This window comes from Acinetobacter sp. P1(2023) (assembly GCF_028367635.1).
GTDB classification, from domain to species: domain Bacteria; phylum Pseudomonadota; class Gammaproteobacteria; order Pseudomonadales; family Moraxellaceae; genus Acinetobacter; species Acinetobacter pittii_E.
Genome location: NZ_JAQNDD010000007.1, coordinates 115,344 through 173,014 on the forward strand (window position 1 = coordinate 115,344; position 57,671 = coordinate 173,014).

Sequence of the window (57,671 nt, forward strand, 5' to 3'; positions counted from 1 at the left end):
AACGAAGGAAATCTCAGCCGACGGCGTACATATACCAAATTATTATTACAACAGCTCCTATCAATACGTTTATTTTACAAATTAAAAAAGATAATTAATTAAAAATATTACAAAGCCTCCCCTATTATTTAAGTCATTAAAATTATTTAAATTAATATTATTAAATTAACCACTCAATATAAAACTAATATAAAAAACAATAATTTATAAAAAATTAGAATTTCCATATTTAATAAAAATATTTTATTTCAATAAGATAAATCATATTTATTCTATATTTTAAAAATAAATATATTATTTTATTCTTAAAATATTTTTATTAACTCACCTCTTTTTTGTGTTTAAAAATGTTATCAAAAATAATCGTACTTTTTATTTAGTTGATTTTGAATATATTTAAAAATTTTCGCTATTAGCAGTGACCCATTACACAACTTGACACCAAATAGTAAAAAATTAAATACTCTTCCTCAATTATGTGGTTTAACGCACATAATAAAACAATAGTAATAAAAACGTCTCAAACAAATCACATGGAAATAGATTATGTTTATTAAAAGTATTTTATCTTCGATTACTAATATTATCCCACTTCCTGAAAACAGTAACACAAGCAATAATTTAGGTAATGGCTCTGGCGATGGGCTATTAAATGGCGCAGCCTCAGGTAATGGTGAACATAACTACGGTATTGGAAATGGAATTGGTGATGACGCCAGTATTACTGCCCCAATTACCATTCCCCTCAACCTCTCTGGTAATTCAATTACACTCATAGGCAACTCATCTTCTAGTTCAGTCAATACTTCTCCAACAACCACGTCAAATAATGTTAACGACAACGACACTACTATTAACGGTAATGGTTCTACAGTTGGTGGCGGTGCAGGCAATGGCTCTGGCGATGGCCTATTAAACGGCATCGCTTCAGGTAACGGCGAACAAAATTTTGGGATTGGTAATGGCATTGCTGATGACGCAAGCATTACTGCCCCACTTTTAATTCCAATTAATCTTGCGGGTAACTCAATCACATTAATTGGTGATTCATCTTCAAGCTCGGTCAACAACTCTTCGACCAATACATCGAACACAGTCAATGACAACGACACCACCGATAATGGTAATGGCTCGGGTGCAGGCAATGGTTCTGGTGATGGCTTGCTCAATGGAATTGCTTCTGGAAACGGAGAACATAATTACGGAATCGGAAATGGTATTGCTGATGATGCAAGCATTACCGCGCCAATTACTATTCCCCTCAACCTTTCTGGTAATTCAATTACTTTAATTGGCAACTCATCTTCTAGTTCAGTGAATACCTCACCAACCACTACTTCAAATACAGTTAATGACAATGACACCACCGATAACGGCAATGGTGATAGTGGCGTGAGTGCACTTGGCAGCTCCGGCAATGGTTCTGGTGATGGCGCGGGCAATGGCCCAGCTTCGGGTAATGGTGAACACAACTACGGTATTGGCAATGGTAACGGCGACGATGTTGATATTACTGCCCCAATTACCGGTGTTCTGAACTTATCTGGAAATTCATTTACCTTAATTGGTGATTCTTCATCAAGTTCAGTCAACACAGCCCCAACAACGACTTCAAATACGGTCAATGACAACGACACTATTGATAATGGCAACAGTGGCGGAATTGGCGGTGGCTCAGGAAATGGCTCTGGCGATGGACTATTAAACGGTGCGGCTTCTGGCAACGGCGAACAAAACTTCGGTATTGGTAATGGCAACGGTGATGATGCTGATATCACTGCCCCAATTACTGGTGTTTTGAATTTCTCTGGTAACTCTTTCTCGCTCATTGGAAACTCATCTTCTAGTTCGATTAATACTGCCCCAACCACAAGCACTAACACAGTTAATGACAATGACGTGACTGATAATGGCAATGATGGTGGTGCACTTGTTGGCGGAAGTTCTGGAAACGGTTCTGGTGACGGCCTACTCAATGGCGCTGCTTCTGGCAATGGCGAACATAACTACGGTATTGGTAACGGAAATGGTGATGATGCAGACTTCACATTCCCACTGACTGGCGTACTCAACTTTTCTGGAAACTCGATTTCAGGCTTTGGTAGCTCATCTAGTGACTCAGTAAATATTGCACCAACCACAACGACTAACACAGTCAATGATAACGACACTATTGATAATGCTAATTCGAGCGGGCTCATTGGCGATTCTGGTAATGGCTCTGGCGATGGTTTACTCAATGGTGCTGCTTCTGGCAATGGCGAACATAACTATGGTATTGGCAACGGAAATGGTGACGATGCAGACTTTACGCTTCCATTTACTGGTGACTTGAACATCTTAGGTAATGCTTTATCAGGTATAGGTGGCTCTTCGACTGACTCGATCAATATTTCACCGACAACTACTTCAAATACAGTCAATGACAACGACACAACCAATAACGGCAACACTTCAGGTGGTGTAATTGGTTCTGGTGATTCAGGCAATGGCTCTGGTGATGGCTTATTAAATGGCATTTCATCAGGTAACGGCGAACATAATTACGGTATTGGCAACGGTAATGGCGATGATGTTGATGTTATTGCTCCTATCACCACACCAATTAATGTATTAGGCAACTCTTTCTCATTTATTGGTGGTGAAGGTACAGGCGATATCTTAGGTCCGATTACTGGCGTTATTGGTGGTATTAGCGGTGATGGAGATATCTTAAACCCAATTACTGGCATCATCGATGGCATTGGTGGTGATGGCGACATTCTAAGTCCGATTACTGGCATTATCGGTGGGATTGGCGGTATTGGTGGTGATCTAGGCGATAATCCAATTACAGGTATTATTCAAAGCGGTATCGACGTTCTACAAAATTTAGAGAGCCTAAAAACAGGTTTGATCAACACAGGTATTGATACGATTGCCGACACAATTATTGGGGTATTCCCAGGTGCAGAGCATCCTGTAGGTGATTTTGCTGACCTTGGAAAACTACTTTTTGAGACTTCACGCGATAGTGTTAACGGTACGCTTGAGGCTATTTCTGACCTTGCAGGCGTTGACCTTGATGGAGCAAGTGGCTCGTTCATTGGTGTAATTAATACACTGCTTACTAATGGTTCAACGGCTTCTACTATTATTCAGCATATTGTAGGTGATGACCTTGTGACTGAAAACGGTGGTCTCTTGGGTTCAATCACTACGATTATTGGTGGCGTTGACAGTGGCGACGGTGGATTCTTAGGTGGTCTAGATGGAATAATCTCTATCGACAATGGTAGTTCTGACGATAACAGCCTTGGTATTGATACAATTTTAGGAAATATTCTCGGCTCGGTAGGCTCGAATGAAGGTATTGCTGTTGGTGAACCTGACCCAACGGGCGGTAGTTTGATTAACACGATTTCTTTCACATCGGTAAATCAGTTAACTGACCAACTATTGCATGCTTTGCCGACTGTCTAATTCGTTGGTAAAGATATAAACCTTATAAAAGCACCTTTTAAATCTTGAGTTTGGAAAGTGCTTTTTATTGGGAAAATTATGCTGAAGTGTGTAATGACCTAAACGCTTGAACCTATTTTTGAGAAGTACCCGACTGTAAAAGTTCACTGGTATGACGTTGAAGCATTTAGTACTAAAGCCAGTGATATTGCTGTGTTTGAGACGACATCTCTGCAAGATTATTATTTTGTGATTGATGCGATTCGAGACTCTGAGTTTTGTACAGTGCCCTACTTTGAATTTGTAGAGATTATTCCTGCTATTGAAGATGGATATGTTGAGTATGAGAAATCTTTATAGAGGTGGTGAATTTTTTCCATATAAACAACCAATTAAGAAATTAACTCTTTAATAAGTTTAATTATATAATCTTAATAAAATTTTCTATTATAGTAGTTTTATTATACTTATTAATATCTAAGACTTTTTCACCCCTAAGAATAGACTGATATTTTAATTATTAAGAATAATAAACAAATTAAATAAAATATTTTAGAAAAACTTAAATAAAAAGCATAATAAAAATCTAAACGACATATTGTGTCGCACCTTTAAAAAATATTATTTATATCCACAATATCCTTATTTTATACTAATTAGCAAATAATCTTATATTGATTTTATTACTTTAGAAAAACTACTTCTAATTTCAATAAAAATTCAAAAACTTAGATATCTTTAAATTATGGAGTTAGTCCCATGCCAGATGAAAAAACTTTTAAATTATTAAAAAAATATATAGATTTATTTTTAAAAGGTAAATCTAAAGAAGATATTTTCACATATTTTCTTGAAATAAAAAAATTTGCTTTACATTATGTAATGAGTTATGAACTTGAGGGTGAAATATATTTAGTTTTAGATAATTGTATAATACAAGCAATTAAGCATAGAAAAAGTCAACCTCATAGAGCTGTCCAAGCAGAGGCATATCTTACATTTTGTAACTTTGTAAAATATTGGAGCGATAGAGCTACTTACTTAGCGATATCTCCTATGGCTATTTATGAACATCTTGGAAGGAAAGTACCACCCACATTATCCGAAGTACACAATACCCTTATTGAACTTAATAGTATTTTGTCCTCCGCTGGGTTAGAAATTAGATATATCAATTTCCGTGATGCTAAGTCTTTATACCCTATTCTTTTAAATATAGTTCACGATGAGAGAATATTGACTGAATATATTAAAGATATTGATAAAGTATCTTGGAAAACTGACTTAGCAGCTCCTAGGGGAGTAAAAATACCAATAAGTATTGCAGCAAAATCATTACCAACCCTACCTCCTCTGAAATATTTTGACCCCTGGTATGTACATTTTGTTCTATCTGGAAGAGTTGAACAATATATTATTAACCAATCAAAACATAATCCAAATGCAATGCCTATTTCAAGTGGTGAATTATCTATTCTATTTTCAAAATTAAATAAATTTAGGAAAAAAACTACCCTACAAGGATTAGGTGATATTGATATTTTTCAGATATGTGATGTATGTAGCCAATATGAAAGAAAGGCTACGCATTTTTTTATAGGTCAATCTTTGGATGAAACTTTAAGTAAAGTATTATTTCGTAGACATACTCTGCATGTTTCTTCTGAAATAGTAGTAGGAGGAGCTCCTGATCAAGAAGAAAAAATATCAAATCTTGTACAATTTATGTTTTCTAAACCATTTGAAGAAAATGAAATTCGTCGACAAAAAATTCAACCAAAATTTATTAATTTTATGGAATTTATAACCCAAATATGTCTAGAAAATATTGATTAAAAGTAAAAATATATTAGAGCAACATTAAAATTTGCTCTAATATAATATCTTGTTGATATAAATAATTTATTTAATTTAAAAAATTTTATCTTATCATTCTTTACCCCCTCCCCCAAAACCTCTCCAACACCACATCCCTTTCATCCACACTATTTGAACTCAACACTTGTAGCATCAAGCCATCAATTAGGTTTAATACCATGTTGGCATCTGGGTTAAATGCTTTGCTTTCCAGACTAAAGACCAAATCAAAAAGCTCTCGAAGTAACCATTTTCGATATTCAACGGCCATGCGGTAAGCCCTTGGGTAAAGCTGTTTTATTTCAAAAATGGCTTTAAACAAAAGGTGGTAAAGGCTATTTACATCGACATGTAATCGAACAATTTCTTTGAGTTTATCGGCTGCGGTTGGGTAGCGGTGTGAATAGACAATTGCCAGAACTTCTTCTTTGAGTCGGCTTTTTTGAAAGATTAGGCACATTTCAACAAGCCGTTCTTTTGAGTGAAAGTAGTTATAAAACGTGGCTTTTTGAATTTTGGATTTTTTGATGATTAGGTCTACGCCTGCATTATGAAATCCATGCGTTGTAAAGAGTTGGATAGCGGTTTGAACCACCTGTAATTTTTTGGAAGATATTTCTAAAGTTGGCATAGTTTTACCGTTATAAATTCTTGTTGTTTCTAAATGAGATAAAAAGCCTGTGCCCTTTCTGGGAGAAAAAAAGGCACAGCAAAGCCGTAAGACGGTGCTTGGCACATCTCAAGTTTTATTGTTGATATAAGTTTTTAGTCGTGACGAGCTAAAGCTTTAAAACGTATTTTCAATTAAACAGTTTTAAAGATGAGCTAAAGGATATTGGAATAAAAGGCTTGGCAATGGTTGCCAATAAAATAGAAATGTTGCGCATGAGCGACTCCTTAGGTAAAAGAAGTCCTACCGCATTACTGTCAAATAATGGTGGCAGAACGAAAGAGGGTTGACAGACTGAACCTAAGAATCAGCACACCCGAAGGTGTCCCCCTTCCGTCCTACCGCAACAAAAAAGGGGGACGAACGAGTCTACATTAAAAAAACAAATTTTTTCAATGTCTTAGGTTCTGGCCTGTCAAAGCCAACTGGCAATGTAGGCCAGCACGCAAAGCATAATCTGTGAGTTTAGAGGTGTCAATGTAGCTTTTATGACAAGTATTTAAATTTATTATTATTTTTCATTAGATTAACTTAATTATTATTTTAGATATTATATTTAATTGTATTTTTAAATTAAATGAAGCGATCCATGCTTATTCATTTCTGTCTTTTAACTTTTAATGTGAGAGTACACAGCGGAAAGTCAGATTAGACAATCTCGGTCTGTCCCACTTGGTGATAAGCACGATTAAAATAAACCAAGCTTTGGTCATGCTGGCTTTGTTTAATCGCAACAATCGGACAAATAAGAATAGTGTGTGTGCCGACTTGTTGAATTTGCTCAATCTCACAATCGAAACTGACTAAAGCATCATCTAACACAGGTGAACCTGTTTCTAACTCAATCCATTCGCCATGTTTAAAGCGTTCTTCTGGCGTGAGTTTAGATGAAAATGCTTTTGAAATATGTTCGTGGTGTGCGCCTAAAACATTCACAGTTAAGATTTTGTTATCTAGGAAATGTGCATGTGAGCTCGCAGATTGGTTCATACACACCAATAATGTCGGCGGTGTGTCAGTCACACTACAAACAGCAGAGGCAGTAAATCCAAAACGGCCAGACATGCCTGCCGTAGTCACAACACTAACTGCACTTGTGAGTAAAGACATTGCATTTCTAAAGTCTGTTGCTTGAACCATGACATTATTCCTAAATTGAACCGTACCTTGTCCTGTGTGTTTGCTATACCGCCCAACTCCATCAGGAAGGTACTATCGACATGCGATCTGATTAGAGCGACATGTAGTAAGTAAAATGAGGGCTACTTGTTTGATTATCAACTGCCATCAAAAAAGTAACCCTTTATACCACTTATTGGTAAATATTAAGCAGTAAGATCAAATCCCGTAAGTTCTCGGCGAACGATTTCTGCACCTGCACTTAAAGCATTTAACTTGCCACGTGCCACTTCACGTGAAAGAGGCGCCATGCCGCAGTTTGTGCAAGGGTAAAGCTTGTCAGCATCTACAAACTGAAGCGCTTTACGCAATGTGTTAGCCACTTCTTCTGGTGTTTCAATCTGGTTAGATGCAACATCAATTGCGCCAACCATGACTTTTTTACCGCGAATAAGTTCGAGTAAATCGATAGGCACATGTGAGTTGTGACATTCTAACGAGATGATATCAATGTTCGACGTTTGAAGTTTCGGGAAAGCTTCTTCGTATTGACGCCATTCTGAACCGAGTGTTTTTTTCCAGTCAGTGTTGGCTTTAATGCCGTAACCGTAGCAAATGTGGACCGCAGTTTCACATTTTAGACCTTCAATTGCACGCTCTAAAGTCGCGATGCCCCAGTCATTTACTTCGTCAAAGAATACGTTAAATGCTGGTTCGTCAAACTGAATGATGTCTACACCAGCAGCTTCTAGCTCACGCGCTTCTTGGTTCAAGATTTTGGCAAATTCCCAAGCAAGTTTTTCACGGCTCTTGTAGTGACCATCGTAAAGCGTATCAATCATAGTCATTGGGCCAGGTAATGCCCATTTAATTGGTTGATTGGTTTGCTGACGTAAAAACTTAGCATCTTCAACAAACACAGGCTTTTGACGAGACACCGCACTGACCACAGAAGGCACGCTTGCATCGTAACGGTCACGAATACGAACTGTTTCACGCTTCTCAAAATCTACGCCATTTAAGTGTTCAATAAACGTAGTCACAAAGTGTTGGCGAGTTTGTTCGCCATCACTCACAATGTCGATGCCTGCAAGTTGTTGCTCGTGCAAAGCCAAACGTAACGCGTCTTTTTTCCCTTCGGCTAAGCCTTCGTTTTCAAGTTTCCAAGGCGACCAAAGCTTTTCAGGTTCTGCAAGCCAAGATGGTTTTGGTAAGCTGCCAGCAGTTGAAGTTGGTAATAATTTTTTCATGATCAATGACCCGTATGTTGATTAATTAGGAGCGTAATTAGCAGACCACTGCTCAAGAATCGCTTGGTATGGTTTGATAAATTGCTCTTCAACAAACTTCCCCTGCTCAATAGCCAAACGGCTACGTTCTTCACGGTCATACACAATTCGAGTAAGTGAATAATCTTCGTGTTTCAAGCTTGGTTGATAAGATTTTCCTGCCACTGAATTTGCGTTATAAATTTCAGGACGGTAAATCTTTTGGAAGGTTTCCATCGTACTAATGGTACTAATCAACTCAAGGTTGGTGTAATCGCTAAGCAAATCGCCAGTAAAATAGAACGCTAACGGTGCAACGCTATTTGGCGGCATGAAGTAGCGAACTTTTAAACCCATTTTTTGGAAATATTCATCAGTTAATGAATAGTCTTCTTGCTTGTATTCCACGCCTAAAACAGGATGTTCGTTTTCAGTACGGTGGTACTCTTTAGTCGTCGAAACGCTTAAGCAAATCACAGGTGCCTTTTTAAAGTTGGCTTTGTAAGTTTCAGAGTTAATAAAGCTCTTAAACAAATTACCGTGCAATTCACCAAACTTTTCTGGCGTGCTAAAAGTCGACTTGTTTTTGTTGTGATCTAACAAAAGCACACTAAAGTCATAGTCACGTACATAAGACGAGAAGTTATTGCCTACAATACCTTCGATGCGTTCATTGGTTTTCTTATCAACAATATTGGTTTTCAATATTTCGATGAGAGGAAGTCCGCTTGCACGGTTTTCGGCATCAATGTTCATTTCAACTGAAATGATTTCAAGTTCAACGCCATAGCGGTCGCCTTTAGGGTTGTCCCAATGAGCTAAGGCATTGAAACGATTGTCGATCATCTGCAATGTATTACGCAAATTTTCTTCGCGGCTCATCCCTCTTGCCAAGTTAGCAAAGTTGGTTGTAATACGTGTATTGTCTGCTGGACGATAGTTCTCATCGAAACAAATACTCTTAATCGTAAATGTAAATTCTTTACTCATTGTGATCAGTACCCTAATTTCTGAGATAAACCTAAATAAAAACTTTTGCTCTTTTTAAACTTTCCAGACTTGTCAGATTTGTGCCTTATGGTCTTATCAAAGTGAATAACTGGAGCGCTTCAGAGCATGAATAGATTTATACCGCAATCACAACATGAATAAAAATGATTTAGTCTCATTCAAAACTGAGTGAAATTCATGTTTGGGGTTTCATTTATTTATTTGCTTTCCATTTTCTTCTTAGAAAAATAAAGAAATTTCGCTATTTTAGGTGCTTAGAAATGATAAATGGACTAAGAGACCTTCATAGAGAACTTAGTCCATTTGAATGAGATAAACAGCTATTTCTTAACTTTTTGACTCTGATAAATCATTTACGTTCCAACGGTTTGCTCTTTTAAAAGTACCGACATCGTTAAACCGTACGCCCATATCACGCATGACTTTATGGGCAACTGGTGCCGTCATTTGGCGAATGTAGAATGGTTCTTTTACTACAAAATGATGGATGGCATGCGTTGAGCCAAAGTTAAAGCAAAACAGTTGGAACGGCATCATCCACCACGGCGTTAATACTTGAGTTTGTTGAATGACATTGCCCAATTCAACATCGCCATAGTAATGCATATTGCTGGTCACAAAGTGTAGACAGAATGTACGCAGCACATTTGGTGCAATCCAAACCACAGTCAAAATATTAATCACATGCATGATATTTAAAGTGGTCGCTGACCAAGCAATTGGTACATTTGCCCAGCCCGAAACCGTATCAATTGCGTGAAATCCTAAAAAGATATACCACAATGACCAGTGAATAATACCAAGCGGAAAATAAGCTAAAAAAGCACGTTTAAAAATGACTTTTCTAACCGCCCAATTATTTGCAGCAATAATGCGTAGTAAAACTGCAAAACCATTATCACCAATCGCGATAAGTCGGCGTATATTCCACTTTTCGCCATTGGTTAAAGCTCTTTCTTCTAAATCGACTTCAGTACCCGAGTTTTTATGATGGTTAAAATGCAGCTCACGGCGTTTCCACGGGTTAATGGTACTTGGTCGAGCTAACCAGACTAATCCCATCATTAAATGATGTGCCCATGGCTTTTTTCTAAAATACATCCAGTGAATCAAATCATGCTCTAACTCATGGGTGAGCGATGCAAAAAAAGCAATAATCGGAATTGCAAACCAAGCTGAAAGTTGATGATTGATATAGAGGATGGCAGCCGTGATCATGCCTACCAAAGATATCAATAAAATCATCGCACCAATGGCATTTTGATGGTTCAAAATAGGATGGCGTTTGCGTAAAGCCACACCTTCCGCGGTTACTACTTTTTTAATATGTTCTGTTTTTTCGCTATCGGTCATTCCGGCAGGATTTTTATAAATGTAGGTCATCCGTTATTCCTCAGTTTTTTCATGTCCCTACTTTATTTAGATCGCTTTAGGTGTGCTTAGCTCGAAACGCCAATCTATTGGCTATGGATGCCAAAATAGAAAGATTCAAAACAAACAAAAGATTTTTTAGTTTTGAAATCTTTTATACTGTTCACAGGAATATGAGTCACAAGTTATAGGACATAACATGCCACAGACAGCAACGGCACTGGCTAGCTGGGTGAAAGCGATTCAAAAAGCGCTCGAAAAAGCCGGTGTTGATAGTCAACCTTTATTAGAACAAGCGGGTTTAGATATTCAGGCTCTCGGTAATCCTGATGCACGTTATTCATTAAAACAAACAGCAAATTTATGGAAATTAGCAGTTCAGAAAACTCAAGATTCATGTTTTGGCCTTAAAGTTGCCAGCCAAGTCAACCAAAATACTTTTCATGTGTTAGGGCATTCACTGATTACCAGCACTACCCTAAAAGAAATGTTCTTAAGAATTATTCGCTATTTTCGTGTGGTAACAGATATTCCAGAGCTAGAGTTTTATGGGCAAGGAAATAACCATTATTTCGTTATTCATGTTCCCGACGAAGTTCAGCCCGAATCAATAGATGCGTTTATTTCCGTTTTTATTCGCTCAAGTCGTGCCTTGCAAGGATCTGTTTTTTCACCGTTACGCATTGAGTTAAGGCGTTCGGAACCTGAAGATCTGGAAACGTTTACAAGTATTTTAAAAGCCCCGATCGTGTTTAATGCACCTAAAGACATGATTGTGTTTGATACATCCACCATTGAACAGCCACTAGAAGGTGCAAATCCAACCCTCACCCAAGAATATGATGAGATTATTAATCGTTATCTGGCCCGATTCGATAAAGAAAATATATTGGCACGGGTGAAAGTGAAACTTATTGAAAAATTATCGACGGGTGATTTTCAACAGCAAGAAATTGCGAAAAGCTTAGGTTTAAGTATTCGTAGCTTGCAAAGGAAACTCTCTGCAGAAAACACGTCTTATAGTGAGCTACTTGATCAAACTCGGCATGAACTGGCTTTGTCGTATATTAAAAACTCAAGCCACAATATTACTGAAATTGCTTATATTCTTGGCTTTACCGACGTGAGTAGCTTTACACGTGCGTTCCGTCGTTGGACTAATTTATCACCCGTCCACTATCGAGAAAAACATCTGGCTTGCTCTTAGTTTTTTAAACCTTTAAGCAAAAAAAAGATGCATATGAATGCATCTTTTTTATGGTCAATTTACTTTCTAGTGAGCAGCTCTAACATGGAAACAGTTGTGACTTTGGCCCCCACTGGTAAGGCCTTTAAGTCCACAATGTAGTTAGGACTATGTGGAATATAAGGCACTGGTTTGCCTTGTTTTACTGCATTGGCAAATACAACTGGGTCCGCCACACCAATAAACATAAAGTTAAAAGGAATATCTTTTTGGTCACCTAACAAATGGTGCACATCTTCTGAACCCATAAATGGAGGAAAATCGGTTAAAACTTGCTTATCACCTAACAATGCTTTTAACGGCCCATTTAAACGTGCAGAAAACTCTTTGTTATTAATGACTGGATTGGTCGAACCTTTGAGCGTTAAAGTAGGTAATTGATCTTTACCCATCCCCTGCATTTCGGCCGCGCCTTCACTCATGAGCTTAATATTATTTAACATGGTTTCACGCACTTTCGGGTCAAACCAGCGCATATTCATTTTGACTAACGCGGTTGAAGGAATCACGTTATTTGAATTTCCAGCTTGAACTGAACCAATAGATAAAGCAGCAGGTTGCTGAGTATTTACTGCGTTACCCATAATGGTTTGATATTGGGTAATGGCATTGGCTGCCATGCTAATCGGGTTCTTGGTTAAATATGGAAGTGACCCATGTCCACCCACTCCTTTAAATAGAATATCAAGTTGATCGGTTCCTGCCATTCGTGGACCCGGTGCATTAATTATCGTTCCCACAGGTGCAGGGGTAGTGTGAACTGCAAAGAAATAATCAGGTTTTGGTAAGTTATATTTGGTCCATAAACCATCGCTCACCATAGCTTTTGCCCCCGTTACCGGTTCTTCAGCAGGTTGCGCGACTAAAATAATAGTTCCGCTCCATTCCTTTTTTAAAGCAACTAGGGTTTTTGCCATACTCAGCATCCATGTCACATGGGCATCATGACCACACATATGTGCCACAGGTGTTTCGGTTCCATCATCGAGTTTTACCCTTACTTTACTTGCGTAGGGTAATCCCGTGGCTTCTTGAACTGTGTTGGCATCCATATCGGCACGGTACATGACTGTTGGCCCATCACCGTTTTTTAAAATGCCGACCACGCCTGTTTTGGCTATTCCCGTTTTAACGTCAAAACCTAATGACTTAAGCTCTTTGGCAACAATGGCAGAGGTTCGCGTTTCCATAAACCCTAGTTCAGGGTGTTCATGAATGTCTTTATAGACCTTATTTAACCACTCTATTTGCCCATCAATAATCGTTAACGCTTTTTGTGAAACTGTAGGTAAAGCTGTTGGACTTGCTTCTGCATGCAGAACCGTTCCATAACCTGCAATAAAAGTCGACAAACCTAAAAATAGACTGTTTTTGAATATTTTATTCATGTAGTAAAAACCTTATAAATGTATGATTTAATTTTAAAATTTATATCCAATTTTTAAGCCATAGCTGACTGAGTGATTATCCTTAAACTCACCTACATAATAGTCACTACCCGCCTGTGCGCCAAGCTGAGCTTTTGCATCGCCTAACCAGTAATACTTCACACCACCTGAAATAAAATATTGCGATGTCGGGCTATATTGAGCACCCACGCCTAAGTTGTAATACCCTTTGCTTGGCCCACCCGTCGAGACCTTATCACCTGCTCCCGAGTCCCAACCAACTGACACCGAACCTAACCATTTAGGTGAAAAGCGTTGCCCTAACCCTAAATTAAGAGACCATTGATCATCGTAATAACGAACCAAGTTGAAACCTTCTGGGCGGCTTGGAGTCGATAATCCACCAACAACTTTTGAGATTTCACCAAAGCGGTAAGGCTGTAGAGCAAGATCACTCCAATTTACCCAGCGCACACTCCCGAACAATAAAGTCCCCTGACGAAGGCCTGTTTGAAACTCTAAATTGACTGAATCTGGAGATTTAAACTTGGTTGTGCCTGACTCTTCTACATTTGGTAACTCGGCAACAATACGATTTAAATAAGCTTTTTTCTGCTCAGTCATTTGTCCAATAGAAATCATATAATCTAGGTGCTGATTTACTAAATCACGACCTTGCTGCGTGCTTAGCATCTCAATGAGTGGAGCATTTTCAGTCGCGTTTACTTTATGAGTAATGGCTGAGCGGTAAGTTAATGACACTTTTACAGCTTTTTCAGGAATCTGATAGGCAAGCCCTGCTAGCCACCCCAAGTCACCTACAGTTTTGGTATGAAAGTCATAACCGTTGTAAAGACTAAATACATTGCCTCTTAATTCAACCTGACTTTTAAAGGTCTGATAGACTGGCCCCGCATAAAGATTCCAGTTTTTTGTGGGTTGATATCCCAAGATAAAGCTTAAATTTTGTATATCAAATTCTGATTTTGCATTTCCTGTAGGCACTTGACCAGAAGTAGCATTGGCAAGCCCTGCGGTTGTAATGCCAGGTAACATCACCGTGTCTTTTGGCGTTGCGACAAAACCATTCAGACCTGAATATTCTGTGTCGGCACCAAAAGGCTGATCGTAAAGTAGACCAAATGAATACTGCGGCGCCAACTGAAGTTTTAAGGCCGCTGTAGGTCGATAATCTGTGTTGGCGATATCTGAAATGGAATGATGTGAAGGGTTGGTGCCCGACTCTACACCACTTAAATCGGTATCTGTAATTCCTAAATTTGCTTCAAAATAATTGCCCGGTTGTAAAAAAGCCGATATGGATTGTCCTGTTTTATCAAATGCTGCGGCATGTAAGGTGCTTGTGCAAATTGAAGTTATTCCTAAAATAAATATTTTTTTATTCACAACAAAATTCATAAATCCATCCTGGATATTTCTTATTTTGATTCCTCACTTTAGGTAGATTTTTAAAGTTCTGCTTAGCTCCAAACGCCAAATCTTTGACTATGGATGCCATATTGAAAAATTAGAGTTTGTGTAGCTGCAACCCGAGTATTATCTTTTTAATCACAATAAAAAGTGCTCAAGTTTTTAATATGCGGAGCAATTTTTTTAAGAAACATTTGTGTTTATTGCTGTTAATATTAAAGTGCATGATAGATTTCCCAATCCTTCATACCTCTACAAATCAAGGATGATGAGCGAATACATTTATTATGGAAATCAAGCAAATAAAGTATTTTTTGACGGTCGTTGAATCAGGCAGTATTGGTAAAGCTGCTCAAAAACTCGATGTGGGTGCTTCGGCCATTAGTCAGCAGATTAGTAAACTCGAACAAGAGTTAAGTATTCGCTTATTGCAGCGTAATGCTTTTGGTGTGACCCCAACACCCGCAGGTCTGGCCTTTTTAAAGCACTCTCAGCTTATTTTACGTCAAGTGAACTTTGCCATAGATGCTGCGCATTCGGCACGGCTGTCAGGCCATGTTAGCCTTGGCTTTCCACCAACCATTACCGCTTTAATTGGCATCCCTTTAATGAAACTAATGTCTGAACGATATCCAGACATTCGCCTAGAGATTGTGGAAACACTTTCGGGCAATCTGATTCAGTCGATTAACTCGCGTCAACTTGATATCGCCATTATTTTTACCAATGAAATTGATAAACAGTGGTCAATACAACCTTTGGTACGCGAGCAAATGTACTTAATGGCACGAAAAGAAGTACTTGAAAAATACGGTCTTAGTGATTGTATTAAAAGTGGCGTAATTCAGTCGCAGCAAATTGGTGATATTCCTTTAGTGTTGCCACGTCAGCGCCATAGCTTACGAAAACTGCTTGAACACAAGATTGGACAGCTTAATGTCGTCTATGAAATTGATGGCTTACACTTACTTATGGACAGCTTGATTCACCTTGACCTTGCCAGTGTTCGGCCCGGAAGTGCTTGCTTGCAAGAATACAAACACAAGCTGCAATTATTGAAGTTAATTGATCCTGAGGTTGAGCGTATTAATTATTTAGTCAGCCTTGCCGAAGAAGAATTATCACCTGCTGCACTTGCTGCAAAGTCGGCAATTAAAGCCTGTGTAAAAGAGCTAATTCAAAACCAAATTTGGCCGTGTTCTGAAATTATTTTATAAAGGGTCATTAATTTTATTAAAGACCTAATTAATTTTGCCCTCTCACTCCCTCCTTCTGTTTGAGATTACATTTTCTTTCGAATGATAAGTGGATTTCTGTTTATCGAATTATAGATGTGTAGTTTGAACTGGAAACAAGGCATCACATTTTCTGTAAAGGACCTTATGAATTCTCATCTCTAACCCATGTGCTATTTAGGTTTATTGAATGAGCGGATTTAAGTCCAAACATTGAAAATCGTGAATGTTTCCATTTTGTCAGGCCAAGGAGGTCTCCAATGGATGTCGTGAATAACCGTAGGGCTACTTTTAAAAAAATATTAAATGTAACGAGTGGCAACTTTTTAGAACAGTACGATTTTTTTCTTTTTGGTTTCTATGCCACTTATATCGCAGCAAAATTTTTCCACTCTGAAAATGAATATGTCTCTTTAATGATGACATTTACCGTGTTTGCTGCGGGCTTTCTTATGCGTCCTCTCGGCGCTATTTTCTTGGGCGCTTATGTCGACAGAGTTGGTCGACGTAAAGGTCTTATCGTGACTTTAAGCCTTATGGCAATCGGAACCATCTTAATTACCTTTGTACCGGGTTATGAAACCATCGGTATTATTGCGCCAATTTTGGTGGTGATTGGACGCCTATTACAAGGCTTCTCGGCAGGTGTTGAATCTGGCGGTGTATCGATTTATCTAGCTGAAATTGCAACAGATAAAAACCGTGGATTTATTACCAGCTGGCAGTCTGGCAGCCAACAAATTGCTGTTGTATTTGCAGCGTTGCTTGGCTACTGGCTCAACACCATTTTAACTCATGCTCAAGTAGGTGAATGGGGCTGGCGTATTCCGTTCTTAATTGGTTGTTTGATTATTCCTTTAATCTTCTTGTTCCGCCGTACTTTAGAAGAAACTGAAGACTTTAAGGCACAAAAGACTCATCCATCTTCAAAAGAAATTTTCAGCACACTAGTGAGTAACTGGCGCATCGTACTTGCCGGCATGATGATGAGTGCCATGACCACAACCACGTTCTATTTCATTACGGTTTACACCACAGTGTATGCAAAACGTACTTTAGAAATGTCAGTAACAGATAGCCTTTTAGCAACTGTGTTTGTTGGCTTGTCTAATTTCTTCTGGTTACCCATGGGTGGCTTACTTTCAGACAAAATTGGTCGTCGTCCTGTTTTAGTCGGTATTACCACACTTGCTCTCTTTACAAGTTATCCAGTTTTAAGCTGGTTAGTCAGCGATATTAGCTTCACGAACCTACTTATTACGCTTGCTTACTTCTCGTTCTTCTTTGGTATGTACAACGGCACCATGGTCGCAACTCTTGCAGAAGTGATGCCAAAACGTGTGCGTACAGTTGGCTTCTCTTTAGCGTTCAGTCTGGCAGCCGCTATTTTTGGTGGTATGACCCCAATGGCTTGTACCTTCCTTGTCGAAAATACTGGCAACCCAAGTACACCCGCTTTCTGGTTAATGCTTGCTGCGGTATGTAGCCTCATCTCAAGTTTATATCTATGTCGCGGTTCTAAACAGAACAAACCTGACGCAATTACTGAACCTGCAAAAGTCAGCGCTTAAAAACTCACACTTTAATCTGAAATTTTAATGAACAGTACGGCAGATTTTCAGTCTCCGTACTGTGCTCTCTCGCAACTAAAGTGAGGCATTATGAAAAAGTCCCCTATCTTCATGACCATTTGCTTAGCTGGTGCAGGCTTAGGTTCAACTTTTGCTAACGCAGATACGCTCGAAGTGATTAGCTCAGGCGGTTTCTATTCATCTATGGAAAAACTCATTCCAATATTTGAAAAGCAAACTGGTCACACGGTTCACCTCTCATCTGGTTCATCAATGGGCGCATCACCAACTGCAATTCCAAATCGACTCGACCGCGGTGAACATTTTGATGTGGTGGTGTTGGCTGCTCCTGAACTGAACAAACTTGCAGAAAAAGGTTATGTAGACCCAAGTTCACAAAGTGCTTTAGTCAATTCAAGCATTGGCATGGCTGTGCCTAAAGGTGCACCAAAACCAGATATTAGCTCTGCGGCAAAATTCGAAAAAGTTTTATTAAATGCCAAGCACATTGGTTATTCAGCAAGTGCCAGCGGTACGCATCTTGAAAAAGATGTTTTCCCAAGCTTCCCACCTGTCGAATACAAAGTGATTGCTGGTAAAGCAGAAAAAGTGGTCGGTGACCGCGTTGCAAAACGTATTGCTGAAGATCAGTTTGATATTGGGTTCCAGCAAATTAGTGAAATCAAACCTTTTACTGGCCAATATGGTCAAGTTGATTTAGTCGGTCCAATTCCTGCGCCTTACCAGAAAGTCACTGTATTTGCAGCGGGCATTGGTAAAAACTCGGAACATGCAAAAGTTGCAAAAGAACTCATCAAATTTGTGAAATCACCTCAAGCAACACAAATTATTGAAGAACAGGGTCTTGAGCAGGTTAAACAATAAAAGCTCTAAAAGGCAACGTCTTGAGGTGATGTTGCCTTTACTCTGTTGCTGGTTTACTCAGCGGAATAGAACAAAATGTATAGCGATAAACCAGTGTAGAATAACCAATAAAGGACAATGTAGTATTTGCCGTGGAACTTAAACAATTAAAGTATTTTATTGCGGTGATCGAGTCAGGGAGCTTGGGTAAAGCTGCAAAAAATCTCGATATTGGAACTTCTGCATTAAGTCAGCAAATCTCAAAATTAGAAAGTGAGCTTTCTATTCGCCTTTTACAACGCACTGCTCTGGGTACGGTTCCTACCCCTGCGGGTTTAGCTTTTTTTCAACAGGTTCAACTGGCGCTTAGGCACTTAGAACATGCCGTAGACTCTGCGCATTCTTCACGTTTAAGTGGTCATGTCACCGTCGGTTTTTCGCCGAGTGTTGCGTCGGTTATAGGCACGCACTTTTTAAAACTCATGAGAAATCGTTACCCCGACATTAAAGTCCGTTTAATCGAAGGCTTATCGGGTGACCTCAAAGCATTGGTCAATGCAAGGCAGCTTGATGTTGCCATCATCTTTAGTGATGATGTCGACCCACAGTGGGCCATTCAGCCTTTAGTCAAAGAGCAAATGTTTTTAATCTCACCTAAAGAAGTGCTGAGTCAGTACCATCTTGAAAGCTGTATAGACAGTCAAACTATTAGCCATTCACAGCTTAAAGAACTTCCCCTGATTTTACCGAGCCAGCGACATGGACTGCGTTTGTTGCTCGAACAGAAAATTCATCAGCTTAAAGTGGCGTATGAAATTGATGGGCTGCATTTGTTAATGGAAAGCATTAGCCAACTCGAAATGGCAACCATTCAACCTGCAGGTGCATCATTAAACGCGCGGCAAGACTTAGGTCTGCTACGCATTGTAGAACCTGCTATTGAGCGTATTAACTATTTAATTAGCCTCTCTGAAGAAGAACTCTCGCCTGCTACTTTAGCTACGAAAGTAGTGATTCGTGCTTGCGTCACCAACCTGATTAATGAAAAGCGTTGGCCCGGTGCGAAACTCATAAACACTTAAGCTATTAGTGTTTATTTTTACTAAACACCCATTCAAGCTTAGCCTCTCACTTCATCTTCCCTTTTAAAGCTACATTAGCCCTAGCTGAGAAAGGGAGAAATCCATGCATGATGTGATTGTAATTGGTGGTGGGAATGCCGCACTGTGTGCCGCGCTCACAGCAAAAGAAAGTGGTGCTTCTGTACTAGTAATAGAAGCAGCCCCTAAAGAATGGCGTGGTGGTAACTCACAACACACTCGTAATCTTCGCTGCATGCATGATGCTCCTCAAGATGTATTGGTCGATGCCTACCCAGAAGAAGAATATTGGCAAGACCTACTTAAAGTCACTGCGGGCAAAACCAATGAACACTTAGCCCGTCTCGTCATTCGTAGCACGGCAACCTGCCGCGACTGGATGCGTAAACATGGTGTGAATTTTCAGCCGCCGCTCTCGGGTGCTTTGCATGTTGCACGTACCAATGCCTTTTTTATGGGTGGCGGCAAAGCCCTTATTAATGCGTATTACCGTAGCGCCCAAGAACTTGGTATTGAGATTTTATACAACACAAAAATTAAAGATCTAAAGTTAAACCAAGGACATTTTGAAGCTGCAATTGCGGAAGATGGTCGTGTATTTAAAGCGAAAAGCTGTGTATTAGCCGCAGGTGGTTTTGAGTCAAATCTGGAATGGTTAAGAGAAGCATGGGGACAAAATGAAAACGGCGAATGGCCTGCCGATAATTTCATTATTCGCGGAACCCGCTTTAATCAGGGCAACTTGCTCAAATTTATGATAGATCAAGGCGCCGATATTATTGGTGACCCATCACAATCGCACTGTGTCGCTGTAGATGCGCGCGCACCCTTATATGACGGCGGTATTTGTACCCGTATTGACTGCGTTTCCTTGGGAATTGTGGTCAATAATAAAGCCGAACGTTTTTATGATGAAGGCGAAGATTTCTGGCCAAAACGTTATGCGATTTGGGGCCGTCTTGTTGCCAAACAACCCCAGCAAATTGCCTATTCGATTATTGACTCAAAAGCTATTGGTCGCTTTATGCCACCTGTATTTGCTGGCGTAAAAGCAAATAGCGTTCAAGAGTTAGCCGAAAAAATCGGGCTAGATGTCAAAACCTTATGCCATACCGTAGAAGAATTTAATCAAGCCTGTGTGCAAGGCACCTTTAACCATACCGTTTTAGATGACTGCACCACCGAAAATATTGTTCCCAACAAAACTCATTGGGCCGTTCCTCTCGATCAACCACCTTTCTATGCCTATGCCCTTAAACCCGGCATTACCTTTACCTATTTAGGTTTAAAAGTCGAAGACGATGCTGCTGTGCGTTTTAACAACAAGCCAAGCCACAACCTATTTGTCGCAGGTGAAATGATGGCAGGTAACGTACTTGGTCAGGGTTATACCGCAGGTGTCGGTATGTCGATCGGAACGACGTTTGGACGCATTGCCGGAAAAAATGCAGCCCACTATGCACTTTCACAAGGAGTTGAACATGAATGCTAGTACTAAAGCCCTAATTCCAGTTGTTCAGCTCTCTGACCATGAGCAGGAAGTTCAAAGAGCCTTACAAATTTGTAATGCTTGTCGCTACTGTGAGTCATTTTGTGCTGTATTTGCGGCCATGACCAAACGCCTTGAGTTTAACCAAGCCGATATTCATTACCTCGCAAACTTGTGCCATAACTGTGGTGCTTGTTTACATGCTTGCCAATATGCCCCACCACATGAGTTTGGTGTAAATATTCCAAAAGCGATGGCGCAAGTACGTTTAGAAACTTATCAAGAATTTGCGACCCCTCAGCCTTTAGGTCGACTTTATAAGTCTGTAGGTATTCCTTTTGTCTCGGCTTTAACACTTATTTTCTTCTTTTGCATGTTAGCTGTGGTGTGGTACAAAGGCACCGACCTGTTTGCAGGCTACCAAGGTAATTTCTATGCGATTTTCCCGCATAACTTTTTAGCCCTATTGTTTGGAGCAACCTTTACAGTTGCGATTGTTCTGCTCGGCATTGGAATTAGCAAATTCTGGCGACAAACCTCTAAAGTCATTCACGGCAAAGTTGAGAAACCGGACCTAGTTCAAGCCACCCAAAATGTATTAACACTTAAATATTTAGATGGTGGGCATGGCAAAGGCTGTAATGAACAAGATGACCGTTACACACAAATCCGCCGTGTGTTCCATCACCTGACGTTTTATGGCTTTATGCTTTGCTTTGCAGCCACAGGCGTAGCGACTTTATATCATTATTTTCTTGACCTACATGCACCTTATCCTTACCTAAGCTTGCCTGTCATTTTAGGAACTTTGGGTGGAATCGGCTTAGTTGTCGGACCATCTGGCTTACTCTATTTAAATCTTAAACGTCATCCGTTGCATGGTGACCGTGAGCAAAAACCTGTAGATCGAGGCTTTATTTTCCTTCTACTTATCGTTAGTGCTTCAGGGCTAGCACTCATGGCATTTCGCAATACCCCTTACATGGCACTTTTACTGATTTTCCATTTAGCCACGGTCATGACGTTCTTTATTACCATGCCCTTTGGAAAGTTCGCACATGGTTTTTACCGCAGTGCTTCTTTACTCAAATTTGCCATCGAAGAACGTATTTCCAAGAAGTCATAATTTCATTCAAAAGTATTCACTATCCTGGCATAGTGAATACTTTTATTATTTTTAAGCTCAAAATACTTCATACCTTGCCTACTTTTTACTATTTAAAATTCCTAAGCCATACATCGGCCACTTGGTACTCGCTTTAATATTATTAATGAGCATCGCTACCAAAACTAAAGACACTGCACCCACCAAAACAGGGAAAATTAAGAAACTCCACTCGTAATGTATGCTGCTCGCAGTAAGCAAAATAACCAGAGGATTAGCCCCAGCAGGTGGATGAACGCATTTAAAAATCTGCATGAGTGCAATAGCACAGCCCACTGATAAAGCAATTGTAAAAATGGAAACACCAACAAATTTTAGAAAAAACAAACCTACAAAAGCCGAAATAAGATGCCCAAATATAATATTTCTCGGCTGCGCCAAAGGTGACTGAGACACGGTATAGAGCAATACACAGGTCGCACCAAACGGTGCCATGATAAAGATATTGTGTGTGAGCTTGCTCAACCACAAAAGTATAAAAATACTGACCGTCCCCCCAATAAGACTTCGTAAAATATCAATTTTAGTAGGCGATGAAGCCAGTTTTTCTTTGCCATAAAAGATCGAGAACATAGTTTTTTTCCTTAAACAGACATTGCTTTTTAAAAAGCATATAGATAAAATTCCAAATAGTACAGATCTGTACTATTTTATTTTTTGGAAAAGTTTTATGTCTAAATCTGCCTTAAAAATATTAGATACAGCCGAGAAGTTATTTAATGAAAATAGTTTTGTCGGAGTTGGCGTCGACCTGATTCGCGATGAATCTGGCTGCTCTAAAACCACGATGTACACCTACTATAAAAATAAAAATCAACTGGTTAAGTCCGTGCTCGTTGCTCGTGATGAACGGTTTAAGCAAAGCCTTTTGGGCTATGTGGGAGATGCAACTGGGTTGGAAGCCATCAATAAGATTCTGGATTGGCATACCAACTGGTTTAGACAAGATTTTTTTAAAGGCTGTTTATTTGTAAGAGCAGTCGCAGAATCTAACCAAGATGATCAAGACATCATTTCGATTTCAAAAGCCCATAAACAATGGATTAAAGAACTCATCGCCGCAAACTGTAATATGCCAAATGGTGAAGCTTTATCTGAGCTGATCTATACGGTGATTGAAGGCTTAATTAGCCGCTTTTTAGTCGATGGTTTCGATGAAACACTTGTGATAAACATGAAAAATTCTATTAATCAATTATTTAATATTCATCAAAATTTATAATTGCAGCCCTAGAGCTGCAATTGAATAGATGAGATTTTGATTAAGCAATTTTTCCATCAATAATGCCGTTTTCCTTTAACGCGGCCAGTTCTTCTGCTGTTTTAAACCTCAATAAGATCTGAGCAGTATGTTCACCCAGCTCTGGCGGTGCATGATGATATTCGACCGGAGTATCAGACAGTTTGATTGGTGAACCAATCGTTTGGAAGTTTTCATTCAAACGATGAGGAATATTCACCACCAAATTGCGATGTACGATTTGTGGTTCAGCCAAAGCGTCCTCAATAGAGTTGATAACACCTACAGGTACTTTTAAAGCATGAATCATATCGACCCATTCTTTAGCAGTTTTCTGTAAAAAGTGCTCCGATAATAAAGGAATCAATTCATTTCGATACTTGACGCGGTCTTGGTTGCGTACAAACTTTTCATTTTCGAGCAGTTCTGGATAATCAATCGCAATGCACAAATCTTTAAACTGTTTGTCGTTACCACACGCAATAATAAATTCTTTATCTTTAGCCTTAAAAGTTTGATACGGCACAATACTCGGATGTTGATTACCCATGCGCTGCGGGGCTTTACCTGAAGCTAAATAGTTCATTCCCTGATTTGCCAGTGCCGCGACCTGCACATCAAGGAGTGACATATCAATATATTGTCCGCGACCCGTGTGCGAGCGTGCAATTAAGGCCGCCTGAATAGCAATGGTGGAATACAACCCTGTTTGAATATCTACAACAGCCACGCCAACCTTTTGCGCACCACCGCCTGCCACATCATCAGGCTCACCAGTAATGCTCATTAAGCCAGACATACCCTGAATAATAAAATCATAGCCGGGTTCTTCTGCACGTGGGCCATCTTGTCCAAAACCAGTAATTGAGCAATAAACAATATTTGGGTTCAGCTCACTTAAGGAAGCATAGTCCAAGCCATATTTAGCCAAAGACCCTGTCTTATAGTTTTCAATTACCACATCGGCAGTTTTGGCAATTTCATAAATTAAGGCCTGACCTTCAGGTGTGGTAATGTCCACTGCAACCGAATATTTATTGCGGTTGGTACACTGAAAATAGCCAGATTCACGGGTCATGTTTCCATCTTGATCGGGCATCCATGGTGGTCCCCACATACGGGTGTCATCACCGACTCGAGGACGTTCAATTTTAATGACTTCCGCGCCAAGGTCTGCCAAGATCTGTCCGCACCAAGGCCCTGCAAGCACACGACTTAAATCTAAAACCCGAATTCCTTGTAATGCACCCATAACGATACCCTTATCTTTTTAGAAGGTACTCAACGCACCTTCTTGTCATTGTTTATGATTGTTTTTGCGGATCGTACTGACGATCTTTAATAAATAAGCCCGGCAATACACCTGCAACAAAATACGCAGCGCCCATCACAATAAAAGCCATGGTAAACGTACCGCCCGACGCCAAGAATCCAATCGTGGCTGGTGCAATAGCTGCCCCGACACGACCAATGTTATAAGCCCCGCCAATGGCTGTTCCGCGCACATCAGTTGAAAAACTTTCAGCCATATAAGTCGCGTTTACACCGTATGGGATGCCATATAAGAAGCCAAAAGTGATCAATAAATACAAAATATTGTCAGGGGTATTGAAGAAAATAATGATTGGCAAAAATACAGCGCTGGCAATTGTTCCAAACACAAAAACAGCACGGCGGTTAAATTTGTCAGCAAGATACCCTGCTAAAATTTTGCCTAAAATCATTGCGGTATATGAACCCACCATATAACTGGTTAAGTTTTTAAAGTTCATATGCACTTCTGTTTCTAAATAACTTGGCATCCAGTTGTTAATGCCGTAATAACCGAACTGCAAGAAGAATGCTGTGGTCATCCACAACAAAAACATTTTACGGTGTTTAAAGTTATTAAAAATTTGTTTGTAGATACTGCCACTCTTGGGCTTTTCAGCTACAGCTATTTCTTTAGGCTGTTTGTTGCCTTGCAAGCTTTCAATTTTGGTGAGCTGCCAAGATTTTGGCTCTGGCACAAATCGTTGCAGGAAAATATTAACGAAAGCAGGTACTACAGTCAGGAAGAATAAAACGCGCCAGCCATGATCTGGAATAATCGCCCCCGCTAAGAGTGTCGCAGCAATATAACCTACGGTCTGACCCGTCTGTAGCGTACCCAAGACCGTTGTACGATAAGTGGTTGGCACATATTCAGCCATTAAGGTATTACATGCCATATAGAGTGCTCCAATTCCTAAAGCACCAATAAAACGTAAAGTCATAAATTGCTCGAAGCTTTGCGTAAAACCCAATAAGCAAGTCGCTACCGAAAAGAAGGTTACCGAGTTGGCAATCGTTCGTACACGACCAAACTTGTCACATGCCCAACCACCCAAAATACCGCCAATACCCATCCCAGCCAAAGAAGCACTACCTAAGGCACCTGCTTGAAAGGTACTTAAACCAAACTCTGCCTTTAAACTGGTCAAGCTATAAGACAGCAGCATAATATCAATGCCATCGACCACCATCGCAAAATAGGCAAATAACAACGCCCATTTCCATGTATGAGGGCCGATCTTTTCATATGTTCCAAGGTTACTTGGAAATGTAGTTCTTAACTCTTTCGATATTACTTGAACGTCATTGTTCATCTTTAGTTCCTCATTTTTCCCAAATGAGTCATCGGTAGCCTACTTATGTTTTCTGTATGACTTAATCTTCTATATTTTCATCATCTTACATTTGCTTTTAAGTACACAGAGGCACATCTTTACATGAGTATCCTTACGATGAATCTTGTCATTTTCCATAAATTTTTGCGTAAAAATCCCTAAAGGTGCTCTCGAAAGAACACCTCGATCTTTTAAAAATGAATGAGTTAGTTACTAAATGCGGCAATGCCTGTTTGCGCGCGGCCTAAAATTAAAGCATGAACGTCATGTGTGCCTTCATAGGTGTTCACAACTTCAAGGTTAACCAAATGACGTGCTACGCCGAATTCGTCACTAATGCCGTTTCCACCCATCATGTCACGTGCCATACGAGCAATATCAAGCGCTTTCCCACAGTTATTGCGCTTGATTAGAGATGTACCCTCAACTGATGCAATGCCTTCATCTTTCATACGCCCAAAACGTAAAGCTACTTGCAAACCTAATGCAATTTCAGTCTGCATATCTGCCAGTTTCTTTTGAATCAACTGATTTGCAGCCAACGGACGGCCAAATTGTTTGCGGTCCATGGTGTATTGATGTGCAGTATGCCAACAGAATTCAGCAGCTCCCATCGCGCCCCATGCAATACCATAACGGGCACTGTTCAAACAGGTAAATGGGCCTTTTAAACCGCGAATTTCAGGGAACGCATTTTCCTCAGGTACAAATACGTTATCCATTACAATTTCACCCGTAATCGATGCACGTAGGCCAACCTTGCCATGAATGGCAGGTGCAGATAGACCTTCCCAGCCTTTTTCTAAAATAAAGCCGCGAATATCACCCACATTGCCTTCAGCAGAAACTTCTTTTGCCCAAACGACAAATACGTCAGCAATTGGACTGTTGGTAATCCACATTTTTGCGCCAGTTAAACGATAACCACCGTCAACTTTTTTAGCGCGGGTAATCATACTGCCCGGATCTGAGCCATGGTCTGGTTCAGTCAAACCGAAACAACCAATGTATTCACCAGTGGCAAGTTTAGGTAAGTACTTCTGCTTTTGCTCTTCGGTACCAAATTCATGAATCGGAACCATCACCAATGAGCTTTGCACACTCGCCATAGAGCGGTAACCCGAGTCAACATATTCAATTTCACGCGCAACCAAACCATAACTCACATAGTTTAAACCCGCGCCGCCATATTGCTCAGGAATAGTTGGACCAAGTAAACCAAGCTCTCCCATTTCACGAAAAATAGATGGGTCTGTTGTTTCATGACGGAATTGTTCAAGTACACGTGGTTGCAAACGTTCTTGGCAATAGGCATGAGCCGCATCACGAATCATGCGCTCATCTTCGGTAAGCTGCTGCTCAATTAAAAATGGGTCTTGCCAGTTAAATTGAACTTTTGCTTTTTTTGTTGTCACCATGTGATTCATCGCATCCTCTGCTTGATTTGATCTTCTTTCTTTAACTCGATGTTATGCGTGAAAAATGCAGTAATCAAACGATAAATGTTCATGCAGATATGCAACTTACGCATATTTAAAACAAGACGCGTTAAATTTAGATATTTAATTCATTGTATTTCATTAAAAATGGCTTATTTTTATACTAAACTTTGATCTCTGCATTTAGGTCATATGCTTTTTCGAAATATGACGACAAATAAAAGGATTTATCTATGCGAAGAAGCATCCCGTCTATTCAGGGCCTGATTTGCTTTGAAAGTGCAGCAAAACATCTAAGTTATACCTATGCTGCGCAAGAGTTATCTATTACGCAAAGTGCAGTTTCTCGTCAAATTCAGCAGTTAGAAGACTTCTTAGGAGTTGAATTATTTATTCGTACTCGACATGGTGTTGAGCTGACCATTGCAGGACAACAATATTTCAAAAGTATTAAGCCCTATTTATTGGGGTTAGAGAAATGTACGGCCGATGTGATTTCTCACAAAGGTTTAGGCGGAACTCTAAAATTAGGCGTCGTTCCTACCTTTGCAACGCGCTGGCTGTTACCTAAACTTCATCTTTTAAATCAAAAGTATCCTGAAATTACCGTTCATTTAGAAACCAGTACCAAGCCATTTTTATTTAATGACAATATTTTTGATGCCGCTATTTTTGCGGGTACACAGCAGCAAATTGACCACTGGCCCGGCATACAAGCACATTATTTAATGGATGAAGAAATTGTACCTGTGTGCTCACCAAGGCTAATCGAAAAGTATTTTCCAGATGTGGTGATGATCAATGAAAATACCTATGATTTAAGCTGCGAGGATTTGCTAAAAATTCCCCTACTTCAACAAACCACTCGACCTAGCATTTGGCAAGAATGGTTTCTCACTCATCACATGCAGCACCCTAAGCCTTTTGATGGACAGCGCCATGAGTTATTTTCAATGCTTGCCGTTGCCGCCAGTCATGACATGGGAATGGCTTTAATTCCGCAAATGTTGATTGAATCTGAACTACAAAAAAAAGAACTGGTGATTGTTTCTAATAAAAAACTAAAAGGCAGCCGAAAGTACTATCTCATTCACTCAAGCCAAGACATCTCACCGACTATTCAAAAATTTGTTGAGTGGATCTACCAAGAGTTAGAACAACTAAAGAGCAATTCAAATTAGCTGAGTCACTTTGTACGTTCTATACACATAAAAAAAGATTGTAATTGATGAGATCACAATCTTTTTAGTTAAGCATAAATGACTTTGAATTAATGACTCATCAATTGAATATCTGAACCGCTAAGTTTAGGGTCAATCAAGATTTTGGCATGTTGTTCAGGGTCACGTAATGCTTCAAATGCACTCGTAACACCCTCTAAGCCGACAACACCGGTAATGAGCGGTGAGCAGTTCACTTTACCTTCTGCAATCATATGCAGCGCATCTCTAAACTCAAGCGGTGTATATCCCAACACAAATTGAATTTCTAACTCTTTATTAATCGCAAGTGCGGGTTCGATTCTGTCACTTTGCATGCATACCCCCACCCCAACAATTCGGGAAAATAAAGGTGCACCTTCAATAATTTGCTGTAAAACACCCGGTACACCCACACACTCAAAAATAACAGGACGTTTTGGCAGAGCACCTAATTTATCAATCATGCGCCATCCATGCCACCAAGGTAAGCGTGTCGCTTGCAACTTATCAAACAGCCCCATACCCATATTAATCGCATCTGATACATTGCCAAGCAAACCAAATTCTTTCCAGTTGGCAAATGGCGATGTCTCTTTAGGGTCTACCACAATATCGGCACCGCATTGCTCAGCAAGCTTACGGCGGTTAGGTGAAAAGTCGCTGGCAACTACAGTTTTCACCCCAGCTGCTTTAAGCATTAATATGACACCTAGCCCGACAGGACCACAGCCAATCACAATAGCAGGCTCACTGGTTTTCACACGGCTACGGCGAACAGCATGCAATGCAACCGCCATAGGTTCAGTCATGGCGGCACTATCTGCATCTAGACCATTGGGCACTTCAAACATCAAGCTTGATTGAGCCAATACTTGCTCGGCATAACCACCAGATGCATTTGGTGAAAGCCCTGTAGATAAATAACCATGTTGATCTACATTTAAAAGCGGCATTGCGCAAACAAGTGTATCGGCTTTAAATTTGTGACGTGTTTTTGGACCATAATCTAAAACCTTGCCACAGAACTCATGTCCTAGTACAAAAGGATCTGTAGACTTCGCTAAACCATGAAACCCGACACGTGCCGCCAGATCATGCATGTGGTCGCAGTGATGCTGCATATGTAAATCAGAACCACAGATCCCGCATCGCACCACTTCCAATAACACCTGCCCTTTTGCAGGCGTTAAGTTCGGTTGGTCCACTACTTGCAATTTTGCTTGATGACAAAGTACCGACTTCATTTGAGTGCTTCCTATTTCTTCTTTTTCATTTACTTGCCAGAAATCGATTTCTACAGATAAATTAATCGCTTTATCAGTTTGGTCATTAGCAAGCCTTTATTCATCTTTACAAGTAAAAGGCAAAATACCAATGACCATTCTTCAGCCAATCCACTCTTAAAGAGTCAACAAAAAACAGGCTCAGCGAAATTAAAAAACAATAAAAATCTTGGTGCTTGTATCTTACACAGACTGCGTTGTCTTCTTAGGCCAGAACAATGTCATCAAAATTAAAACTTATACAAATATAGTAAGTTCAAAAAACTCAACTCAACGCTTTTCACAAAAACATAGCAAAACCAAACTTTTATCAGCAGTCTTAAACAGGCATGATGAATTAATACAAACAGATAAGAAGAGATTTATGATTACAAAAACGCTCCCGCTTACAGATATACACCGTCATCTTGATGGCAACATCCGCATTCAAACCATTTTAGACTTGGGGCAACAATACAATTTAGATTTACCTGCCTACGACATTGAATCTTTACGCCCGCATGTACAAGTGATGGATAACCAACCTGACTTATTAAGTTTCTTATCAAAGCTCGATTGGGGCGTAAAGGTATTAGCGAGCCTAGATGCCTGCAAACGTATTGCTTTTGAAAACATGCAAGATGCAGCACAACAAGGGCTAGATTATGTAGAGCTGCGTTTTTCACCGGGTTATATGGGAATGACACATCAACTCCCCCTTGAAGGTGTTGTCGAAGCAGTTATTGCTGGTGTGAAAGAAGGCAGTCAAGCTTACGGGGTAAAAGCGAATTTAATTGGCATTATGAGCCGTACTTTTGGTCAAGAAGCCTGCGAAAAAGAGTTAAATGCTCTACTCGCCCATAAAAATGATATTAAAGCGTTGGATCTCGCTGGAGATGAGCTTGGTTTTCCGGGCAATTTATTTATTGATCACTTTAAAAAAGCACGTGATGCAGGTTGGCATATTACGGTACATGCAGGCGAAGCTGCTGGTCCTGAAAGTATTTGGCAAGCCATTGAAGAATTAGGTGCTGAACGAATTGGACATGGTGTTAAAGCAGTTCAAGATTTAAAACTTTTAGATTATTTAGCTAAACATAAAATTGGTATTGAATCTTGTCTCACTTCAAACATTCAAACCAATACAGTACCCTCACTAGCAGAACATCCATTAAAGGCTTTTTTAGAACATGGTGTACTTGCCACTATTAATACAGATGACCCTGCGGTAGAAGGCATTGAGATACAATATGAGTATTTAACTGCTGCCCCTTTAGCTGGTTTAAGTCCTGAGCAAATTTATACAGCTCAAGAAAATGGACTAAAGGTCGCATTCTTATCAGAACAAGAAAAAGATGAGTTAAGGCAAAAATATCAATAACAGAGAACAGAGCTTAGATAAAGAAGTTCAAAAATTGCAGTATGTATGAATTAAAATTTCGAACTAGAAAACAAAAAAATTCCTTCTAACTGTAAGACTAGAAGAAATGATTTTAATATTTGGGATATTTTAGAAAGCTTGAACGCTTTTAAATATGGTCGGAGCAGTAGGATTCGAACCTACGACCCCCTGGTCCCAAACCAGGTGCACTACCAGGCTGTGCTATGCTCCGAAATTGGGGTGAATGACGGGATTCGAACCCGCGACAACTGGAATCACAATCCAGGGCTCTACCAACTGAGCTACATCCACCATCAAATAAGTTCTATGTACCAAGCTACCAAATGGCGCGCCTGACAGGATTCGAACCTGTGACCATCCGCTTAGAAGGCGGATGCTCTATCCAACTGAGCTACAGGCGCTTAACCGATGATGCTTATCATGCGATACTTCGCCGATCTTAAAATATTATTTTAAGTGGTCGGAGCAGTAGGATTCGAACCTACGACCCCCTGGTCCCAAACCAGGTGCACTACCAGGCTGTGCTATGCTCCGATCTATCTCAGCTTTTGCTGTATCGCACATCGTGCGGTACGGTGTGCATTCTAGGCGCGACGCCCTCAGACGTCAACACCTATTCTCAAAAAAAGTTAAAAATCCTTATCAAATGTATATTTAACAAGCATTTTGAGGTTTTTTAACGTTTTAACGATGCACTAAAGGCTAACATTCGATCTAAAGGCATTTTGGCACGTTCAGCAAGCGCTGGATCAACGTGTATTTCCTGATCACCTTTTTGTAAAACTTCTAAAATTCCGTCGAGTTCATTCATTGCCATCCACGGACAGTGAGCACATGAACGACAAGTTGCTCCCTCACCCGCTGTTGGTGCCTCAACTAAAATCTTATTAGGCACTGCTTGCTGCATTTTGTAAAAAATACCGCGGTCAGTTGCCACAATGAGTCTTTCATTTGGCAGAGTCTGCGCAGCTTTAATCAGTTGAGAAGTACTACCTACCGCATCGGCAATCTCTACAACCGACTCTGGTGACTCCGGATGTACCAATACCGCAGCGTCTGGGTATAGTGCTTTCATGTTGGCAATGCCACGTGCACGGAATTCTTCATGCACAATACATGCGCCATCCCAAAGCAACATATCTGCACCAGTTTTCTTTTGAATATAGCGACCTAAGTGCTGATCTGGTGCCCAAATAATTTTTTCGCCTAAGCTATCTAGATGCTCAACAATTTCAACTGCACAACTTGAAGTCACGACCCAATCTGCACGTGCCTTAACAGCAGCCGATGTATTGGCATACACAACTACGGTGTGGTCTGGGTGCTGATCACAAAATGCTGTGAACTCGTCAACTGGACAACCTAAGTCAAGTGAACAGGTTGCTTCAAGCGTCGGCATTAAAATTGTTTTTTCAGGAGACAGAATTTTAGCTGTTTCTCCCATAAATTTTACACCCGCAACTACGAGTGTTGAGGCAGCATGATCTCGTCCAAAACGGGCCATTTCTAAAGAGTCAGAAACGCATCCACCTGTTTTTTCGGCGAGTTCTTGTACTTCGGGATCGCAATAGTAATGAGCAACAAGGACAGCATCACGTTTTTTGAGCTCTGCTTCGATCTGTGCAAACTTTTGTTGTTTTGCTTCTTCACTTAAGCGATTGTCTTTTGGCTCACCTAAACGGTCTAAATGCGCTTGTACAATGTTTTTTGCATCGTTGGCAATTAAAGTCGCATCACTCATAAAACGTCTTCTCTATCCTTCATGCTGGCATACCTGCTCGCATATAACGTTACTGCTTAAATGATTTATGGATTGAATCATTTAATATCAAAAGATGGGGCTAATAAAAAAGCCTCTTTGTCGAGGCTTGATTATAACTGATATTTAAGAACGGTAATCAGCATTAATTTTGACATAGTCGTAAGATAAGTCACAGGTATATACCGTGTCTTTGGCCTGACCACGTCCTAAATCAACACGAATGGTAATTTCGGTTTGAGCCATAACGCGCGCGCCCGCTTCTTCGGTATAGTCCTCAGCTGCGCCGCCGTCTTTACAGATTTGTACGTCGTCTAACCACACTTGAATTTTAGACACGTCTAAGTCTTTAACTCCTGCATAGCCAATTGCAGCTAAAATACGTCCCCAGTTCGGGTCCGACGCAAAAAGTGCAGTTTTGACAAGTGGTGAATGCGCAATGCTATAAGCAATGTCACAACATTCTTGAGTATTTGCGCCTCCTTCTACAGCCACAGTAATAAACTTCGTCGCACCTTCACCATCACGGACAATTAACTGTGCTAAACGATTCATTACACGAGCAAGTACTTCTAAGACTTTAACGTAGCGTACATCGCTATCCGATGTAATTTCAGCGCCACCCGCCTGACCTGTTGCTACAAAAATACAAGAGTCATTTGTTGAGGTATCGCCATCAATCGTAATACGGTTAAATGAATGCTCAACCGTGGTCTTTAATAGCTTTTGTACTAAATCACGGCGAATAGGTGCGTCTGTGGCCACAAAGCTCAACATGGTTGCCATGTTCGGGCGAATCATTCCCGCGCCTTTACTAATACCTGTCATAGTATAAGTCATGCCATCAAGCTCAAATTGTTCAGATGCACCTTTAGGTACGGTGTCTGTCGTCATAATGCCAGATGCAGCGTCATTCCATGCCGTGTCTTGCAAAGTATTTAACGCCGGCTGCAGCCCAGCAAGTAAACGCTCCATTGGAAGCTGCTCACCAATCACACCCGTAGAAAATGGAAGAACTTCAAAACTGTTTACTCCAGCAAGCTCCGCTAACTTCGCACAAGTATCCTGAGCATTTTTCAAACCCGTAGGCCCAGTTCCCGCATTGGCATTACCCGTATTAATCACTAAATAACGAGGATTACCTTCGGCAAGATGGGCTTTAGAGACATGAACAGGCGCTGCACAAAATGCATTTTGAGTAAATACACCAGCAACATTTGAACCTTCTGCAAACTCAAAAATGACTAAATCTCGTCGGTTTTGGTAACGTACATATGCTTCTGTTGAGCCAATTTTTACACCTTTTACCACATGCATTTGTGGCATTGTTACGTCACCGACAGCCATTTTTAGAACATCCAAAGTTTGTTGAATAAGATCAATATTTCAAAAAAAGCAATGCAGTGAAGCACCAGCCTTATGAAATATCATAATTGACAGCTTAGTAGAAAAGTCTAAAAAAATCGAGCGCAAAAACGGCTCATTGTTGCTCTAGTTTTAATAAAATATCTTTCTTATCAAGCCCGCCAGCAAAACCCACTAAAGCACCACCCGCACCAATGACTCTGTGACAAGGTGCAATAATTGAAATCGGGTTTTTGCCATTTGCCGCGCCCACTGCTCTCACCGCTTTTTCATTTCCAATTTGAACAGCAATATCTTTATAACTTCTTGTTTCGCCATAAGGGATGGTAAGTAAAGCAGACCAAACCAGCTTTTGAAATGCGGTTCCTTCAAAATCTAGTGGCAATGTAAACTCACGGCGCTTACCTTCAAAATATTCTTCTAATTGTTGTTCGGTCTTTAATAAAACGGGATGTTCAAGTTGTTCGACCAGCTCGGCCAGCCGAACACGTTTTGGATTTTCATTGTCCCAGAGTACTGCCACCAAAGCATTTTCATTCGCAACTAGCTTTAATTGCCCAACAGGCGAATTGATATACTTATAAGACAGCAACATAGTTTATTCTCTTAGGACGGCGATGAAATTTTCATTAAAACCAAACCTGACACAATCAAGACAGCGGCAATCATTCGCATAGCACCAATAGGCTCATGAAGAAAGAAAATACCGACTAAAAATGACCCAATTGCGCCAATTCCTGTCCAAACCGTATAGGCAGTGCCAAGGGGTAACGTTTTCATTGAAATTGAAAGTAGAACTACACTCAAAATCATAAAAACTACGGTAATAATACTAGGGGTTAAACGGGTAAAACCTTCGGACATTTTCATAGAATATGCCCAAATGATTTCAAATACACCTGCTAAAATTAAAATAGCCCAAGCCATAACATTCACTAATTTTTATAGTGTCAGGTCGTCCCGACATGATTACCCATTATGGGGGAGGTCGTTCCTCCTTTATGTGAGGACTCAGTTTACTTTAAAATAAAAAATGAAGGCAAACCCTATCTAAAGCTCGCCTGTCTTAGAGAATCTTATTCACTTTTTAACTGTAAAATTTTTCGTGCACCATTTAAGACAAACAAAACAATAATTAATCCAATAATCAAATCAGGATAACGAGAGCCTGTTATGGCAACCAATATTCCCGCGACAATCACACCCAAGTTTACGATGACATCATTTGCAGAAAAGATATAACTCGCCTTCATATGTGCCCCACTCTCCTTATGGTCTCTCATTAAATAAAGGCAACTAATATTGGCTGCAAGCGCTAATCCGCCAATTAAAATCATGAGAATTGAAACAGGTTCACTGCCATACATAAAACGGCGCAATACATCGATTAACACAATCATGGCTAAAGCGAACTGAAACCATCCAGAAAGATGCGCAGCCTTTAATTGTGCATCTAGATTTTTACCTACCACAAATAAAGCAATGCCATAAATTGCAGCATCGGCAAACATATCAAGCGAGTCAGCAATTAACCCTGTCGATGAAGCAATAATGCCTGCCATCAACTCAATGACAAACATGACCCCATTAATCAGCAACAACCATTGTAAAACTTGCTTTTGTGCTGCATTACTTGAAGAACTGGCTCGTACCTTTTTTGGTTTTTCAACGGGTTCATAATGTGGCTGTGTTTGTTGTAGTTCGGCCCCTAGCCCTAAACGCTGTAGACTTTGAGTAATCATTTCAGCTTGAACACTGTGATAAATCGCCAAATGTCGTGCTGGCAAGTCAAAATGAAGCTCTTGGATATCGTCAGCGTAAGAGGCCAAAGCCATCCTCACCATTTGCTCTTCGGCTGCACAATCCATACGAGGAATATGATAATAACTTACCCATTGACTCTTTTTAGTCACAGGTTCACTAGGAGTAGAATACTCCTGAGACGGTACGCTTGAGCACCCGCAGCTAGAACTAGTTTTACTTAAATGTATTTGATTCTGTTGTTTTTCTAAAGCCATCTGTGCACCATAACTGACACAAAAAACAATGCCATTAGTATAAACCAATGGCATATCATTAAGCTTAATTTTTGTTCGGCAATTAGAACTTAAGTGTTAACCCTGCTCCATAATACCAACCATGTTCTGAGTCGGTTCCAGTTTGCCAAGCAGTTTGTTTTAAACCTTTTTCATAGCCGTAACCAACATCAACAAACGGCATCACTTTTTTGTTGATTTCATAACGGGTTTGAAAACCAGCTTGTAAATTTGATAAACCTGTTTTACTTGCATAGCGAGATTCATCCTGCAAAATAACATCTGCTTTTAAATAAGGTTTACCAATTAACTTTTGTGTAAAGAGTAAGTCCCTTTCCGTTTCTAAACTTAACTTCCATAGCTGATCTTCACCTGCAGAAAGATAAGCATCAGTTTCAAAAAAGTAAGGTGCCATGCCATGTAAACCTACTACACCAGCCCAGCGATCTTGCTTTTCATCTTCCCTCTGCGAACGCTCGTAGTTTACCCCAGCCTGTACATCCCAATAGTCAGCTATATTTCGACTGTAAAGTACTGAACCGCCGTAATTAGCATCTTCCGACTCGGCTTTATCAACATGGGCTTTAATGAATAATTTGTTTTCATCCGTTCCCACCCAAGTTTCTAATTCAGAAGAAAAGCTGCCTTCTCCTTCTTCATTTTGAGTCCAGCCAGTATCAATTTTTGTTGCTTGATAGATCTGTCCACCATGTTCACGTAAATGATCATGTGTTAAGGGTTCTTGTGCCAAAGCAAGAACCGATACACCAGAGAAAACACCGCAACATATCATTTGAGAAAATAACTTAGTGATGCACATGACTAGCTCCTTTCTCATTTTCAGATTGAACAGTTGGCTGGGTCTGAGCGGGTTGTTGCTCATCGTTGACTTGAGCAACAATTAATTTATTCATCATGCCTGCACTCATGTGATAGAGCAGATGGCAATGAATCGCCCATTCTCCCAAAGCATCGGCTGTCAATAACGCAGTAACGGTCTTTCCTGGCGGAACAATAACGGTATGTTTATTTGGTAAGTTTTCAGCTTGCTGACCATTTTCCAATTGCATGAACATGCCATGTAAATGCATTGGATGCGCCATCATGCTGTCATTCACAAACTTCAAGCGGATACGCTCACCATATTTAACTTGCAATGGCGCAGCTTCGCTAAACTTCTTGCCATTAATAGTCCAGATATAACGCTCCATGTTGCCGCCTAAATGAATGACTAACTCTCGCTCTGGCGCACGTGTATCTGGTTGAGGACTTAAAGACTGCAAATCGCTATATTGCAGTGCTTTCATACCCGCTGGCGTTGAAGCATTTGCCCAGCCATAAACTGGCTCATCCTTTTTAGGCTTATTCTCAGATTGAGTCGGCATCTCATGATTCATATTCACCATAGCGTGGTCATGCTCGCTAGATGACATTGCCGGCATATCATGCGTCATCTCAGGCATCGCTGACATGTCGTGCTTCATTTGCATCATAGAATGATCATATTCGCCAGATGACATATTTTTCATGTCATGATCCATGTTCATCATTGCATGATCATGATTAGTCTGGCCCGCCTCTCTTTTTATTTCAGGCATAGTCGACATGCCATGTTGCATGTTCATTTGATGGCCTGCATGTTTATCACTCGCCCCATTGCCATGGCTCATGCCCATATCGTCCATAGTCAATAAAGCGCGTGGACGTGGTTCTGGCATTTGAATTGGGCCAACCGCCTGAGTATTTTCATTATGCAAAGTACCGATGGCAAAACCACTGCGGTCAATAGACTCTGCTTCAATCTGATAATTTGGCTGTTTAGGTTCTACAATGACATCATAAGTTTCGGCGGTACCAATACGAAACTCATCAATTGCCACAGGCTTAACTGGCTGCCCGTCTGTACTTACAACTGTCATTTTCAAATTTGGAATTCTGACATCAAAAAATGACATAGCAGATGCATTAATAAATCGTAATCGAACCTTCTCGCCAGCTTTAAAATTACCTGTCCAGTTTTGCTGTGGTGTCTTACCGTTGACTAAGAAGGTATAGCTCGTCACATCAGACATATCGGTTTTTAACATTCGCATCTGATTCCACATCGAACGATCTTGCCAAGTTGTTTTTAAGCCTTGTGCTTTAACTTGCTTTAAAACATCAGATACGGTTTCACGGCGGTTTTGATAATACTCAGCAGATTTTTTCAAATTCTTCATAATGCTATCGCTAGAAGAGTTATGAAAATCTGAAAGCATCACTACATAATCACGATCGGTTTTTTCATGTGCAGCTATGGGTATTTTTCCTTTCGGATAAATCACGAGCGGGCCATATAAACCATCTTGCTCTTGGCCTTTACTATGGGCGTGATACCAATAGGTGCCGTTTTGTTTCACCTTAAAGCGGTAAACAAAATCTCCGTTTGGTGCGATTCCTTTAAAACCATTGAAACCCGGTACACCATCCATTAACCCTGGCAGTAACAACCCATGCCAGTGTAAAGACGTGTCTTGATTCTTTAATTGATTATGAACATGAATCACAGCCTCATCTCCTTCCTCAAACTCAAGAAGTGGGGCTGTAAATTTTCCATTTACTGTAATTCGCTTTAACGGTTGACCCGTAATATTCACCTGCTGTTCATTAATATTCAGGTGATATTCCTTAATTGCGGCAAGAGTCCATGGGGAAACCAATAGACCAAATACAGCGACGAGGCTGCTAATTGTTTTATGAGACATTGCTGTAATCCTTTTTAATTAAAAAAATAAGTAAGAAAGGATTAAGCTTTAGGTGGGCGTAAAATCTCTTGCCAGTATCCGGCTAAATGCTGAGCCTGATAAATACTGCTAAATTGAGAGGAAATAGGAATGAATTGTGATTCAAGATCCGGTAATGCTTGCTGTAATGCCAGATTCACAATCTGACAATGAACTGGGTTACAGTCCTGACAATGCTCACCATGCGAGTGAGAAACCTGATCCATAGACTCATGGCATATGGCTTGATCACTAGCATGACTATGCATATTGTTATGCGAAATTTTTTCACTATGACACGGCATAGTAGGAAGATCATGCTGCATCGGCGTCTGAGCAATAGACACACCACTCCACCCAATGACCAAAGTCATTAGGAACACAAACCAAGCATACTTGCGTAAGTGTTGTAGAGTCATTAGAGCTTATTGCCTAGAACCGACGATTAATCTTAACTCCATTAGCATAACCAAGTTTTAAAACAGATACAATTTTCATTTTTAACTGTTTGTTTTTAAGTGATTAAGAAAATGGTGTTTGTTGCTGAAGCACTAAATCAATCACATGTAATGCCCCCTCTTGCTCGTTACTTACAGTTGCATAAGGAGCTACAGCTTTTAAAGCTTCTACTGCATTTTCAACTGCAAACCCATACCCCACAGCTTTAATCATCTGAATATCATTATTGTTATCACCAATCGCGACTACCTGATCAGGTTCAACCTGCCATTTTTGTAGTAATAGCTTTAAACCATGGGCTTTATGTTGGTCTGGAAGGATTAAATCAATAAAATTAAAACCACTTGAAACAGGTACTAAGACTTTATCTTTCACAAAACTTTGCTTCTGGAAATGTTCAAAAATTGCAAAGCTTTCATTTTCATCAGCAGTAAAGGTAATTTTACATACCAAGTCATCTAGTGCATAAAAGTCCTCTACAACTGCCAGCTTTTCAAAATATCGAGCGACTTTGGCATAGTCCTCTGCGTTCATGCTGCGATGTACATAAGCACTCTGTTTCCCACAGATGACCATTTTAGAAATATATATAGAATCAATCGCTTTTAAAATTTCAGTAAATTGTTCTTGGCTTAAATGAGCAAATGCTATCTCTTGTCCTGCATCTACAACGTGCGCACCATTTTCTGCAATAAAAGTAATTTCATGACTAATTTCTGGGAAATAGGTAATAAGCTTTGCGAGTTGGTTTCCACTTGCTACCACAAAATGAATATGATTTCGTTTTAATTGTTCGTACTGATTTAAAAAACGTGTTTTGTTGTACTGCTTCTTAGAATTAAGAAAAGTCCCATCCATATCTACTGCTAAAATTTTTATCGACATTAATTATCTAAATCTCTGACTAAAATCTTATTAAAACAAATTTAGCTTTATTTTTCATGACACTTTTACAGTTTTATATTGAACTATTCACAGAATAGTTTTACACAGAGCCATATCGTTTTTTACACAGGTTATTTTTTAGTAAAGCTTAATAAAAAACCAGATAATAAAATATACAGCGAGCATAAAAAAAGAACGCCAAAACGTTCTTTTTTCATCATTTTTGTCCAGAGAATAAACGGTTGATCTAATTTTGTTTATTTTACCAACATCTTATCCATACGGTTATCAACACAGTTATCCATACAGTTATAAACAAAGTTATCCACAAGCTTATTCTCAGATGAATATCTTTTTTAAGCGTCTACGCTACCTACTTTTGCAAGTTCTGCGCGCATTTGATCAATCACAACTTTATAATCTGGTTGACCAAAAATTGCTGAACCGGCAACAAACATATCTGCCCCAGCTTCTGCAATTTCACGGATATTTGCAGGACCAACGCCACCATCAACTTCTAAACGAATATCACGACCACTCGCATCAATGATTTTACGAGCTTCACGTAATTTTTCTAAAGTCATTGGAATGAACTTTTGTCCACCAAAACCTGGGTTTACACTCATTAATAAAATTTGGTCAACTTTATCAAGTACATAATCAAGATAGTGCAATGGCGTTGCTGGGTTGAAAACTAAGCCTGCTTTAGCACCACCAGACTTAATCAGCTGTAGTGAACGATCAATGTGGTGAGATGCTTCTGGGTGGAATGTAATAATATCTGCACCAGCTTCCAAAAAGTCTCCAATAATTCGGTCAACTGGAGATACCATTAGATGTACATCAACTGGCGCTGTAATCCCATAATTTTTTAAAGCCTTACATACACCTGCACCAAAAGTTAAATTTGGAACGTAGTGATTATCCATCACATCAAAATGTACTACATCGGCACCTGCGGCTAACACTTTGTCTACATCTTCGCCTAAACGAGCAAAATCGGCAGATAAAATAGAAGGAGCAATCAAGTAAGGCTTGGACATAGGTGAATGACCTGGCTAAAAATTTAAGGAGAGGCTGAAAATTATAACAAAAAAGAAACTACTTGGCCCGCGCTTCCTTGTTTAAATGACAACATTTCAAACTTGAAACGTAACGTTGCAACAATAGAATGCTAACGTCTAAACGAATTTGTTAAGGTACATTAAACCAATGTGAGGATTGATAATGAAAAGCACAACTTATCTATTAACAAACGATGGAAAACGCATTGCAAAACGTCTGGTTAATCATTGGAAACACAAGTTCGAAGTACACGAAACTGAACAAGACTTTAAAATCTTAATGCCTACAGCAACGATTACACTTGCACCAGAAACAGAGCAGTTAAATGTTGCTATTGATAGCCAATTAGATGACCACGACCACTTAGAAAAAGTTGTCCTTGATCATCTAAACCGTATGGCTCAACAAGAATTTCAGGTGGAGTGGCAGCACTAATTAGCCGCCGACCTTTTCTAACTGGATTGCATGAAACTGTAAGTGCTCATCCATAAAGGTTTGAATAAAGTAATAGCCATGGTCATAACCGGCATGTTGTCTTAAAGTTAAAGGCTGTCCCGCTTTTAAACATGCTTGCTTAAATTTTTCAGGGTGAAGTTGTTCATAAAATTGGTCATCTAAACCCTGATCTACCAAAATTTCATCAAATACTGCCCCATTTTTTGAGACCAACGCTGTGGCATCATGAGCCAACCAGCTTTCGCGGTCTACACCCAAATAATGGCTAAAGGCTTTGTCTCCCCATGCACATTCAGTTGGTGCACAGATCGGAGCAAAAGCAGATACCGACTTAAACTTTTCTGGATATTTAAACGCTAAAGTTAATGCACCGTGACCACCCATTGAGTGCCCAAAGATACCGACTTGTTGAGCGTTTACAGGAAAGCTTTTTAAAATGAGTGGGTATAACTCATCTATTAAATAACTTTCCATTTGATAATGCTCAGACCAAGGTGCTTGTGTTGCATTAATATAAAAGCCCGCGCCTTGCCCAATATCCCAATGATCCCCTGCTGTGACTTGTTCTCCACGAGGAGAAGTATCAGGTGTAATCAGTATGAGGCTTAGTTGTGCTGCCATATGCTGTGCATGCGCTTTTATGGCAAAGGTTTCTTCAGTACACGTTAAACCAGCTAAGTAAAATAAAGTTGAGCAAGCTTTACCTTCTAAAGCTGCCGGTGGCAAATAAACACCAAACTTAGCTGATCCTTTTAAATAAGAAGATTCAAATTGGTATATACGCTGCTCGCCCTCAAAGCAGCGGTTTTTTTGCAGGAGTTGCATCGTTTTTAGCCTCTGTTTTTGTTTGAGCAATATCTACACTACCCGTATTTTGTTGAGGAAATAGATACTTTTCCAACTGAGGTAGCATAAGTTCCATATTTTTACCGATCATCCACTGAGGCTCTGAAGGTTCAACACCTTGAGCCACTTCCCACTTGGTAACTGTTTGCTTAGCTGTGTTAAACGAATCTTTCATCGACGATTGCTCTCGCATCGCCAAATCAAAAAAAGCTCGACCAAAATAGGTATAGTCAGCTTCGTTATTACACCCAAAAGAAGTTTTATCAGCAGCTGAAGCAGTAATAATTAAAGTATCTGGAGACTGTAAAGCAGGAATAAAACTTCCTGAATAGCAGGCTGAGATCACAATTACACGCCAGCGAATACCAGATTTATCAAGTGTTTCTCGCAACCATTTCGGGTCTACTTGTCCTAAATCTAGTGGTGCATTTTCAATTTCAAAATGATTTTGTTCACCGTGTGAAGTCATATATAGAAATAAAACATCACTATCACGGTTCATTTGCTGGCCCATACGGCGTAGGGCTAACTCGATACTTGTTTTAGATGCAATCGGAATTTCTGTGCGGGTGTCTGGATTATTAACCAGCATCATTGAACGCCCAATCGTTCCAAAGCGTGTATCAAACTGTTCTTTAATACGGACCACTTCCGATTTAAAAACGTCTTGATAACTATCGCCAGCAACACCTAAAAAATACCAATGACTCTTAGCAAGTTCACCATATTGGACTTGCTCCAAAGAATCATTTAATAGTTTACTTTGCGCATAAAAAGCATCTTCAGCAAACGTTGGAGCAGAATCTTCTACCTTCCAAATCGGTTGGTCTTTTACAGAAAGTTGCCACACCACCATCGTTGCAATAGTCGCAACCATAACCAGTGCACGTTCCCACCAAGGCCACTTGAGCTCACGTGAGAAAACCCAAATTACTGCTAAACTTTGCCATACAAACAAAGCTACAAATAAGCTCGGCAATATTCCGTTATAAATAGCATCGGGAATAAAGTTGAGATAACCGTTAGAACCTAAATATTGAATTAAACATTGAATTAATAAGATATTGGTATCTAGAACCAACCACAATAAAGCAGGTACTAGCATTAAGCGAGGTTGATTGGTTCGCTGTGATAAGAAAATACCAACAATTAAGGCAATGAATGGCCAAAGTGCATAACCAATTAAACCTTGTGAATTGAAATCACCGATTTGACCCGCCACAAGCCAACTATAAAGAGAGTTGGTACACCCTCCTAAAATTCCCCAGACAATGAGCTGAAGGATAGATGGATGCACTATCTGTAAAGAACGTCTTGACCCCAAAAACAGCCACATTCCGGCAATTTGGTTGCTTTTAAAATCATGCCAAAAGTTAATGGAGGGTTTAAGATCAATCATAGAAGGTTTTCAAAAATTTCGTTTTTGACAGGCATCTTAAGTGTATGCCTGCTAAGAATTTTAGCAATCATGCTTTTGAACTATATCACATATATTTGTGCATTATTCAAGCAATAAAACCTAACCTTACATAAGCCTACTGAAAATACGCATCAAAACGACAAGCATCTCCTTGCCATTGATGAGCTGGCTCTTGATTTGCCAAAAAAATAGCATGTCGTGGCCGTTTAACAACTACACGTTTAGCAACTTTCTGCGCCAAAACCAGCAAATTATCCCCTAAATCCATTTCACCATCTTCGGGTAAAAGAAGATGTAAAAGCTGCATCTGTTTTTTGACTTGAGCTTGTTTTTTGATGGCTTGGTGATTCTGGTCACGCTGCGGAAACATCGGATCTAAATACACCACATCAACCGTTTGGGCTTTCTGCTGTAACTGTTGTAAATAAGTTGCAGAATCAGCAAAGGTCAGTTGAATCCGATCCATAAACTGGCTTAAAAAGCTATCTTGTTCAGCTTGTGCTTTTGCATCTTCAAGTAAGGTAAACAAAATTGGATGGCGTTCAACCAATTGTATTTGTGCACCAAGGTAAGCCATGAGTAAACTATCGTGACCTAAGCCTGCTGTAGCATCAACGAGTATTGGTTTTTCACCTAACTGACAAGCACGGGCAATCATTTCTGATTTAAGACTTGCACGCTTTAAACGGGGAATTTCAGCTTTCCAGTCAGGCTGCATTTTCATGCCGTTTGCAGATAGCCATAATCCGTTTTCATCTACACACAGCGCCAACTCAGGATTTAAACGTAAAAAACGTGCATTCAGTTTTTCAACTAACTGCAAATCGACAGTCACACCTCTAGAACAAAGCACAGCTTGGTAGTGCTGTGCTTGTTCTTGAAAATCTACTTCAAAATATATGTGCATGATTAGCCTTTATTTTGCTTTACCCTGATCCGCTATTTTTTTCCATGCATCATCACGTAAATAAACTGGCAAAGCATGTTCGGCATCAACCCACTGCTTTTGCGCTGCATAAACACGTGCAATCGAAGCAATATCTTGTGCAGTTGCGGTGATTGTTTGATGCTCTGCATCAGCTTGAAGTAGTTTTGCGCCCGAACCAATCAAGCAATGCTTTGCGTAAACAGCTGCTGGCTCATAGCCCATTAATTTTTCTTCATCAATACACTGCATGATACCTTGTTCATTTAGAACAAAACTTGCGATATAAACTTCATTCATACGCGCATCAAGAACCGCAGTCACTTGTTGCAAACCTTCAAGTCGATATGCCGCTTGAGCTAAAGCTTGTAAAGTAGAAACTGGAATAACGGGTAAATCTTGTGACCATGCCAATGCCTGAGTCACAGCTGCATTAATTCGGACACCACTAAAAGAACCTGGCCCACGGCTAAAGGCAATTGCATCTAAACCAGCAACTTCAAGACCTATTTCTTGTAGCCCCTGCTCAATCATGGGCAAAATGGTTTGGGTTTGTGCTTTCGCCCGCGTATCGAGTTGAAAAAACAGTTCTTGGGTTTCATCGACTAATGAAATAGAACACTGCTCATTTGCAGTTTCCAACGCCAGCAATTTCATGCACAACCTTAGTATTAAATCAGATTAAAAACGAGGGTTATGATACCCCACTCGGCTCTGATAGGCGAGTTGTTCTCTCTCTAAATAAAAATGCCAAGCTTGTGCTTGGCATAGAATATATCTTACTCAAATTTTAAAAGTGGAATTCTTTTAAATCTGCATAGTTCTTAAAGTGCTCAGCATAATGCAATGCACTCAAACGTATTTTTGCAGCGCTATCTTCATCTAAAGTTTTGACAATTTTGCCAGGTGAACCCATCACCACTGAATTATCTGGAATCACCTTCCCTTCAGGAATTAAGGCATTCGCACCGATAATACAATTTTTACCAATCACAGCTCGATTTAAAATTACGGCGTTCATACCAATCAAACTATTATCACCAATCGTACAACCATGCAGCATGACTTTATGACCGACCGTGACATATTCACCAATATTTAACTCAAGTCCAGCATCGGTATGTAGTACAGAATTTTCTTGAATATTAGAAAAATTACCAATTCGAACTACACAATTATCAGCACGCACTACCGCACCAAACCAAATACTGACCTGACGGCCTAGTTCTACCTGCCCAATAAGCGTTGCAGTTGGAGCAACCCAGCCATCCCATGGCTCATGTAAGGCTTTTGGGTGCTGGCCTTGATAGCTATACATCATAATTTATCAATCCTGATCTTTATTTTTTATGAGAAAACTTTGGCATTCCAAAGGTTGGTGAGTTAAGTAAAAACGGCCAATCTTTTTGATAACCTAATCCATATTTAAACAGTGCAACTAACATACGAGCAGTTAAACCCCAGATAATTTCATTATCAATCTGTAGGCTTGGAAAATATAAAGACTGATGAGCATACCGTACTTCATAGGGTGTCGGACGCGTCTCGATAAGTTGCTGTAACGGGACAAAGAAAATTCGATCAATTTCGGTGGGCTGAGGTATTAAAGTCACCTCTGGAGGAATAAGCCCAACGATTGGTTTTACAGACAAACCGCTTCTTGCACGCTGCATCGGCAAATCACCTAACAACTGTACATCAAACGGATTTAAAGCTGTCTCTTCCTGAGCTTCTCTTAACGCTACAACAATATTACTGGTATCACTAGGATCACGCTTTCCACCCGGAAAAGAAACTTCCCCCGCATGGTTGTTCATATGTATTGAACGGCGTGTAAGCAGTACCTTTGGATTATTCTCATTCGTAATTGCAATGAGTACTGCTGCTTGTGCTTCTTGTATGCGGGTGGAAAAGCGCAATCTTTGCTGTAACTTTTGTGTTAGCAAGTGCTCTTCCATACCTTTCACCTATTATTCTGTCTCTCTTTGCATCATATCTGAAAATCAAACTTAGGGAATAGAGTTGATGCGTAAGTCTAAAAATTCAGTTATGCTGAGGCATCTCTATACTCGATGATAATTATGAGTTTCTGTGTAGCGTGTGGGCATAAAACCGAACAAAAAATTCCTTTAGGTGATCATAAAGTACGCCGTGTTTGTACTCATTGTGGAAATATTCACTATGAAAATCCCAAAGTAATCTGCGGTGCCTTAGCGTTATGGGAAGACAAAGTATTACTCTGTCGTCGTGCGATTGAACCTCGTTATGGTTTATGGACATTACCTGCTGGTTATATGGAATTGTTCGAAACCATGGAACAAGGCGCAGCACGTGAAACTCGTGAAGAAGCAGAAGCTGAGATAGAAATAGAACAACTGTACTGTATGTACAATATTCCGCGTATTGGTCAAATTTATGTACTTTTCAAAGCACAGCTGAAAGATGGCATTTTTGGTGCAGGTGAAGAAAGCATTGAGAGTCGTCTGTTTGAAGAGCATGAAATCCCATGGGGAGAACTAGCCTTCCCTAGTGTCGAACATACCCTAAGACACTATTTTGAAGATCGTAAAAAACAAGTTTTCCCAACACATCTTGAAACTTTGGGTACTCGTTTAGATCATACGGGTTAATTAATTAGATAATAAAAAAAGACCGCTAAGCGGTCTTTTTTATTTGTTTAATATTTTAAGACTTAGTTTTAATTGCTTTACAAGCTGGAATAGACTGATCGGCAAGTTTAATTGACACGGTTCCAGTAATACGTTGTGCTAATGCTTTTTCTTCATCTGTTGGTGCAGGACTAATATCCTTAATATTATTATAGACAGCTTGATAGAAAGCATACAGATTAACCCAACGCGCAGTCTTGTTGTCATAATCACTTAAATTAATACTACTACTGCTGTTTTGACCTGCTAATAGATTATAGAGGTTAATCTTAGCGCCACCCACTGAAATTGAGTCATCTATCTTATCTTCTGGGTCAGAATCTGGTTTGATTACAGAGTTAAGTCCCATCAAAATCCCATTAAGGTTACCTAACTGAGGGTGTGATAAAATCATACGAACAGGAATAGAGCTATCATTTTCAGATGACTGCGTTCCTCCAGTAGTACCAAGTCTATATTGTTGTACTCCATTACTATCAATTAAGCTATTGTCTGCTACTGTTGCACATTGACCAGACATATCTGTTGCAGTTGCATTTGGTTTAATATCCGTACGAATATCTCCCTTTTCATTAACAACAATACCTAAATCGATAGGAGCTATCCCTGTCGTATCAAATCTGAATGTTAAGGTTGCATATAATGGGAAGACATAACGTTGACCAGAACTCACATTAGCTGCTGTCTTAAAGATTTCTTTTCCAAGATAACTAATTGGATTGGCTTTAATAATATCAAGTGAACCCTTATAGTTTTCTGTGCCTACTGTTTGTCGCCATAAACCATAATGCTGAATATTCCCTGTTGTTGAACGTGTTAATTGCTTATAAAAACCTTCACTACCCGCAACAGCATAATCGTTCATAAACTTACCTTGATAGATTTGCAAATCATTATTCACATTGCTATCAACGCTCAAACGTAATGGCTGAGTCGATTGAATATCTTTTGAAATTGGGTTGAGCCAGCCATTTTGTTGGGTAGCAACCAGCATTTGCATTGGTTTTGCTTTGGTCCACAATAAAACTGGTGGAGCAACACCAGTCACGTTTCCTTTATCATCTTTATAGAAAGTAGCATCACCGCGCCATTGCAGACCATATCCCATTGCATAACCTTCACGGTCAGTCAGCATGAACATATTAGCCATCATATGACGTAAATTAGTGGTAGATTTATTAAAGCAATCTGTTAATGCCTGATTACAACCATAAAACCCAAGCGGTAGTGGAGAACTTACAGGATCTGCAAATCCTGCATAAGTTGCTTCAGTTGCCTGGAATAATGCAGCATTTGCTAAGTTCGTTACTTGAACTACAAGTGCATAAGCTTGTGCATCAGACACTTTGCTTACATCTAACCAAGGTTTGAGAAGAGTTGCATATTGTCCATTTTTCCATTCTGTTGCGGTTATATCTTGTGTCAAACTCGTCAACAGGTTTTTCTTATCTTGAGTAAATTGGGTTGGTTGTAAATCTCCCACCACATTATCGCGACGTTCAACTCCAATACTTTGGAATAACTTAACTAAAGCGATTGCCACTTTAATCGTTGGATCAGAACTACTCATTGAAGCTGGAGGTTGGCCAGTTAATGCTGTTGCCATGTCCAAAACTGTTAAATGTGTTGTTCCGTATTTTCCTAATGTATCGAGTTTTATCGTACCTAACGCAATCTTGTGGGTATTACTACCTTGCAGATAAAGCGTAATTGTTTCATCAGATTTACTACTACTGATACTACAAGCACCACCAACCGAGTTACCAACCAATTTAGTAATATAATGCTGATTCGGTGATAAACTACAATCAAAATTCAATCCAGCAACTGGATAATTTAATTCAAAGTTTAAACAAGACTCATCTGAAATATTAGCAGCTTTACAATCCAAATTAGTGGTTGGAATTTCACCTCCACCCTGAGTAGGATCTTCATTAATTGTTGAGCCACCACCACCGCAACCATTTAATACAATTGCCAATGTGGATAATGCAAAAGGTAATAAAAAATTTTTACTCATCATCATTCCTATTTATTTTTAACGTAATACCGAAATTTTAATTTGTCCCTGATTAGATAGCTCTTGATCTGGCATATCTACAGCCGAAGATAAAGGCGTTAACATAATATAATGTGTACGTTCTGGTACCTGTAAAACACCTGAAATTGAGGCATGTTGTAAAATCGTCGCAGGATAAGACTTACTTTTAAAACCGCTAGCACCTTCCAAGACACAACCTTTTTCATCTAAGAAAACTGCAAGAGGCCAATAATATACTGGCTTGTCATTTGTTGTAGCATAAGAAGCCACTTGTATATTCTTAATAGAAGAATCTACTTTTACGACTTCGTATTCAAACTTTTCTTTAAGAGGTTTTCTCGGCCATAACCCCACTTCTTTATTTTGGGTCAGTTTTTTAATTGATTTTTTATAGCCATTAATAAAACACAAATCGTTTTCAAAAGTGCTTGCCAACTCTTTGTGCGATAGTCTCACATACGTAGGAGCTAATACCACAGAAGAGACTTGGTCTTCATGAGATCGATGTAATACGTTATTAAGGATAGATTGTCCGACGCCTTTTTTACGCTCAATAGATTCAGTACGGCCTAAACCGTCAGGCATAATATAAAAACGTTTTTTTCCTTCTAGATTAAACTCTTGATTCTCTAAATATTCGTTATTGACGTATTCCACACCATCAATTGTAGTGTACTTCGTCTCATCCTTTTTTGATGCTACCGGTGTTGATGAAGTAACGACATTCTTAGGCAAGGTTTGAACTGAATTCGATTCTACTTTTTCTTCAATCTTTTGTTGGGAAGCAGAATCCTTGATTACTATTTTTTCTTTACTAGTTTCTAAAGTGGACTTTTGTTCAATAACTTCTGTTTTTTCTTTACTGAGTTTTGCTTGTTTTGAAACTGTAGATTGTTTATTTATCGAGATAGTTGATGCAGTTGATGCAGTTGATGCAGTTGATGCAGTTGATGCAGTTGATGCAGTTGATGCAGTTGATGCAGTTGATGCAGTATTGGAAGACTTTTTAACTAATTTAGGCAAGTCTTTTGATTTTAAAGATGTTTCTGGCAATACTTGTTGTTCTGGACGAGTCGCCTTTATCTCTGGATGTGTTAATACTTTAGACGGTGCAACAGTTTGTTCCACCCTTTTACTCGGAACAATCATTGGTCGACCATCAGGACCAATAATCGTATAAAAACCGTCTGCGTAAGATACAGAAACACTTGCTATTGCAACAAAAAAAATCGCAATAGCAAATCTAGGTCGAGACATCCGTTTGCAATTTAATTTTACCATTTTGTTCTATAATTTAACCCGAGTACTGTAACTTTGGTATTGGTTTTAACATCCAAACCGGCATAAGGGTTTAACAGGATATTATCAACTCCTGTTTTGTTAGATAAGGTACTAGTCCCTGCTGGAATATTATCGCGGCTACGTAAGAAACCAACTGAAAGATCCAAATCTGTATCTGCATCAAAACGATATCCAATACCCAAACCAAATAATTGTGCATTATTAATTGGAATCATAGTGTTGCGTTTATCATTGGGAATAGCACTAGCACGAGGTTCATAACCCGCACGTAACTTCAAACGATCTGTTGCCGAATACTCTAAACCAATACCCCAACTCCATGGTGAAGTAAACTTTAAAGGTAATCCTAATGAAGCATCTGTCACATCATTTGATAAAAGTTTGGCAACTTTGAGTAAGGTAATCTGTCGATCAAATTCAAATTTGAACTTATCCCATGCCGAATAATCTGTCCAACCCACGTCAAAATTAACTTGCAAATCAGGGAATATTTTATATTTAATCCCTGCCTGAAAGTGTGCAGGATATTCTAAGTCCATCGCGGCCAAACCAGACTCAGAGTTTGGTACATTTCCCGGTAAACCGAGAATAGCGGCCAGAACCTGACCTGTAGCTGAGGAGTTTAAGCCTTTAATTAATTCTTGAGGAGCCTTAGCATTATTAATCAGGTATTTCCCTTTCATACGCATTTTAGCCGCGCTTTGGTAAACCATACCGAAGCCAAAATCGTCCGTTGGTTCCCACATTAACCCCAAGTTATAACTTGGGCTTAAAGACTGCTCCATAGAAACTTGCAGCGAACCCATTTTTTTAAAAGGGTCCATCCCTTCTTGAGTATTACATAAACCAAATAACAATAGATTAGTGATCATATCGTTATTGTCTTTAAACGGCCCACATACTACATCATCAACCATACGCAATACCCCAATCATATCATTGGGAAAACGCAAATCAGTTTTCATAGCAAGAGCGTTATAAGACATACCAACCGAAGCACCGATCGATAAATGATCATTTACTTGATAACCAAAAGATGGAGACAAATAAGTAATTCGCTCAACAGCCACCTGCTGTCCCATGAAGTTTCCAGCGTTACCATTTTCAGCGCCGAAGCCTGCAATTAAGGGTGCATAAATTGCCGTAGCATAGGTCAACTTTGAACCTGGAGGTTTATAAGCAATTCCTGCAGTTGGAGCAGCTAATGGATAGCCAGCTCCCAGATCAACCATTTTTTTTAGAATCGGTACATATAAGCTGGCATATTCAACATCACCACGTACAGGCCCTTTAAAATCAGTACAAATATTGGCTGTAACTTCTGGACCATCATTACAAACAAGAGGGTCATCTGAGTAGCCAAAAACGTTATAACCTGGAGGTGCCGAGAACTCACGTTGAATATCAAAGTTCGCTAGAATTCCTTGAACATCTGTCTGTAACCCATCAATTTTTGCTAAAGCTGCTGGGTTAAAGTGAACTGCACTAATACCCGGGGGATCTGCAGTTACTGCATTCCCCATCGAAAGTGAACGAATATCAACAGCTAGGTTTTGTCCTAATTGAGCATTGGCAAAGCTAGAAAAACCGGAGATAACAATTGCCGCCGTTAAAGGACATAATTTAGGATATTTCACCTGCATATCTCCTTATTTGGTTTTTTTGCCAAAGCCTATGAAATCTAGTGGGAAAGACAAACCAAGCGAAACATCTGGTGCATCTTCAGTTAAACCAATCCCTACCGTACCATTAACGATTGTTTCAGGTGAAACACGTACACCTAAAGCAAAAGACAACATTGCACTACTTTGGTCTGGCGACTTATATGCCTCACCGTTCTCGAACTGGAATTCTGCATCCATGTTGAAACTTTGTTGATATGACATGGTTAAAGACACGTCATAGTTAAATGAATAAGCAAAACCGAATGAAAAACCGCCACTAATGCCTGGGTCAAAAGAAGTTAACGTCCTCGAACCTCGTGCCTGATTTAAACCCGTTTCTTTAAAACCATAATTGGCAGATGCTGATGCAAATAACACAACTGGATCGATATATTTACGGGTACTTGCTCCCACCCCAACAGAGTAATAACCCTTACCAGTTGAAAGCTCATCTAAACCAATTTCATAAGGACTATCGCCAGTTTTTGTTGATAGGTTACCAAATAAGACCAATGGCAAACGGCCTTGCTTTAATGGGAAAGGTTCCCAGCGTGCCCCTAAAGAAATATCACCCAAACCAGCTGCAGTTGTATCTCGAACAATTTCAGACTTCGCAACGAAAGGAACGGTTGCAGATAATGTTAAGTTGTCCAATACACCATATTGAACAGTAAAACTATTCGTTAAAGTATGGTTCGCATCTTCTTCAATACGTAAACGGTTGAGTTGAGAAGAATTATCAGCTAAAGCTAAATCAATTCGAGTATCACGATAATAGGTATAATCGAGATCGTAATAAGCTGAGAATACGCCTCTTTTAATCAATGAATATTGACGCTCATTTGAAGTAAATACTTCTTGCAAATTTGTTTCTTGAGTCGCATCACCTTCTTTCTTCTGTAAGGCAGTTGCGGCTTGATCAGCTCCAGTATTTGCAGGTGTAGAAGCAGGTTCAGTAGTTACGACGTCTGTGGCTGGAGTCGTACTCACTTCTTGGGCTGAATCTGTGGCTGGAGTTACTTCTGCTGTTGTACTCGCTTCAGAAACAGCTGTAGTATTTTGTACATCTGCTTGTTGTGCAACTTGATCATCTGCATAAAGTGTACCCGTAATGGCACTTATACTTAATGCCAATACACTCATCTTCATCCATTGATTATTCATGTTTATTCCCACCTAATGTATTTATTTTACTCAATTCATATTTGATTATTTACGCTTATAGTAAAGACGCATATATGTTTCAATTGGCTGATTATAAGTTGCAGAATTTGGGTCTTTATCTAGTACCCGGCGCATGGTTGATGCTTTATTTGCTAAACGGTCATAATTGAATGTTGGATATTGCACATCCACAAAGGCATAACGGTTAACAGTCGCATCTTCCACATGACGCATATCTGAATCTTTTAGAGCCAATAAGTCTTTACGCTGCTGTTCAGGAACAGAAATAACAAATAATGTATTATTATCCCAAACCTCTTTAAAACGATTTTCATCAAAGCTGATATTCCCTAATGCTGGGTCAGCAACATATACACGTCCATCTTTATAAGCTTTATATACGACAAAATGCTTAAAACCAGCATAAGAAATTGGAACAATCGCAGGTTGTCCAAGATTGACTAAATCCGAAAATTCTCCACGGTACCCCCCACTTTCTAAACCAATAGCAGTTACAAAGCGCTTCATATCAAGTAAAGAGAAACTTCGACGCTCAATAATACGTTGATATTCGCCATATTGTAGTAAGCCGCTCATGGTCTGCTGTTCAGTCAAACTCGTTCCCACATAACCATTTAAAAGTGTCGTAAGAGCAGCTGAACCGCAGCTATAGTCATAAGCTTGTCGAACAATACCTCGAAACTGATCTTCTACAGCTGGTTTAATTTGAACTGGTTCAATATGATTACGGCGAAAAGATAAATTACGTGAATCGGCGGTCTCTGTATAATAAACAGTTCCCGGTGGCTTTTTTTCTATTTCGAAGGCTTCTGTCGCAAAGTAATATATCAATGCTGAGCCTAAAGCAATCTCTAACATAAGCACTTGTTCTAAATGGTGGCCTAACCGGCCTTATTCATTTTATTCTTAGAGCAATAGCTCTACATCCCTGTGTGTTGAAGATACCTTTTTTTTTTGAAAAAAACAGCCTTTTTTTACTTTTTTTTGATGAACGTTTAGTTTTATAAAAATAGAGAGACTTTTATACTTAATTTAATTTGATTCTTAAATTTAATAACTTATTTTGATCAATAAAAATATTTTTACATATAATAAAATTAGGTAATTAATAAATTAAAAAGCGCGTATTAAACGCGCTTTTTAATTAAACACTCAGATTAGTGGCCTGAGATTGTAATTGTAGAAGTCCCTACATTTAAACCTTGAATTTCAACATCACCAATCGATGGAGCCGCAGTAGTCGCCGTAGAACCTAAATGAACGCCTTGTACATAAACATTCATACCTTGAACACTGTTATTTTGGATTTTCAAGCCAGTTGGTACAACTGAAATATTTGCATTTACATCTAAATCACCAGTTGTATTACCTGCACCACGAACCATAACTTTATCAAGAACAATTTGACCGCCACCCGCAGCGTCGTTAATACCAAAGTTAGATAAAGTTAAACCGCCTTTTAAAGCAGAGTTTACTTTGATCATCGCACCTTGTGGAGTAGAACCTAATTGTACGTTGGCTGAAATCGCACCTAAAGATAAATCTAAACCAGAGATAATTTCAGTTGGAGCCGTTTCAGTAATACCACGTACAGCAGTGGTTGTATTTAAAGTACCAGAAGTACCCACACCAATAGAACCCACATGTACATCAACCGCACCGACATTTGCAGCAACGTTTAAAAATGCGCCATTTGTACCTGAAGCACCAACGCTATCAATTTTAAGGTCTAACAAGTTTGTTGTCGCATCAACTTGTTTAACAGTTACTCCGCTTACTACAATCGCACCCGCAGTTGCTGCAGCACCCGTAATACCTGTAGCCGGATCTAAACCATCATTATCATGAACAATTAATTTATCGATAGAAATACCGCCAGAACCTAAAGCGATACCAATATTAATACCATCTTGACCTGTAGCAGCACTAAGCGCAGCATCGTCCATTGACTGCATTGCCATTGCATTTGCACTGATAGCTAAAGAAGAAACTAAAGCAAGTTTAGTGAACATTTTCATTGAGCACTCTCCCAAGAGCATTTATTTTTTGACTTTAACCACTCTCATTGTCTCAAGTCGCATTTTTCTTTATATGGCAACCGAAACTTCCAATCCTTGAGTAGTTTTGCTTAGCAATTACTAAATTACATGTACGTTACTTTTTGTTCAACTAGTGTTGTGCATTTTTTGCCAATTAACCGACAAACGGTACACCTTAAGTTTTACTTCATAAATGTTCGTAAACATATAAAATCTTAAGCTGTAATTGTGCTTGTTTTATCAGCAAAAAGTTTTCTATATAAAAGTCTTCCTCCTGATGAACTATGACTTGTAGTAAACTATGTTCTCTCATTAACCACCACCCTATTTAAAAATGTCTCAGTTAAAGAAAAAAATCTCTTTACATGGTAAAAGTGCTGCCGATATTTTAAAAAAGTTACAAGGGTTAACTGGGCTTGTTTATTTAAATGACAATAACAATCCAATTATTGGATTCCTTCCTCAAAAGTATATTCTTTTTCAAGATGAAAGTTATCTAGAGTTTCAACATCAAAATTTTAATGAATATAGAAATATATCAAAATTAAATCACTTAATAGACTTTACCCAATTCAAAGAGAATAATTCACAAGTAAATATTAATGCTACAACAAGTTTTACAGGGGGGTATATTGGTTTTATCAGTTATGATTTTTCTGCTCATCAGTTTATTGACATAAAAAACCATATACAGCCCTCTTTATTTTTAGGCCAATATCGTTCTTTTTTAAAATATATAGATAATGATTGGTATTTTTTTAGTGATGAACCAGATGCACTTGAGCTATTCTCATATCTTGAAAATAGAATAGAGAATTCTATTTCTAATCATTCTAAAAATATATTTGAATTAAAAACCACTATTCAGCCAAGGTGGTCTAAAAAACAATATTTTGATGCTTTTTATAAAATACAAGAATATATTAAAGCTGGTGATTGCTATCAAATTAATTTAACCCAAGAATTTAAAGCTGATTTCAAAGGATCTTTATTAAATAAAGCAGCAGATTTATGGGGTCTTACTAATGCACCATATGCAGGTTATTTAAAATTAGATAATTTTGAATTATTAAGTTGTTCCCCGGAGCTTTTTATTGAGTTCAATCAAAATAAACAAATTAAGACAAGACCCATTAAAGGGACAATGCCTCGATATAAGAATGTAGAAAAAGATTTTATTTCAAAACAAACCTTAAAAAACTCTCAAAAAGATCAGGCAGAGAATGTCATGATCGTTGATTTATTACGTAATGATTTGAGCATTTATGCCAATACAGGATCAGTAAAAACAACAAAACTATTTGAGATTGAAAGTTTCAATCAAGTACATCACATGGTAAGTGAGATTGTTGCGACCCTTAAAGATGATGTTAA

The 57,671-nt window shown here is 39.4% G+C and carries 49 protein-coding genes, 4 tRNA genes and 1 pseudogene (1 of these 54 only partly in view); 16 read left to right on the plus strand and 38 right to left on the minus strand.

Features of this window, described 5'->3' with window-relative positions:
- The first annotated feature begins 546 nt into the window (after positions 1-546).
- The 3 genes and pseudogenes from POD11_RS12155 (at position 547) to POD11_RS12165 (ending at position 5,277) form a co-directional block, all read left to right on the plus strand.
- Positions 547-3,462 carry a beta strand repeat-containing protein gene (locus POD11_RS12155; RefSeq protein WP_262457309.1) on the plus strand — a complete coding sequence of 972 codons (2,916 nt, stop codon included), beginning with the start codon at positions 547-549 and terminating at the stop codon, positions 3,460-3,462.
- Positions 3,463-3,567: 105 nt separating this feature from the next.
- Positions 3,568-3,801: pseudogene (locus POD11_RS12160) on the plus strand (darcynin family protein); the annotation flags it as partial.
- 399 nt (positions 3,802-4,200) lie between these two features.
- Positions 4,201-5,277 (plus strand): hypothetical protein, encoded by a 1,077-nt coding sequence (locus tag POD11_RS12165; protein ID WP_262457310.1) that lies wholly within the window; start codon positions 4,201-4,203, stop codon positions 5,275-5,277.
- Positions 5,278-5,377: 100 nt separating this feature from the next.
- Here POD11_RS12165 and POD11_RS12170 read toward each other — a convergent pair whose 3' ends face one another.
- The 5 genes from POD11_RS12170 to POD11_RS12190 all read right to left on the minus strand — a co-directional run bounded on the left by POD11_RS12170 (position 5,378) and on the right by POD11_RS12190 (position 10,719).
- On the minus strand, positions 5,378-5,929 hold the full coding sequence (locus POD11_RS12170) for a TetR/AcrR family transcriptional regulator (protein WP_262457311.1): 552 nt from the start codon (positions 5,927-5,929) through the stop codon (positions 5,378-5,380).
- A gap of 687 nt (positions 5,930-6,616) precedes the next feature.
- Positions 6,617-7,108, minus strand: a complete 492-nt coding sequence (locus POD11_RS12175) for a flavin reductase (RefSeq protein ID WP_004794389.1) — start codon at positions 7,106-7,108, stop codon at positions 6,617-6,619.
- 185 nt (positions 7,109-7,293) lie between these two features.
- On the minus strand, positions 7,294-8,337 hold the full coding sequence (locus POD11_RS12180; RefSeq protein WP_262457312.1) for a methionine synthase: 1,044 nt from the start codon (positions 8,335-8,337) through the stop codon (positions 7,294-7,296).
- A gap of 21 nt (positions 8,338-8,358) precedes the next feature.
- Positions 8,359-9,345: a DUF1852 domain-containing protein gene (locus POD11_RS12185; protein WP_016142103.1), complete on the minus strand. Its 987-nt coding sequence runs from the start codon at positions 9,343-9,345 to the stop codon at positions 8,359-8,361.
- 348 nt (positions 9,346-9,693) lie between these two features.
- A complete protein-coding gene (locus POD11_RS12190; RefSeq protein WP_262457346.1) occupies positions 9,694-10,719 on the minus strand; it encodes a fatty acid desaturase in 1,026 nt (341 codons plus the stop codon).
- Positions 10,720-10,936: 217 nt separating this feature from the next.
- On the opposite strand from POD11_RS12190, the gene POD11_RS12195 reads away from it, so the two are divergent.
- Entirely contained in the window at positions 10,937-11,944 is a 1,008-nt protein-coding gene (locus POD11_RS12195) for an AraC family transcriptional regulator (protein WP_262457313.1), read from the plus strand.
- Positions 11,945-12,003: 59 nt separating this feature from the next.
- On the opposite strand, the gene POD11_RS12200 is transcribed toward POD11_RS12195, so the two are convergent.
- Together POD11_RS12200 and POD11_RS12205 are read right to left on the minus strand one after the other, a co-directional pair.
- On the minus strand, positions 12,004-13,371 hold the full coding sequence (locus tag POD11_RS12200; RefSeq protein WP_262457314.1) for an amidohydrolase: 1,368 nt from the start codon (positions 13,369-13,371) through the stop codon (positions 12,004-12,006).
- Between the two features lie 33 nt (positions 13,372-13,404).
- Positions 13,405-14,790 (minus strand): outer membrane protein transport protein, encoded by a 1,386-nt coding sequence (locus POD11_RS12205; RefSeq protein ID WP_262457315.1) that lies wholly within the window; start codon positions 14,788-14,790, stop codon positions 13,405-13,407.
- 299 nt (positions 14,791-15,089) lie between these two features.
- On the opposite strand from POD11_RS12205, the gene POD11_RS12210 reads away from it, so the two are divergent.
- The 6 genes from POD11_RS12210 (at position 15,090) to tcuB (ending at position 22,187) form a co-directional block, all read left to right on the plus strand.
- Positions 15,090-16,019, plus strand: a complete 930-nt coding sequence (locus tag POD11_RS12210; RefSeq protein ID WP_262457316.1) for a LysR family transcriptional regulator — start codon at positions 15,090-15,092, stop codon at positions 16,017-16,019.
- Positions 16,020-16,297: 278 nt separating this feature from the next.
- The gene (locus POD11_RS12215) at positions 16,298-17,608 is read left to right on the plus strand and encodes an MFS transporter (RefSeq protein WP_262457317.1); all 1,311 of its coding nucleotides are present in this window, start codon (positions 16,298-16,300) and stop codon (positions 17,606-17,608) included.
- A 90-nt stretch (positions 17,609-17,698) separates the two neighbouring features.
- Positions 17,699-18,493, plus strand: coding sequence for a substrate-binding domain-containing protein (locus POD11_RS12220; protein ID WP_262457318.1), 795 nt, complete (start codon positions 17,699-17,701; stop codon positions 18,491-18,493).
- A 131-nt stretch (positions 18,494-18,624) separates the two neighbouring features.
- Positions 18,625-19,554 carry a LysR family transcriptional regulator gene (locus tag POD11_RS12225; RefSeq protein ID WP_262457319.1) on the plus strand — a complete coding sequence of 310 codons (930 nt, stop codon included), beginning with the start codon at positions 18,625-18,627 and terminating at the stop codon, positions 19,552-19,554.
- A gap of 103 nt (positions 19,555-19,657) precedes the next feature.
- Positions 19,658-21,064, plus strand: a complete 1,407-nt coding sequence (tcuA, locus tag POD11_RS12230; protein WP_239968786.1) for an FAD-dependent tricarballylate dehydrogenase TcuA — start codon at positions 19,658-19,660, stop codon at positions 21,062-21,064.
- Positions 21,054-22,187: a tricarballylate utilization 4Fe-4S protein TcuB gene (gene tcuB / locus POD11_RS12235; protein WP_262457320.1), complete on the plus strand. Its 1,134-nt coding sequence runs from the start codon at positions 21,054-21,056 to the stop codon at positions 22,185-22,187. The genes tcuA and tcuB overlap by 11 nt, the downstream gene beginning before the upstream one ends.
- A gap of 78 nt (positions 22,188-22,265) precedes the next feature.
- Here tcuB and POD11_RS12240 read toward each other — a convergent pair whose 3' ends face one another.
- Positions 22,266-22,799, minus strand: coding sequence for an HPP family protein (locus POD11_RS12240; protein ID WP_262457321.1), 534 nt, complete (start codon positions 22,797-22,799; stop codon positions 22,266-22,268).
- Between the two features lie 97 nt (positions 22,800-22,896).
- Here POD11_RS12240 and POD11_RS12245 point away from each other — a divergent pair, with 97 nt between their 5' ends.
- Complete coding sequence (locus tag POD11_RS12245) at positions 22,897-23,448, plus strand: TetR/AcrR family transcriptional regulator (RefSeq protein ID WP_262457322.1); 552 nt, start codon at positions 22,897-22,899, stop codon at positions 23,446-23,448.
- Positions 23,449-23,488: 40 nt separating this feature from the next.
- On the opposite strand, the gene POD11_RS12250 is transcribed toward POD11_RS12245, so the two are convergent.
- The 3 genes from POD11_RS12250 to POD11_RS12260 all read right to left on the minus strand — a co-directional run bounded on the left by POD11_RS12250 (position 23,489) and on the right by POD11_RS12260 (position 27,541).
- On the minus strand, positions 23,489-24,718 hold the full coding sequence (locus POD11_RS12250; protein WP_262457323.1) for a CaiB/BaiF CoA transferase family protein: 1,230 nt from the start codon (positions 24,716-24,718) through the stop codon (positions 23,489-23,491).
- Positions 24,719-24,770: 52 nt separating this feature from the next.
- A complete protein-coding gene (locus POD11_RS12255; protein WP_262457324.1) occupies positions 24,771-26,093 on the minus strand; it encodes an MFS transporter in 1,323 nt (440 codons plus the stop codon).
- 227 nt (positions 26,094-26,320) lie between these two features.
- Positions 26,321-27,541: an acyl-CoA dehydrogenase gene (locus tag POD11_RS12260; RefSeq protein WP_002055095.1), complete on the minus strand. Its 1,221-nt coding sequence runs from the start codon at positions 27,539-27,541 to the stop codon at positions 26,321-26,323.
- A 245-nt stretch (positions 27,542-27,786) separates the two neighbouring features.
- On the opposite strand from POD11_RS12260, the gene POD11_RS12265 reads away from it, so the two are divergent.
- The gene (locus POD11_RS12265) at positions 27,787-28,734 is read left to right on the plus strand and encodes a LysR substrate-binding domain-containing protein (RefSeq protein ID WP_262457326.1); all 948 of its coding nucleotides are present in this window, start codon (positions 27,787-27,789) and stop codon (positions 28,732-28,734) included.
- 89 nt (positions 28,735-28,823) lie between these two features.
- On the opposite strand, the gene POD11_RS12270 is transcribed toward POD11_RS12265, so the two are convergent.
- Positions 28,824-29,999 carry a zinc-binding dehydrogenase gene (locus POD11_RS12270; protein ID WP_224993365.1) on the minus strand — a complete coding sequence of 392 codons (1,176 nt, stop codon included), beginning with the start codon at positions 29,997-29,999 and terminating at the stop codon, positions 28,824-28,826.
- 403 nt (positions 30,000-30,402) lie between these two features.
- On the opposite strand from POD11_RS12270, the gene add reads away from it, so the two are divergent.
- Positions 30,403-31,398 carry an adenosine deaminase gene (gene add / locus POD11_RS12275; RefSeq protein WP_262457327.1) on the plus strand — a complete coding sequence of 332 codons (996 nt, stop codon included), beginning with the start codon at positions 30,403-30,405 and terminating at the stop codon, positions 31,396-31,398.
- Positions 31,399-31,553: 155 nt separating this feature from the next.
- Here the strand turns inward: add and POD11_RS12280 are convergent.
- From POD11_RS12280 to rpe, 14 genes are all read right to left on the minus strand, one after another.
- Positions 31,554-31,630 (minus strand) — tRNA-Pro (locus tag POD11_RS12280).
- A gap of 4 nt (positions 31,631-31,634) precedes the next feature.
- Positions 31,635-31,710 (minus strand) — tRNA-His (locus POD11_RS12285).
- A 33-nt stretch (positions 31,711-31,743) separates the two neighbouring features.
- Positions 31,744-31,820 (minus strand) — tRNA-Arg (locus tag POD11_RS12290).
- A 56-nt stretch (positions 31,821-31,876) separates the two neighbouring features.
- A tRNA-Pro gene (locus tag POD11_RS12295) sits at positions 31,877-31,953 on the minus strand.
- Positions 31,954-32,095: 142 nt separating this feature from the next.
- Positions 32,096-33,160: a quinolinate synthase NadA gene (gene nadA, locus POD11_RS12300; RefSeq protein WP_002115913.1), complete on the minus strand. Its 1,065-nt coding sequence runs from the start codon at positions 33,158-33,160 to the stop codon at positions 32,096-32,098.
- A 144-nt stretch (positions 33,161-33,304) separates the two neighbouring features.
- Complete coding sequence (gene argJ / locus POD11_RS12305; protein WP_262457328.1) at positions 33,305-34,525, minus strand: bifunctional glutamate N-acetyltransferase/amino-acid acetyltransferase ArgJ; 1,221 nt, start codon at positions 34,523-34,525, stop codon at positions 33,305-33,307.
- A 133-nt stretch (positions 34,526-34,658) separates the two neighbouring features.
- The gene (locus POD11_RS12310; RefSeq protein ID WP_016144407.1) at positions 34,659-35,138 is read right to left on the minus strand and encodes a methylated-DNA--[protein]-cysteine S-methyltransferase; all 480 of its coding nucleotides are present in this window, start codon (positions 35,136-35,138) and stop codon (positions 34,659-34,661) included.
- 11 nt (positions 35,139-35,149) lie between these two features.
- On the minus strand, positions 35,150-35,470 hold the full coding sequence (locus tag POD11_RS12315; protein ID WP_004703760.1) for a DMT family transporter: 321 nt from the start codon (positions 35,468-35,470) through the stop codon (positions 35,150-35,152).
- Between the two features lie 149 nt (positions 35,471-35,619).
- Complete coding sequence (locus POD11_RS12320) at positions 35,620-36,615, minus strand: cation transporter (RefSeq protein ID WP_262457329.1); 996 nt, start codon at positions 36,613-36,615, stop codon at positions 35,620-35,622.
- 28 nt (positions 36,616-36,643) lie between these two features.
- The gene (locus POD11_RS12325) at positions 36,644-37,399 is read right to left on the minus strand and encodes a copper resistance protein B (protein WP_262457330.1); all 756 of its coding nucleotides are present in this window, start codon (positions 37,397-37,399) and stop codon (positions 36,644-36,646) included.
- A complete protein-coding gene (locus tag POD11_RS12330; RefSeq protein WP_262457331.1) occupies positions 37,386-39,323 on the minus strand; it encodes a copper resistance system multicopper oxidase in 1,938 nt (645 codons plus the stop codon). The genes POD11_RS12325 and POD11_RS12330 overlap by 14 nt, the downstream gene beginning before the upstream one ends.
- A 41-nt stretch (positions 39,324-39,364) precedes the next feature.
- Positions 39,365-39,760, minus strand: coding sequence for a hypothetical protein (locus tag POD11_RS12335; RefSeq protein ID WP_224993375.1), 396 nt, complete (start codon positions 39,758-39,760; stop codon positions 39,365-39,367).
- A gap of 103 nt (positions 39,761-39,863) precedes the next feature.
- On the minus strand, positions 39,864-40,685 hold the full coding sequence (locus POD11_RS12340; protein WP_262457332.1) for a Cof-type HAD-IIB family hydrolase: 822 nt from the start codon (positions 40,683-40,685) through the stop codon (positions 39,864-39,866).
- 356 nt (positions 40,686-41,041) lie between these two features.
- Complete coding sequence (gene rpe, locus POD11_RS12345) at positions 41,042-41,728, minus strand: ribulose-phosphate 3-epimerase (protein WP_000043044.1); 687 nt, start codon at positions 41,726-41,728, stop codon at positions 41,042-41,044.
- Positions 41,729-41,912: 184 nt separating this feature from the next.
- Here rpe and POD11_RS12350 point away from each other — a divergent pair, with 184 nt between their 5' ends.
- Positions 41,913-42,185 (plus strand): DUF2218 domain-containing protein, encoded by a 273-nt coding sequence (locus tag POD11_RS12350; protein WP_262457333.1) that lies wholly within the window; start codon positions 41,913-41,915, stop codon positions 42,183-42,185.
- On the opposite strand, the gene fghA is transcribed toward POD11_RS12350, so the two are convergent.
- The 6 genes from fghA to POD11_RS12380 form a co-directional block, all read right to left on the minus strand.
- Entirely contained in the window at positions 42,186-43,031 is an 846-nt protein-coding gene (gene fghA / locus POD11_RS12355; RefSeq protein ID WP_262457334.1) for an S-formylglutathione hydrolase, read from the minus strand.
- Positions 43,000-44,451 (minus strand): C13 family peptidase, encoded by a 1,452-nt coding sequence (locus tag POD11_RS12360; RefSeq protein ID WP_005071224.1) that lies wholly within the window; start codon positions 44,449-44,451, stop codon positions 43,000-43,002. The genes fghA and POD11_RS12360 overlap by 32 nt, the downstream gene beginning before the upstream one ends.
- A gap of 136 nt (positions 44,452-44,587) precedes the next feature.
- Positions 44,588-45,379, minus strand: a complete 792-nt coding sequence (locus POD11_RS12365; RefSeq protein WP_262457335.1) for a class I SAM-dependent methyltransferase — start codon at positions 45,377-45,379, stop codon at positions 44,588-44,590.
- 9 nt (positions 45,380-45,388) lie between these two features.
- Complete coding sequence (gene tsaB / locus POD11_RS12370; RefSeq protein ID WP_262457336.1) at positions 45,389-46,054, minus strand: tRNA (adenosine(37)-N6)-threonylcarbamoyltransferase complex dimerization subunit type 1 TsaB; 666 nt, start codon at positions 46,052-46,054, stop codon at positions 45,389-45,391.
- Positions 46,055-46,187: 133 nt separating this feature from the next.
- Entirely contained in the window at positions 46,188-46,715 is a 528-nt protein-coding gene (locus tag POD11_RS12375) for a gamma carbonic anhydrase family protein (RefSeq protein WP_262457347.1), read from the minus strand.
- 22 nt (positions 46,716-46,737) lie between these two features.
- Positions 46,738-47,364: a CoA pyrophosphatase gene (locus POD11_RS12380; RefSeq protein WP_080649504.1), complete on the minus strand. Its 627-nt coding sequence runs from the start codon at positions 47,362-47,364 to the stop codon at positions 46,738-46,740.
- Between the two features lie 114 nt (positions 47,365-47,478).
- Between POD11_RS12380 and POD11_RS12385 the strand changes: the two genes are divergently transcribed.
- Positions 47,479-48,027, plus strand: coding sequence for an NUDIX hydrolase (locus tag POD11_RS12385; RefSeq protein WP_002115876.1), 549 nt, complete (start codon positions 47,479-47,481; stop codon positions 48,025-48,027).
- Between the two features lie 55 nt (positions 48,028-48,082).
- On the opposite strand, the gene filF is transcribed toward POD11_RS12385, so the two are convergent.
- From filF to filA, 6 genes are all read right to left on the minus strand, one after another.
- Positions 48,083-50,092: a putative pilus system protein FilF gene (gene filF, locus POD11_RS12390; RefSeq protein ID WP_080649505.1), complete on the minus strand. Its 2,010-nt coding sequence runs from the start codon at positions 50,090-50,092 to the stop codon at positions 48,083-48,085.
- Between the two features lie 12 nt (positions 50,093-50,104).
- A complete protein-coding gene (filE, locus tag POD11_RS12395) occupies positions 50,105-51,364 on the minus strand; it encodes a putative pilus assembly protein FilE (RefSeq protein WP_262457337.1) in 1,260 nt (419 codons plus the stop codon).
- Positions 51,365-51,381: 17 nt separating this feature from the next.
- Positions 51,382-53,046, minus strand: coding sequence for a putative pilus system OmpP1/FadL family transporter FilD (gene filD, locus POD11_RS12400; protein WP_016142142.1), 1,665 nt, complete (start codon positions 53,044-53,046; stop codon positions 51,382-51,384).
- 12 nt (positions 53,047-53,058) lie between these two features.
- Entirely contained in the window at positions 53,059-54,237 is a 1,179-nt protein-coding gene (filC, locus tag POD11_RS12405) for a putative pilus system protein FilC (RefSeq protein ID WP_224993384.1), read from the minus strand.
- Between the two features lie 45 nt (positions 54,238-54,282).
- Positions 54,283-55,116 (minus strand): putative pilus system C39 family peptidase FilB, encoded by an 834-nt coding sequence (gene filB / locus POD11_RS12410; RefSeq protein ID WP_239968744.1) that lies wholly within the window; start codon positions 55,114-55,116, stop codon positions 54,283-54,285.
- 299 nt (positions 55,117-55,415) lie between these two features.
- On the minus strand, positions 55,416-56,276 hold the full coding sequence (gene filA, locus POD11_RS12415; protein ID WP_262457339.1) for a putative pilus system protein FilA: 861 nt from the start codon (positions 56,274-56,276) through the stop codon (positions 55,416-55,418).
- Between the two features lie 355 nt (positions 56,277-56,631).
- On the opposite strand from filA, the gene POD11_RS12420 reads away from it, so the two are divergent.
- Positions 56,632-57,671, plus strand: the 5' portion of a protein-coding gene (locus POD11_RS12420) for an anthranilate synthase component I family protein (protein ID WP_262457340.1). The gene runs 313 nt beyond the window's last position; the window shows 1,040 of its 1,353 coding nt (coding positions 1-1,040); the start codon lies at positions 56,632-56,634; the stop codon falls past the right edge of the window.

Excerpts from the sequence above, each read along its gene's own strand:
- POD11_RS12195 (WP_262457313.1), top strand. The coding sequence starts at position 10,937 with ATGCCACAGACAGCAACGGCACTGGCTAGCTGGGTGAAAGCGATTCAA.
- POD11_RS12215 (WP_262457317.1), top strand. The coding sequence starts at position 16,298 with ATGGATGTCGTGAATAACCGTAGGGCTACTTTTAAAAAAATATTAAAT.
- POD11_RS12185 (WP_016142103.1), bottom strand. The coding sequence starts at position 9,345 with ATGAGTAAAGAATTTACATTTACGATTAAGAGTATTTGTTTCGATGAG.
- POD11_RS12315 (WP_004703760.1), bottom strand. The coding sequence starts at position 35,470 with ATGGCTTGGGCTATTTTAATTTTAGCAGGTGTATTTGAAATCATTTGG.
- POD11_RS12330 (WP_262457331.1), bottom strand. The coding sequence starts at position 39,323 with ATGTCTCATAAAACAATTAGCAGCCTCGTCGCTGTATTTGGTCTATTG.
- tcuA (WP_239968786.1), top strand. The coding sequence starts at position 19,658 with ATGCATGATGTGATTGTAATTGGTGGTGGGAATGCCGCACTGTGTGCC.
- POD11_RS12205 (WP_262457315.1), bottom strand. The coding sequence starts at position 14,790 with ATGAATTTTGTTGTGAATAAAAAAATATTTATTTTAGGAATAACTTCA.
- POD11_RS12155 (WP_262457309.1), top strand. The coding sequence starts at position 547 with ATGTTTATTAAAAGTATTTTATCTTCGATTACTAATATTATCCCACTT.
- POD11_RS12360 (WP_005071224.1), bottom strand. The coding sequence starts at position 44,451 with ATGATTGATCTTAAACCCTCCATTAACTTTTGGCATGATTTTAAAAGC.
- argJ (WP_262457328.1), bottom strand. The coding sequence starts at position 34,525 with ATGGCTGTCGGTGACGTAACAATGCCACAAATGCATGTGGTAAAAGGT.
- fghA (WP_262457334.1), bottom strand. The coding sequence starts at position 43,031 with ATGCAACTCCTGCAAAAAAACCGCTGCTTTGAGGGCGAGCAGCGTATA.
- POD11_RS12190 (WP_262457346.1), bottom strand. The coding sequence starts at position 10,719 with ATGACCGATAGCGAAAAAACAGAACATATTAAAAAAGTAGTAACCGCG.
- filF (WP_080649505.1), bottom strand. The coding sequence starts at position 50,092 with ATGATGATGAGTAAAAATTTTTTATTACCTTTTGCATTATCCACATTG.
- rpe (WP_000043044.1), bottom strand. The coding sequence starts at position 41,728 with ATGTCCAAGCCTTACTTGATTGCTCCTTCTATTTTATCTGCCGATTTT.
- POD11_RS12270 (WP_224993365.1), bottom strand. The coding sequence starts at position 29,999 with ATGAAGTCGGTACTTTGTCATCAAGCAAAATTGCAAGTAGTGGACCAA.
- tcuB (WP_262457320.1), top strand. The coding sequence starts at position 21,054 with ATGAATGCTAGTACTAAAGCCCTAATTCCAGTTGTTCAGCTCTCTGAC.
- POD11_RS12165 (WP_262457310.1), top strand. The coding sequence starts at position 4,201 with ATGCCAGATGAAAAAACTTTTAAATTATTAAAAAAATATATAGATTTA.
- POD11_RS12255 (WP_262457324.1), bottom strand. The coding sequence starts at position 26,093 with ATGAACAATGACGTTCAAGTAATATCGAAAGAGTTAAGAACTACATTT.
- POD11_RS12335 (WP_224993375.1), bottom strand. The coding sequence starts at position 39,760 with ATGACTCTACAACACTTACGCAAGTATGCTTGGTTTGTGTTCCTAATG.
- nadA (WP_002115913.1), bottom strand. The coding sequence starts at position 33,160 with ATGAGTGATGCGACTTTAATTGCCAACGATGCAAAAAACATTGTACAA.
- POD11_RS12265 (WP_262457326.1), top strand. The coding sequence starts at position 27,787 with ATGCGAAGAAGCATCCCGTCTATTCAGGGCCTGATTTGCTTTGAAAGT.
- filB (WP_239968744.1), bottom strand. The coding sequence starts at position 55,116 with ATGTTAGAGATTGCTTTAGGCTCAGCATTGATATATTACTTTGCGACA.
- POD11_RS12260 (WP_002055095.1), bottom strand. The coding sequence starts at position 27,541 with ATGAATCACATGGTGACAACAAAAAAAGCAAAAGTTCAATTTAACTGG.
- POD11_RS12350 (WP_262457333.1), top strand. The coding sequence starts at position 41,913 with ATGAAAAGCACAACTTATCTATTAACAAACGATGGAAAACGCATTGCA.
- POD11_RS12250 (WP_262457323.1), bottom strand. The coding sequence starts at position 24,718 with ATGGGTGCATTACAAGGAATTCGGGTTTTAGATTTAAGTCGTGTGCTT.
- POD11_RS12325 (WP_262457330.1), bottom strand. The coding sequence starts at position 37,399 with ATGTGCATCACTAAGTTATTTTCTCAAATGATATGTTGCGGTGTTTTC.
- POD11_RS12310 (WP_016144407.1), bottom strand. The coding sequence starts at position 35,138 with ATGTTGCTGTCTTATAAGTATATCAATTCGCCTGTTGGGCAATTAAAG.
- POD11_RS12375 (WP_262457347.1), bottom strand. The coding sequence starts at position 46,715 with ATGTATAGCTATCAAGGCCAGCACCCAAAAGCCTTACATGAGCCATGG.
- POD11_RS12220 (WP_262457318.1), top strand. The coding sequence starts at position 17,699 with ATGAAAAAGTCCCCTATCTTCATGACCATTTGCTTAGCTGGTGCAGGC.
- add (WP_262457327.1), top strand. The coding sequence starts at position 30,403 with ATGATTACAAAAACGCTCCCGCTTACAGATATACACCGTCATCTTGAT.
- POD11_RS12320 (WP_262457329.1), bottom strand. The coding sequence starts at position 36,615 with ATGCCATTGGTTTATACTAATGGCATTGTTTTTTGTGTCAGTTATGGT.
- POD11_RS12240 (WP_262457321.1), bottom strand. The coding sequence starts at position 22,799 with ATGTTCTCGATCTTTTATGGCAAAGAAAAACTGGCTTCATCGCCTACT.
- filA (WP_262457339.1), bottom strand. The coding sequence starts at position 56,276 with ATGAAAATGTTCACTAAACTTGCTTTAGTTTCTTCTTTAGCTATCAGT.
- POD11_RS12175 (WP_004794389.1), bottom strand. The coding sequence starts at position 7,108 with ATGGTTCAAGCAACAGACTTTAGAAATGCAATGTCTTTACTCACAAGT.
- filC (WP_224993384.1), bottom strand. The coding sequence starts at position 54,237 with ATGAATAATCAATGGATGAAGATGAGTGTATTGGCATTAAGTATAAGT.
- POD11_RS12340 (WP_262457332.1), bottom strand. The coding sequence starts at position 40,685 with ATGTCGATAAAAATTTTAGCAGTAGATATGGATGGGACTTTTCTTAAT.
- POD11_RS12180 (WP_262457312.1), bottom strand. The coding sequence starts at position 8,337 with ATGAAAAAATTATTACCAACTTCAACTGCTGGCAGCTTACCAAAACCA.
- filE (WP_262457337.1), bottom strand. The coding sequence starts at position 51,364 with ATGTCTCGACCTAGATTTGCTATTGCGATTTTTTTTGTTGCAATAGCA.
- POD11_RS12200 (WP_262457314.1), bottom strand. The coding sequence starts at position 13,371 with ATGAATAAAATATTCAAAAACAGTCTATTTTTAGGTTTGTCGACTTTT.
- POD11_RS12170 (WP_262457311.1), bottom strand. The coding sequence starts at position 5,929 with ATGCCAACTTTAGAAATATCTTCCAAAAAATTACAGGTGGTTCAAACC.
- POD11_RS12245 (WP_262457322.1), top strand. The coding sequence starts at position 22,897 with ATGTCTAAATCTGCCTTAAAAATATTAGATACAGCCGAGAAGTTATTT.
- POD11_RS12385 (WP_002115876.1), top strand. The coding sequence starts at position 47,479 with ATGAGTTTCTGTGTAGCGTGTGGGCATAAAACCGAACAAAAAATTCCT.
- tsaB (WP_262457336.1), bottom strand. The coding sequence starts at position 46,054 with ATGAAATTGCTGGCGTTGGAAACTGCAAATGAGCAGTGTTCTATTTCA.
- POD11_RS12210 (WP_262457316.1), top strand. The coding sequence starts at position 15,090 with ATGGAAATCAAGCAAATAAAGTATTTTTTGACGGTCGTTGAATCAGGC.
- POD11_RS12365 (WP_262457335.1), bottom strand. The coding sequence starts at position 45,379 with ATGCACATATATTTTGAAGTAGATTTTCAAGAACAAGCACAGCACTAC.